Consider the following 57,671-nt stretch of genomic DNA (forward strand, 5'->3'; position numbering starts at 1 on the left):
TGGTCCCAATGAGATACATCTGGAAAAAATAGATGACCAACATGGCAACTGGTTGGAGTGTATAAAAACCAGAAAACAACCTATATCTCCAATAGAAAAAGGGCATAAGGCCTGTACTATCTGTTTGATCAGTGATATTGCAATGCAATTTTCGCGCAAACTAAAATGGGATCCGATCAACGAATGGTTCATAGATGATCCAGAGGCAAACGCCATGTTGCAAAGGGCTCAACGCAAACCTTATGGAACAGATTATGTAAAAATGGGATAGCATTCAAAATGGTTTCACCTAGAAGTCCCTTTTATGCTTACCTCCTATTTAATAACCTACTAGGCCCCATTATAAAGGTGGGGAAGAATTTACATTTACTTTGAAATTAAAGCACATGAAGAAATTCATACTATTGGCTACTATCCTTTTAATTTTTGGTTTTACGGTTTCATGTGATCAAAAAAAAAGGGAAGAGAAGGACACAAAAAAACAACTTGTTAAGCTAATGACCCTTGATCCGGGTCATTTTCACGCGGCTTTGGTCCAAAAAACGATGTATCCCCAAGTTGATTCGACCATTTATGTATTTGCCCCAAATGGTCCAGAAGTCAAGGATTTTCTCAGTAAGATTGAACAGTACAACACTAGAGATGAAAATCCTACCAACTGGGAGGTAAAAACCTATCTTGGAGAGGATTATCTAACAAAAATGCTTTCAGATAAACCTGGTAATGTAATGGTAGTAGCCGGAAAGAATTCCAAAAAAATAGACTATATATTGGACGCTGTAAATGCTGGGCTAAACGTTTATGCCGATAAACCTTTGGTTATAACACCAGAAGGCTATGAAAAACTGAAAGAAGCCTTTGAGGTTGCCCAAAATAAAGGGTTGTTCATTTACGATATCATGACAGAACGCTTTGAATCAACCACCATGATGCAAAAGCAACTTTCACTTTCGCCCGAAATATTTGGGGAATTGGTGGAAGGAACACTGGAAGACCCTGCCATAAGCAAAGAAAGCGTACATCACTTTTTCAAATATGTTTCCGGAAATCCCTTGGTGCGACCACCTTGGTTCTTCGACGTATCAGAAGAAGGCGAGGGAATCGTGGATGTCACGACACATTTGGTAGATTTGATACAATGGGAGGCTTTTCCAGAACAAATTATCGATACGGCCCAGATACGTATGATATCGGCCCGCAGGTGGCCCACCTTGGTATCGCAGGAAGAATTTACAGCGGTTACCGGATATTCTGTATTTCCTGATTATCTGGAAAAGGATGTGGTAAACGATACCTTACAAGTATATTGCAACGGTGAAATGACCTATAAAATCAACGATATCCATGCCAAGGTTTCCGTCGTATGGAATTATAGGGCCCCAGAAGGTACCGGAGACACCCATTACAGCATTATGCGGGGCACCAAAAGCGATTTGATCATCAAACAAGGGGAAACAGAGGGGTACAGGCCCGTTTTGTACATACGGACTCATTCTGGACCAGAAATGGAGGGAAACTTAATCAAGGCCATGGACCAAGAGGTAGCATCCCTATTTCCGGGCACTACCCTTACCGCCATGGAAGAGGGCCTATGGAAAGTGAACATTCCAGAACAGTTTAAGGTTGGCCACGAGGCCCACTTTGCACAGGTAACGGAGAACTATCTTAAATACTTGGAGTCTGGGAAAATGCCAACTTGGGAGGTGCCCAATATGATCACTAAATATTATACTACCATAGAAGCATACAAAATGGCAAAGGCAAATTAATGAACGAACAATTCTCTTTATTGAATAGAACGTATGCCCTCTCTGGTGGAACCGGCATACTTGGAGGGTCAATTGCTGAGTACTTGGTAAATCAAGGGGCCAAAGTCATCCTACTAGGAAGAGCTCTGGAGAAATTGGAATCAAAACAAAAAGTATTGAACCAAATAGCTGCAAACAGTACAACTATCTTCAAGGTGGATGTACTAAGTGAAACCGAGCTGTTTAGATTAAAGGAGATTATTTCTACTTCTTATGATACATTGGACGGTTTAATTAACTTGGCCGGAGGAAACATCCCTGGCGCTACCCTGCGGCCCGATCAGACCATTCATGATATTGCAATGTCAGATACTCAAAAAGTAGTGGACATTAATCTTTTTGGAACCGTACTGCCTTCTATTGTTTTGAGTGGTATTATGGTAAAACAAGGTAAAGGTTCCATAATAAATATATCATCTATGGCTGCCAAACAAAGTATTTCAAGGGTATTGGGCTATTCAATGGCCAAGGCAGGTGTTGATATTTTCACAAAATGGATGGCGCAAGAACTTGCTACAAAACACGGGGATAAAATAAGGGTCAACGCCATCGCGCCGGGATTTTTTATAGGTAACCAAAATAGGAAATTGCTGATCAATGAAGATGGGTCCCTTACGGAAAGAGGACAGCTCATTATCAACAACACTCCTATGAAACGTTTTGGCGATGTAATGGAATTAAATGGCATGGTCCATTACCTTTTAAGCGATGCATCCTCATTCGTAACAGGGAGCATTTTTGATTTGGACGGCGGTTTTAACTCATTTTCTGGAGTATAAAAGATTTGCCGATGAAAGTTCTTGACCAACGACCCTTACAAAAGCATTTCTATTATGGTATCTTGCTTTTGAAATGACCATAAAACTGTATATTGTATGCTTCGTTTGAAAACACGGGATAACTTATCTTTTTTTAATTAAAGAATGAAAAATCTAAAGAAAACATTTAGGTGGTTTGGACCCGATTTTGGAGTATCGTTAGCGGATATAAGGCAATTGGGCGTACAAGGAATAGTTGCGGCCTGCCAGGAAGTACCGTTGGGAGAGATATGGCCCAAAGACACCATTGGGGCACTTAAAGCTCAAATAGAAAACCATGGTATGGAATGGTCCGTTGTTGAAAGTGTGAATGTGCATACGGCCATCAAGTACGGACTCAAGGAAAGGGACCTGTATATATCCAATTATATAGAAACCTTGAAAAATTTGGCGTCCCATGGTATCTATAACGTTTGCTACAATTTTATGCAGCTCATCGACTGGACCCGCACCGATTTAGATTATATATTGCCAACAGGAGCATCGGCCCTTCGATATAGTCCAATTTCGGCAGCGGCATTTGACCTTTTTATTTTGGAACGCGAAGGAGCCCAAGAGTCGTACTCCAAAGAGGAATATTTAGAGGCCAAGGCCTATTATGAAACCTTGTCCGATTCCGGAAAAAAGAACTTAAAAGCAGCCATTCTGGCTGGTATGCCAGGATCCAGAAAAGAAATAGATTTAACCGAATTTAAAAAGAACCACACCACCGTACTTGGTATAAAAAAGGAATCACTTCAGGAAAACCTGTCCTATTTTCTAAACGCGGTGATTTCAGAGGCTGAAAAGTTGGGCGTACGCATGGCCATACATCCAGACGACCCTCCATTTTCCGTTTTTGGGGTCCCCAGAATCGTTTCCAATTATGACGATATTAAGTTTTTGTTGGAATGTTGTCCTTCCCCCAGCAACGGGCTAACTTTTTGTTCAGGTTCTTTGGGTGCATCGGAAAACAATGACTTGGTGAAGATTATCGAGGATTTTGGGGATAAGATTCATTTTATACATCTTCGCAATGTATCCCGAAACCAAGATGGCAGTTTTTACGAGGCCGATCATCTAAGTGGTTCCGTACCTATGGAAAAGGTCATGAAGGCCATCGTACAACAGCAACAAAAACGGCACACGGAACAAAATGGCGTGGTGGACATACCCATGAGACCAGATCATGGACATGTTTTGCTGGATGACAAAAAACGGCAACAGGAGTTTTACTCAGGTTACTCCCTCATTGGTAGGGCCATGGGACTTGCCCAACTTTCCGGGTTGGAAATGGGTGTACGGGAAAGCTTGGTCGTCTAAAAAACTTAATATTGATTCGTAAAATTCACAATATCGCCTTGAAAGGAATACGCACAAAAATTTTGTGGGTATGTACTTTGCTTTTGTTGCAATCCTGTGCTCTGGAAAATAACACCAAGGTGCTTTATTTTGCCCATTCCCTTCCTGTTACACATCCCGTACACAGGGCCATTATGGACATGAAAGAATCCTTGGCGCAAAAATCAGGTGGGCATCTACAAATAAAGGTCTTTCCAGATGGACAACTTGGAACAGAGCGTGAAGTTTTGGAGCTCTTACAAATTGGGAGTATTTCCATGACAAAGGTAAGCGCAGCTTCCCTTTCCAACTTCGCCCCGGACTATCAGTTAACCAGTATTCCCTATTTATTTAGAGACAGCGAACATCTGTTCAAGGTACTGGAAGGTGAAATTGGGAAGGAACTATTAATGAGCAGTTCGGAATTTTTACTACGTGGCCTATGTTTCTATGATGCCGGGTCCCGAAGCTTTTATGCAAAGAACCAACAAATAGAAAGCCCAGCGGATTTAGAGGGGATGAAAATCAGGACCATGAACGACCAAATGTCCGTTGATATGGTAAACACCCTTGGCGGTTCCGCAACCCCCATGGCCTATGGCGAACTCTATACCGCCCTACAGCAAAACGTGGTTGATGGAGCGGAAAACAACATTCCATCCTTTGTTACCAGCAACCATTACGAGGTCTGTAAATTCTATTCGTTCGATGAGCATACCATGGTTCCGGATGTGGTAGTAATAGGTACGCGTTTTTGGGACACCTTGGATAACAAGGAAAAAGTTTGGCTACAGGAAGCAGCCAATGAAAGTGTGGAAAATCAAAAAAAATATTGGAAGGAAACAGTAGCAGAAAATATGAAGGTCCTAAAAGAGGCCAATGTTGAATTCCTGTATCCGGACAAATCAGAATTTTCAAAAATTGCCGCCCCGATTATGGAGAAAATGATGGAAGACGAAAAGATGAAAGCTCTAATCGAAAAAATACGGTCAGAATAATGCATAAATTATATACTCTGCTCAACAAAATAATCGAGGCCCTTTTGGTGATCATTTTCGGTTTACTCGTCATAGACGTAGTTTGGCAAGTGGTATCCCGTTATGTCGTAGGCCAATCAAGTTCCTTTACGGAGGAATTCGCACGCTTTTCATTGATTTGGCTCACAGTACTTGGAGCTGCCTATATCAACGGGCAGCAAGAAGGTCACCTTTCCATGGATTTTTTACTATTAAAATTGCCGGAGACCAAACGAAAAAGTAGACAAAAAGTAATCCAAATAGCAATGGCCATTTTTGCATTGGTGGTTATGGTCATTGGCGGTGGCAATTTGGTCTATACCACGCTTCGATTGGGCCAAACCTCCTCTGCCCTGCATCTACCACTGGGTTACGTATATAGTATTGTGCCCTTATGTGGTCTTATTATTATGTTCTTTTCATGGTACAACGTTAAACAACTAAATAGTAAGTAAATGAGTATAGAGCTTATAAGTGTTTTGGTCCTTTTTTTAAGTTTTGCCATTTTATTGCTCTACGGGGTACCCGTAGCCTACTCCATAGGAATTTCCACTACTCTGGTACTTGTTATCAATATGGCCTTTAACCCTTCTGTAACCACGGTGGCCCAGCGTATGACCACCGGTATCGATAATTTCGCCCTGCTCGCTATCCCATTTTTCATTCTGGCTGGTGAACTCATGAACCGTGGAGGGGTGGCCAATAGGCTTATTGCTTTGGCCAAATCCCTAATAGGCAGTCTTCCTGGAGGACTGGCATATGTAAACATCATTTCCGCCATGTTGTTCGGGGCCATTTCAGGGTCGGCCATAGCTGCGGCCTCGGCCATTGGTAGTACCCTAACGGACAAAATGGAAAAAGAAGGATATCCCAGGCAATTTAGTGCTGCCGTAAACATTAGTTCATCCACTACGGGCCTATTGATACCTCCCAGTAACGTACTCATCATTTTTGCCTTGGCAAGTGGGGGAACGGCCTCCGTGGCCGCCCTTTTTGTGGCAGGTTATATTCCTGGTATTTTGGTGGGCCTTGCACTTATGGTCATGGTCTTTTTTTATGCTAAAAAGAAGAAGTTACCCAAGGCCGATAGGGTTGGCTTTAAACAACTTTTTATTGATTTTAAGGAAGCCTTTCTCAGCCTTACGCTTTTGGTTATTGTGGTTGGAGGAATCGTTGCCGGTATTTTTACAGCGACTGAGGCTGCGGCAATTGCCGTTGTTTATGCCGCTTTTTTAGGTTTCCTCAACAAGGAACTGCATATTAGGGATTTTAGGGGCATTTTGTTGAAAAGTGCCAAAACTACGGCCATCGTCATGTTCTTGATTGCCACTTCCATGGCCATGTCCTGGGTATTTTCCTTTGAGGGCATACCCCAATTGCTTACAGGAATCATGGTCGATTCCGTAAGTAACCCCATATTGATTTTCTTGCTCATCAACTTAATACTACTTATTGTAGGAACTTTTATGGATATGACCCCAGCGGTTCTCATTTTTACCCCTATTTTCCTTCCCGTTGCCATAGCACTAGGGATGCATCCCGTTCAGTTCGGTATGGTAATCGTATTGAATTTGTGTATTGGCGTTTGTACCCCTCCGGTGGGTACTTTACTTTTTGTGGGCAGTGGCGTGGCCCAAGTGCCTGTTGGCAAGGTTATTAAACCCCTATTACCCCTTTTATTGGCCATGGTTTTTGTACTATTTTTAATTACGTATTTTTCAGGAATATCATTGTGGTTACCCCAATTTTTTGGGTTGATAGATTAGAAATGATACTACAATGATTTCCCCAAACAATTTTTTATTCATGAAGTTTGTATTTGTTCCCATAACTATTGCCTTTGTTTTTCTTTGCTCTTGTAAACCTTCTTATGAAGAAACCGAAATACCTTTGGATACCTATACCTTGGAAGAAGGTTTTACTTTAAAGGTCTTGGCATCGGAACCACTCCTCAAGGCTCCCGTGGCCATGGATTTTGACGATAAGGGCAGAATGTGGGTAGCACAGATGCCCGGTTACATGAACGATATGCAGGGCTCCGCCGAAAACGATCCCGTGGGAAGTATTCGTATTATCGAAGATTTAGATCATGACGGTATTGCAGACCATGCAAAAATTTTCTTGGACAGCCTGGTCATGCCTAGGGCATTGGCCCATGTCTATGGCGGTTTGCTCTATGCGGAACCTCCTTATTTATGGTTCGTGGAAATCAAAGACGACAAACCCGCGAATCCAGTCTTGGTGGACTCTCTTTATGCCGTAGAAGGTAACCCGGAGCATCAGCCCAATGGACTACTTCTTAATGTGGACAATTGGATCTATAATGCCAAGTCCAATTTTAGATATCGGAGAAAAAACGGTGTATGGGAAAAGGAACCAACAACCTTTAGGGGGCAGTGGGGAATTTCAAAGGATAATTTTGGACGACTCTATTATAATGACAATTCAAGAATTTTACTAGGTGACTACGTTCTTCCCAATTCTTTGATAAGCAATAAATATTCTGTGCCCAGTTCCAGCGTAGACAATCTTATTACCAGTGACCAACGCGTATATCCCCTTCATGCAACTTCAGTCAATAGAGGATATGCCAAGGGCGTATTGAATCAGGATAGCATATTGATCAATGCCACAGCAGCCTGCAGTCCACTTGTGTATAGAGGGGGTACTTTCAGTGATTCGTACGACCAAAATGTTTTTGTTTGCTTGCCCGAAGGTAACTTGATAAAAAGAACAATCTTGAATTTCCAGGGCGATTCCATCACGGCAAGGCACGCGTGGAAGGATAAGGAGTTTTTGGCATCGACGGATGAAGGTTTTCGGCCAGTGTCCATCAAAAACGCCCCTGATGGCAGCATATATATTGTGGATATGCATAGGGGAATGATAGGCCATCATGCCTACCTCAGTCCTTATTTGAAGAAAAAAACCAGCAAAACTAGGTTGGATACTATAACGGATTTTGGTAGAATCCTAAGGGTAAAGCGAGAAGGTACCCCTAATCTTCCGCTTCCAGATTTTAAAACAACGAATGGCAAGGAACTTATTTCTTTGCTTTCCAGCGATATTGGATGGATTCGAGATAGGGCACAACACCATCTTATCCATAGGAAAACAGATGAACTCATTAGTGAAGTTAAGAACTACCTATTAAACAGTGCACATAGTTGGGGACCATTACATGCTTTGTATGTTCTTGAAGATTGGAACGAGCTTTCTTTTGAATTTCTAACCGAGGTAATAAAGAAAGGGCATCAAAATAGTATGGCCCATGCCTTGGTTCTAAGCAAGATGTATGTATCTGAAGAAAATAAGGATTTAGCTAAAGATATCTTGGATTACGTACTTGAAAAGGACGACATTACCTTGGATATTTATTTAAGCAGTATTCTAGGCGATTGGATCAAGTTGGATTCCACCAAATTTACAGAATCACTTTTGACCGTTTTAAATAGACATCCGGAAAATCCAATCGTTCTGGAAGCATTGGTCAGTGGTTTGGATGGTATAGAAAGTGGGTTTATTGATAATCTGGACCTTGGGGAAAAAGAATTCTTTGCCTTTAAAGAAAGTATCCAAAACGCTATAGCCAATGAGAATAACAACAAATTAAACCCCATATTTTCAGTAAAATCCTTAAATGAGGACAATAGAACAAGCGGTGCAAAGCTATTTTCCCAAATCTGTGCTTCTTGCCATGGAATAAATGGTCAGGGAATAGAAGGCTTGGCCCCGCCCTTGATCAATTCTGAACACGTTGATAGAACGGAGCGCTTGGCACTTATTATGCTTCATGGACTTGAGGGGCCCATTCATGTGAACGGGCAGGAATACGATTTAAATTTGGCCATGCCCGGACTCATAAGAAATGAGGAAATAAGCGATAAGGACATTGCAGATTTAATAGCCTATGTTACCAACGCATTTTCACCAACTCCCAGGACACTTAAGGAGAAGCGTATTAATGAGCTGAGAAATATAAAATCCTCCTCTGGTACGGAGTTCACTGAGGACGAATTGTTACAATTTGATGTGGAGAAAAAGTAGCCGTATCAAAATCAATAATATTTTATAAAAAATTACCTGGGCTTTTTCTGGTACTTCGTAGACCAAGATAGACTATTGGGTATATTCCTAGATTATAATAGGTTCGATTCTAATACGATAAAAATAATAGGGGATTAAAAATTCAGTCGTACCATAACGTTCAAAGTGGTACCCAATGCAAAGCGCGTAATTTGGTTTGGGGAATTGTCTAGCCCTAGCCTATAATAGTCGTTTATGGCGTTTTCCTTGTTCAACACGTTCCATAAGGATGCACCAATTTTTGAATTAAGACCATGGATAAGTTTAATCTTGTAGATGGCGGACATATCTATTCGCAAATAATCCGGTAATCTGGTATTATTGGCATCATCAAAATTTATATCACCATCAACCACTTCATTGTTTAAAACGGGCACGGAGGTAGGTTTGCCGGTTCTATAGTTTATACCGGCCGAAAAATCCAAAAAATCATTTGAATAGGTGGTGCCAAAAGTTACGGAGTGGGTATTGTCAAAGTTGCTGGGAAACCTGCTCTCTTCCAAGTTTTCAAAGTTGTAGTTGTTGACCATGTAGGAGTAACTGAGCCAACTACTAAAGTTGGAAACCTGTTTTCTTATGAGCATATCCAAACCAAGGACATCATAACTGCCCTGCTCCTTTCGGAATTCATACTTTGTGGTAAAACTTTGGCTCTGGGTGGTAATACCCTCCACTTCCTTCACATATCCCGTAGCATCTACCAGCCAACCCGCTTTTGCAAATTGAAGTCCCAAAGAGCCCTGTTTGCTCCTTAAAATGGGTATACTGTCATTATCCGTCAATTGCCACCTTCTTCGTTCCACGCCTAGGAAATCGTTTTGAAAATTTACGATTTGGGAAACATTTTGGTGCTTCAATTCACCCAAAGCCTCCAAATGGAAATTGTTACCCAATTTCTTCCTTAAACTAATTCTGGGCTCAACCAAGAATTCATCAAATTTCCCATTATAGTTTAAACGGACTCCAGGGTTAAAGGTGAATCCCCCGTTGTTGTTACGATAACGACCCTGAAGAAAAACGGCATGTTCCAGAAGCACTTCAGAATCCCTTCTTAAAAACCTGGGGATATCAATATCGTTTTCATTAATAACTTCCGATTCTATTGCCTGGTAGCCCATGGTGCCCATAAAATTGTTCCATCTATAGGCCCCTTTTAGTCGTATACCTGTTTCCGATACCGTATTTACTTGTAAAAACCGTTGCCCCTGTAGCACATCTGAATTTATCCCTTGAAGTTTGTAATCTGTATTATAGGCATCTATGGTTGTTGAAAATGTATCGTTCCAAGTTCGCTCGTATCCCAAACCTACCGCAACGCTGTTCTGTACCAGGCCACTGCCCCTTGTGACCGACTCCTGGTTCACGGAGGAGGTTTCATCAAAATCGAGGTTATTTCCAAAAACGATAAAATTGAGTCTAATACGGTCCTTTTCCGTTGGATGGTACAACCATCGTATCGAAGTATCGTAAAAATTAAATTCCTGATTGGAGTTTACCACGTTCTCCTCGTTATCCTCTATTTCCGTTTGTTGGATGACCCGATTGAAATACGTATCGTAAATCGATGTATTAAAAACATCGTTCAACGATCGTCTTGCCGCCAATTGTAAAGAAGACCTTTCTCCTACAGGAATATCCGCAAAAACATCGGCACTTATAAAATTCAATCCTAGACTTCCTTTAAATTGCTCCTGTAAATGCGAATCCGTGGTCATGTGGATACTCCCCGAAACACCATCGGTATACGAGGCGTCCGTACCATTCGTGACCACTTTTACCTCTTTTGTAATCTGTGGGTTGAAACTGGATATAAGACCAAAAAAATGGCCGGATTGGTACATCTTGATGCCGTCCCAAAGAATCAGGTTTTGGTCGTGCGACCCTCCCCTAATATTTATATTGGATACCGTTTCATCCACACTTACCACGCCGGGCAGCGATTGCACGGCCTGTAGGACATCGGTTTCTATCAAACCGGGCAAAGCGGTAAAACTTGAAAAATTTATGGCGGTACTTCCATCTCCCTTTCTATCTATTCCCCGTACGAGGTACCCCTCCAGGACTACAGGATCTATTTGGGTGATTTCCTCGTTCATCTCAATGATCGGGCACGTACCCGTCGCAAAAGTTTCGGCCTTGGGCGTTAAGGTAACAAACCCCAAAAACCGAATCTCCACGATTTCATCAGGAGCACTTACGGTGATTTGAAAAGAACCATCGGCCTTACTTACCACACGCTCCGTGCTTGTCATAATGGTCGCTCCTTCCAGTGGTTCCCGGTAAAGCACATCCCTTAGATAACCACATATCGTGTACGGTTTTGTTATGGTATATATGGAACTGCCCACCCGTGCAAACCGTAACCCCGTTTGTAATTGATAGGCCTGGAGATGTTTCCCCAAGGATGAGTTTGGGGACAATCTTTCCACAAATACGTTATCTAAAATATCGCTTTCGTAATTAAACTGCACCTGATACCTTTCCGATAAAGTCTCGAGGACTTCCTTGAGCAACTCTTTTTCTTGGTTCCCTTGTCCGTAGCTGGAGAAAGTTCCCAAAAAGAAAACGACGAGGGCAATATATGAAAGGCTATCTTTCCGCATTCCTAATTAAGACCAAATTCTCGCCCGATCGATCTCTCATAGGTCAAATTCAGTGTTTTGGTGACGGCCTTTAACGCATTTTCCAAATTGTCCAACTCAAAGGCTCCCGTAAACTCCTTATCACTAACTATGGCCTCCGTTTCTATGCGTATATTGTAGTGGTCCTCAAGCGCTTTAAACACGATTTTGAAAGATGCATTTTCAAAAACCTTCATATTTTTAAGCCACTCCGGCTCTACAACGGAGACGGTGAAGGCTTCGACATTTCCATTGATTATCCTATAGGCATTTCCGGCAGGAAGCTCAATTTTATCAGTGCCATATAGTACCTGAACAAGACCTTCGTAACAAATGACACTAAACACTTCGTCAGATACCTGTACATTGAATTGGGTACCCATTACCCTAACAATCCCTTGCGCGGTTTGCACATCGAACTTTTTGCCTTTGGCCACCTTAAAAAAGGCCTCCCCGCTTAATGTTACGGTACGCTCATTGTCCCAAGTGTTTTCATTGAAACCGAGTTCTGATAGCTCGTTCAATGTTACCATGGAACTATCGGGCAACTCGATCAGTTCCTTCTGTGCCAATTGGGTCTCTATCAAATTTTCTCCACTTTTAGTGTAAAAAACATAGAGCCCTAACCCCAAAACAAACACGGCGGCAATCCTCAACAGCCAATCTGAAACTCTTGTGGCGCTTGATTTCCTAGCGACTAATTTTTGCTCCAATACCTGGAAACTGGGCAATTCAGAAGGATTTTGTCCCTTAAACCGCCTGCCTTCCATCTTGATTTCCTTGTAGAAAGCACTTTCCTCCAAAGCGTCGAAGGCCTTGGACTCTTCGGGGGTCAACTGATCGTCCAACCATTTTTTTATGAGGTATTCCTTTTCCATTCGATATATCTATATACAACTAAAACAACTTACACATAAAATGTCCCATAAATTATTTTAACCGAAACTCTTCCAGATGCTCCTTGAGAATATCAAAGGCGGCATAAATGCGATGTCCCACCACTTTTCTGGTCACTCCTATGGAATCCGCGATCTCTTGATGGGTCTTCCCTTCTATTTGGTTCAGTACGAATGCCTCCCGTTGTTCCGGCTTTAAACTGGAAAGCACCTTTTCATAGCGTTCCATAAACTGTTCCTTGCGCATTAAAAACTCGGGCGTTTCATTTGTATAGTCCTTAGGAGATACCTTCTTATAGTTAAGTACGACTTTTTGATGCTTGATCTCGTTGAGCATCATATTATTGGATACCGTGTATAAAAAGGATTTTGCGGTCTGCACCGTTACCTTGGAGCAATTCTCCCACATCTTTATGAAAGCTTCCTGAACCTTATCGCCCGGGTTTAGGTTTGCCCCGTATTTATAGTAAAGGATGTCGTTCAGTCCGGGAGCATACTTTTCATACAAACTGGAAAACAGTGTTTTATCGCAAACATTGGAATGTAATTCTTTGGTCAATGGTCATGGTTATTTTGTAGCGATTAAAGATAGAGAAAAAAAAATTTCACTTTTTTATGGGACATTGGCAAAGATGTTTGTTTTAGTATTAAATGGGACATGATATCCTTTTTATACGATTAAAAACAGCATTGTAATGAAAACCCGAAATCTAATCTCCTTAATTACCCTTTTAGGACTTTTAACCTTCAGTTCGTGCAGGACCGAAGATGATTTGTCCATAGACCCTCCTTCTCAAGAGTTCATTGGATCAAATACCAATATTGCAGATTTGCTTAACAGCACTTCCCTTAATGATGGATCTTCTGATAATATTATAGACAATGCAAGCTGTTTTAGTCTGGTATTGCCGGTAACCGTAAGCGCCAATGGACAGCAAGTAGTCGTTTCAAGCCAAAGTGATTTCCAGACCATCGAAAACATATTTGATAGTAGTCTTGATGATACCGATGTTCTAGAAATCCAATATCCAATTAGCTTAATGGCATCCAATTTTGAGACCACAGTGGTGAACTCCCTATCTGAGCTTCTTTCCTTGACTTCAGTATGTCCAGAAGAAAACGCCATTGACGATGATATAGAATGTATCGATTTTGTGTATCCCATAAGAGCTTCGGCCTTTAACGAGAACAGTGAACTCGTTGAGACCTTTAATTTTGACAATGACAAGGATCTATTTGACTTCATCAAGGATATTGACGAATACTCCGCGGCAACCCTTCTATTTCCTATTAGTCTAGTCCTTTTTGATGGCACTCAAATCAGTGTGAGTTCCCTATCGGAATTGGAAACTGTCATAGAAAACGCCGAGGATGTCTGCGACGAGGATGATGACAATGATTATGACGATGATGACTGTGATTCGTGTTCCACGGATGCTATAGAAACGATTTTCTCAACTTGTACGTCGTGGACAGTGGATAAACTGGAACGAAACGACAATGACCTGGAAGACCTCTACAGCAGCTATTCCTTTGCCTTCATGACCAATGGTGAAATAGAGGTTAACAGTGCCCAAGGCACCACTTTCGGTAGTTGGCAGGCAACCGGTTCAGGAAATAACATGACCCTACTAATCGATATTCCCGGTCTGGTTGATTTTAATGATTCCTGGAACATACATGAAATACAACAGAATATATCAGAAGCAACACTGGATTTAAGAATGGGTGAGGACAGGTTGCGATTTGAAAGTTCATGTTCAGGTGGAGAAACTAGTGGGGATGTTTTGAGCAATACGCTTACGGAGCCATCAAGTATCTGGCTAGTGGATACCTATTTGGATGATGGTGCGGATGCTACCGCTCCTTATATAGCTTTTGAATTCACTTTCAACCCCAACGGAAGCCTAACGGCGACCAACGGTTCCTCCACCATCAACGGAACGTGGTCCTCACAAAACGGCGGCACGGAGCTTATGTTGGACTTTAACTCCAATGATCCGTTGGACGAATTCAACGACAGCTGGGACGTAATCTCCTTGACAGACAACAGATTGGAACTTTCGGACACCAGTGGCGGTGGTGGAGGAACGGATACTTTAATATTCATAAAAAAATAATAACCCTAATAACTTAAATACAATTACTATGAAAAAGAACATTTTTAAACTAGGCATTTTAACTACGGCAATCCTTCTTTTTGCCTCATGTACCAAAGAGGACAGCGATAGCCAAATGCCAAACCTGGCACAGCTACAGGCAGATGCTGAAGCGTTGAACAACACGGCAACCTCCAACGGCGCATGGACCATTACAAAGTTCATAGATTCCGGAAAGAACGAAACCAACGATTTTTTGAACTACGGGTTCACTTTTAATCCAGATGGCAGTCTTGTGGCCGATAATGGAAACACCACGGTAACGGGAACTTGGTCCGTGACCATAGATGATGACTCAAGCGACGACTCTAATGATGACTCAAATGACAATTCAAACGATGATAATTCTAGCGGCGATGACAACGATGATGATTGCAACAACTGTACTGTGAACCAATTGACCGAAGTAATCACTTCTTGCTCTGATTGGTTTGTGGACAAACTGGAGTTGAACGATGACGACTTTGAGGACTCTTATTCTGGTTACAGATTCAATTTTACCGCGGATGGTGGCATTACTGTTACTGCGGGCTCGGATAGTTTTTCTGGTACATGGCAGGCTTCAGGTGCCGGGAATAACATCCAAGTCATAATTTCAGTACCCAATCTATCGAATTTTGAGGCTACTTGGACCCTGCACGAAATCGAACTCTACAACGGTGAATCCAAAGTAGATCTTAGAATCAACGGGGATGACAGGTTACGTTTTAAAAATTCATGCACTATTGGGAATTTTAATGGCGGAAGCTCCTCCGGTGAAATTGACTTCAACATCTTTTTTGCCTCTCCGGCCGACTTTAGTGAACTGACCGAAGACTGGAACGTCATTTCCCACACCCAAAATAAAATTGAACTGATCCATGTAAGTGGTGGAAACGGAGGAACGGACCTACTGACCTTTGAAAAATAAGAAAATGCCCATGATGACCTAAGAACCTTTTGCTACTATGGAACCCCCCGCTATGAAAAAGAAGGGTTTGGTCAGACTGTCCTAGGCTCATTGCTTAGGGCAGTTTTTTTATCCCCAAAAACCAGAAACAAAGAATGTTCCATGAGGGCCTACTTCCCACACTGAAAAATTTTCCAAAGAATAAAACCTTGTCATTATAGACAAGGTTTCTTTCTAATTTTTCTCCTCCCCACTTCGGCAAGCTCAGCACAGACTTGGACTCCTTTCGACTAGCTTTAAACTGAGTACAGAAGTACTTAGGGTAAACTTCTCGCCCATAATCCTTTGGGCACAAAAAAACCCTGTCGTTATAGACAAGGTTTTCTCTTCATTTTGCTCCTCCTCTTGGGCTCGAACCAAGGACGGTAAAACTTTATAATCCAACTATTTGTCAATTAGCCAACTTAATGGGTATCCGAATTGTATGCCTTTTATAATTAATTTGATTTTCTTTTATTTATCATAAAATTAAAAATATTAATAACAAATCTTTCAATTAATCCAAAACTTCGGATAAATTAGCTTTTAACTCTTCACCTAAATTAGCCATATTTAAGGTAGGCAAGGTAAGAGTAGGCATACCCGATAAAGCGGTCAAAGAACTTATATAGGCTCGTATATATGGAAAAACTATTGCAGGGGCATTAAGGATAAACAAACTCTGCTTGTATTCATCAACACTTGCCTCTTCAGGGTATGTAAAAACAGATATAGTACTTAATTTAATTTCAAATTTATCTTCAGCATCCTTAATATTTACATCTAATTTTAGATGGAACTGATTTAAATTAATGAAAATATATCCTTTAGGAGTGAATTGAATATTAATTTTATACTTCCCAGGCTCATTGAATTTTATATGGCTTTCTCTTACTGAAAAGCTTTCAAATTGGATATTTGAAGTAGACGGATTACTCACGCTGCTAGGTTATATGAATTTACAGGTACATTATAGGTGTTACCTTCTTCAGGTAAATCATAATCCACTTGAAAGTGACTGGCATTATATTCAAAAACATCTGCAAAAGAAGGACCTTTTAGATCAAATGAAATAATTTCATCCCAATCAGTATTAAAATCTTCTTGAGACATACTGTCCAAAATTGCTTTTAATTTTTTTGCTAACGGTGATTTCATATTCTAATAAAATTACTCATTAATCCGGATATATTACTGAAAAGGGGTGCAAAAGTACTTCTTTGATATCTATAACGCAAATTTGAACTCTTTGGTTTACAACCATATATTCTTTTTGGTCTTCTTTGAAATATAGTTGTATACTATTTTTATGAAAATCTGCGGCCCTAATGGATTTATAAGGGAAAATACCTTTCCTTTTCATAAACATGATAATATTAGGAACAGTTTGCTGCGAAGAATCCTTAATTTTTCCACTTGTAATAAAAACATTAATAACTTCAAGAAATTCTTGCCAATGTGCTACACAGCCTAATAAGTCAAAACAGTCTTTTGATAAATTTACTTGACATCTACCTATTACAAATTTTTTGCCTTTATTAAGATAACAACTTTTACCCCATGCCATTGCCCAATCTATATTTGTATCCCAAAAATAATAGCCATGTCCAAGCCAAGCATTATTCCTAGTACACTTAAATGGACCCTCAAACTCGATTTCATCAATGTTATCCCTGTCCTCTAAAGTTTGATATGCCGTAACAATACTACTCATTCAAAAATTTAGAAGTTAGATAAGAAAAACTTACTGTTCTATTTACTTCGTTGTGCGGCAGAATTAAGTATTTCCATTCTTTGCCTTGATTGGCTACTGTGTATTCAGAAGCGTACTTACAGAATCGTTCCGCTGCTACTTTCTTGGCTAATACAGATTCTTCTTCGGTTTGGTCTGACCTTTTAACTTCAAGCATATAAATGGTACTTTCTGATTCTACAATAAAGTCAGGTTCATACCTTTTGGAGTTGTTATCCCAATAAATTCGGAACTGGTTGGGTGCTGGCCTTAACCACTTTATAACGGTTGCTTCATTTTCTAATACAAATGCTAAATCTTGTTCGGCTTTACTATCAAACTTGTATTCAAAATGACAAGCTTTTTCAAAACCTCTGAATACATATTTAGGAATCATATTGGTAGGACTTACAATATCTCGATAGTCTTTGTAGCCTGCATTTACCAATGATGAGAAACTCCATTGCTCTATGCGTATAAATGGAAATACTCTTGGGGCAACATAATCAGCTGAATGCAACTGAAAGTGCTGTTTCATTTGATTGTAAACCTTTTCCGCTATTGCTGCTTTGAATTGGAAGATTGCCGAAGGCAATTCTTCTTCGTTGCTTATATTGGCTTTGATAGCTTCGTAGGCTTGGGTGGCTAAATGATACAGCAACTCTGCATTTTCATCATAATCAATTTCAGGGTAATCAATTAATTCTGCAATGATTAGTTTTATTGGATTCCCATACGAACCGCTTGATTTTGCTTTGAGTGTTTCTACTTGCTTATCTTTTAAACCCATTCGGATAATTTCTTGCTCTAAGGCTTGAAAATTAAATCCTGTAATATCTAAATCAAAGGTTTTGAACTCGGCTCTTGTTTCGCCTTGCACCAAGTCCATACGAGGTATTTCAATGATGTTCTTCTTGTACTCGGTAACCATTGAGTCATACACCTCTTTGGCTTCTGCTACAATTTCAGCTGCAAATAGATTTCCTTGACCTTCGGATAGGTTTTTTTCTACTTGCCTTATTACTTTACGCTTAACTTCCTCTTTGCTTAAATCTTCTACCCGTCTTACTTCGGGTAAACTGCCAAAATCAGGAAGTACATTGATTATTGCTTTTTTAGCATCTAAGTTGTTTTGTGCCTTTTGTTTGTCTTGGGGGTTAACAATGACATTGATTTTCTCCTGCTCCTTTACAAAAGTTTGCTCCATTACTGGTTGAGAGGTAACCACTACGGTTTTGGTAGATAAATCTTCTTCGGCTATTTCTACAAAACTCATTTTGTTTAATACAGAATTAGGGTCTTGGGCTGCTTCAATAACAGCATTGAAGTTTTCGTGAGCTACTACCGTTAATTTATCAATTTTATCTACTCCTGTTCGTTTGCCCTCATAAGGTAATCTTAACCCTCTGCCAATGGTTTGTTCTACTAAAATACCTGCATTGGCGGCACGAAGTGGCACAATAGTGTATAGGTTGGTAACATCCCAACCCTCTTTTAGCATATTAACGTGGATTACAATTTCTATTTCGTTATCTGGACTTTCTAATGAAATAAACTGTTGCTCAATATCTTCCTCCTTTTTAGTTGATGAATCTATTTGTAATACTTTGCCTTTGTATTGCCCATCATAAAACCCATCTGTATTGATGAGTTCGTATATTTCTTTGGCGTGAGAAATGTCTCTACAAACCACCAATATGAACGGTTTTACCAATTTCACTTCGTTGTTTTTGGAATAGATTTCCAATTCGTTTTTGGTGTCTTGGTGTATGCTTATTGCATCTTCTAATTTGATGATTTCTACCTCTCTATCGGATAAAGAGCCTTTTTGGAAATTCTTACGAGTGGCAATAGCTGGGTTCTTTACATACTTACCATCTGATAATGCTTGGGCTAAGGAATATTCAAAAACTATGTTTTTGAATTGTTTTCCTTTTTCATCAAATGGAGTTGCAGTCATTTCTAAGCCTAAAATGGGCTTTAGCTCATTTATGGCATTTTTAGAAGCATCTGCGTGGTAGCGGTGTGCTTCGTCCATTAGAATAACTAAATCTTCCAAACCTGATAAATATTCCCAATAGGATTGCCCTAAATACTCGGATAATCTTTTGATTTTTGGAGCTAAAGAAACCCCACCTTGCTTTGTGCCTCTGTTGTCGGAATTGAACTTGGCAATATTGAAAATATTGATGCGAATTTCGGAATCTGAAAACAATGCTCCTTGTTGTGCATAGTTGTCTCCTGTAATTACAACGGGTCTGTTGTGTACAAATTCTGATATACCATTAAACACATATTTGTGATAGGCAGGATTGCCAAAATCTTCTATGAGTTTGTCGTAAATAGTCAAGTTAGGTGCTAAAATGAAAAAGTTTTTAACGCCTTTTTGTAAGTATAAATAGGCTACAATAGCACCCATTAAACGGGTTTTACCTACACCTGTGGCAATTGAAAAAGCAATAGAAACAAAATCTCTTTCAAAATCGGTGCAAGTAGGAAAATGAGCTTTTACTTTTTCTAATTCTACTGTTAAATCGACTTCTTTTTTTAGCTCTAATTCTTGACAAAGTTGAGCCACAATATCGAGTGAATCTTGAAGCGGTTCACGAAGTGATAAGCGTTGTTTTATATAATTTGCTGTTTGATTCATTATTTATTTTTTTAGAATAATTTTGGTTGAGTGCCTTTTTGGTTTTCTTGATTAATTTTTAAAACACTGCTATCATCCTCAATTGGTTGGTTATCGCTATCATCTTCTGACGGCATATTGATAATATTTAAGCTGTAATCTTCCTTACCATATTCGCATCTACCTAAGAGCATTAAAGGTATTTTCTTGATGGTGATGTTGCCAAACTTGCCTTTGCATTCCTTTTGGAAAGACTTACAACAAATCAACAAGGTTTCGCCTGGTTGCATTTCGTCTTTGATGCTGTCTAAAGCTTCTACAGTAAGGAATTGGGTAGTGGTAAAAATAAAATCCTGCTCACTGCTTTGCCCTTGTTTCCAATAGCTGCTTTCGTGGGGTTGGTATTTAAAACCCTCTTGCTTAGCCATAGCGGCTGCCAACATATCAGCATTGTAGCTTGGGTTGATGATTTCGTTACCAAACTTATCTTTCTTTAAAAGGCTTGGGGCTAAGGTGTAAAACTTAAACCCGCCACCGCCTTGCCAGTTTTGAGCCTTAGAAATACCCGACAAATCTTTGCCTGTTACTATATTTTGTAATCTTGTTCGACAATGTGTGTGTGCTTGTTCTCCTAATTCAATTCCAATGTATTTTCTTTTCATTTTATGAGCAACAGCTGCTGTAGTACCTGAACCTAAAAATGAATCTAAAACCAAGTCTCCTTCTTGAGTTGTCATATCAATACATCTTTCTATCAATTTTTCGGGTTTCTTACCTTTTGGAAAATCTACACCTCCCTCATTAGCAAGACCTTCAATTGAAATATCTGTCCAAATATCTGTGATAAGTTCACCTGGCAACTTATAACCGTCTATTTCCTTTAGCCTTTCTTTATATGATAGCACTCTTTCACCACCTATAAAGAGGTAATCCATATCATCATTTGGATGAGTTACAATTTTATCTTTTATCGATTTAGATTTGAGTATTGTTTCCTTTCTTTTTAAATAAGCACCACCAGAAACAGAAGCAGTTCTGAAAACATTATCAGCATTTTCAATGGCAAACATTGCAACTTGTAATTCAAAATCCTCTATTTTTTTCTTTGCTTCCCTTGCATTAGCATATCCCTGATTTTTAGCAATTACATTAGATATAGTATCCCACTTCCAACTTTCTCTATCATCATCAGGGTTCAGAAAAACATATTTATATTGCGTATCATATCCTTTCTCAATGAAAAGTTTTGATGCATTTAAATTAAACTCGAATTTATTTTTTGCGTAGAAAAATATATGATTTGCTTGTTTAAAAAGCCCTCCTGAAGTGCTCTTAAAGCCAAAAGGCTTGTTCGTTGCATTTATAATTTGATTGATATAGTTTGAACGACCAAATATATCATCTAATAAAACCTTACAATAAGCGGCTTCATTATCATCTAAATGAACAAACATTACTCCATCTTTTGCTAAAAGATTATGTAGTATTCTAAATCGCCTTGACATCAAGTCCAGCCAAATTGAGTGCTCTACTCCATCATCATAATGCTCAAATGCTGCACCTGTATTAAAAGGCGGGTCTATGTAAATGCACTTTACTTTGCCTGCATAGTCTTGTTCGAGGGCTTTTAGGGCAAGGAGGTTGTCTCCGTGTATGAGCATATTGGGGCTATTGGGGTCGCCATAGCTGTACTCTGGGCTTTCTATGAGAATACGAGGTTCTAGCTTAGGTTCTTCGCCTTTGCCTATCCAAGTGAGTTCGAGTTTTTGTAAATTCTTCTTTGCCATTTTATATCATTTCCCATTTAATTGTAAAAAGCGTATTCAAATTAATTTTTTGTTTTAAACGCTTCTCTACATCCTCTAATAGGGTTTCTTTTTCAACGTCTATAACGTCTTGTGCTTCAAAAAGGTGTTGCCTTTTTTCACTACGCTTTTTTTCCAATTCCTTAATAACTCGCTGTGCTTTTATTTTGGATTCTAGATTTAGCATTTTTTTAGCCTCCGCTTTACGAAGTTTAATTTCAGCATCTAAATCCCTAATTTCTTTTTCGAGACTTATTTTCATATCATCAGCCCATTGGTCTAACTTATCCATTTCGGTATCGAAAAAGTCTTTATTTCTATTGGCATTTTCTGAAATAATATTTTGGTTCTCAGCAAAGGTTATCTCATCCAAATGTTTTGATACGACAGAAGTTACATCGATGGTGTGGTTGTTATGCTCTGCATGAATAGAAAAGAAACGTTGTGCCAGTGTATTATCTATAATATCACCATTATCTGTTCTACAGGCAATGGTTAAATAATCCTCACTTTCAAAAGAAGCAATTTCGATATGATTTACTTGTAACCAACCTGATTGACCCACATACTTTTCCAATGCGGTAACTTTAGTAGGTGTATTGGTATAATCAAAAACTAAAACTTTATTAGGAGTTTCTATTTGCTTACAAGCTTTTAAAATGCGTTTTGCAAGTTTATGTCCAACCCTATAAATGTTGGTGTCATCAGGCACTTCTATCTCTGATTTTCGTTTGCCGTCCTCTGGCTTTAAAATCATGTAAGGACCTCTATGAATATTTTCTTGTGGAAATGGATTCTGTGTTAATCTAAATGCATACTTATCCTCATCAAAAACTGCTGAACCTTTTAAATAATATTTGGTAGTTGCCCAAAGACGTTCTTCAAATTTATTTAGGTATTCTTTACTTTCAATAAGGTTGACCCGCAGTTTTTCCCTGACTTCTTCATCAAAGTTTTCAAGCAGAACTTGTCTAGTCTCCTGGATACGCTCTGAAATATCTGGTTTTAACTCTTTTTGTAAACTGTCAAATGCTGATTGAATTTCATCTGTAGTTCTGCATTGTTGATAGATTGATGCTATTCTTTTTTCAAAGTCAACTCCATTTCCAATGCTTCCCAAAACCTCATCAGATGCTCCAAATACACCATCAAAAAGTCTGAATTTTACATCTAGAAGCTCATAAACTCTTTGGTCTGCTGCATTCTTTTTATTGAGAAAATTTATAACAACAACATCATACTTTTGTCCATATCTATGACATCTGCCAATGCGCTGTTCAATACGTTGTGGATTCCAAGGCAAATCAAAATTTACAACTAAAGAACAAAACTGAAGATTAATTCCTTCAGCTGCTGCTTCTGTAGCAATCATGATCGTAGCTTCTTCCTTAAAATTATCTACAATTGCGGCCCTTTTATCAGCAGTTAAAGACCCCGTTAAAATATCAGTACCCTGATGCTCATTAACATAAGCTTTATATATTTCCTTAGATTTTGGGTCATTATTGGTTCCATTAAATTTAAGCACCATATCTTTATAACCACGTTCTTCCAAAAGGTCATACAAAAAATCCTGAGTTCTCCTTGATTCAGTAAAAATCAATGCCTTTTTGTTTGCTCCTAAGTTTTGAAGTGCCTCAAACCCTTTTTCAAGTGCGGTAAATAATTGTTCAGCTTTTGAATTTTTTCTGATTTTATCCGCAAGTTCTCTATATTTTTCAAGGTCTGATTTTTCTTCTTTCAGTTCCTCAATTTCTTGTTCTGTAAAAATCTCTTCTATAATAGAATTTTCATTTTCAACTTCTTCAGACCATTCATCCTGAATTTCTTCAAGTGTTTCAAAATCATCATTAATTGCCTCCAAATCATTAAACTCATGTCTTTCTACCTTCGCATCTAATTTTTTAACTAAAGCGTCTAACGTGCCATAAATTGCATAGGTAGAAGAAGCTAACAACTTTCTCAAGATTAAGGTCATTAATTGCCGTTGACTTGATGGTAAAGCATACAACTTTTCTCTTTGCAAATATTCAGTTACCCACCAGTACAATTGCATCTCATCTTCTCCAGGAGAAAATTCAACCACTATTGGAATGCGTTCTGTATACTTTATGTATTCGAGTACTTGACGTCTTAAAGTCCTTTTGCAGACTGGTTGTAGTCTATTTCTTAAATCATCATAATTTTCTTGGTCAACTAAACGGCTAAATTGACTTTTAAAGCTTTTTAAGTCCCCAAAAATATAGGGGTCGATAAGACTAACTAGTCCATATAGTTCTAAAATAGAATTTTGTAATGGAGTTGCTGTAAGAAGTACTTTTTTACAATGTGCCAAAGCGTCTTTTATAGCATTCCCAATTTTATTTGATGGTTTATATACGTTTCTTAATCTATGGGCCTCGTCAATAATGACTAAATCCCATTTAATACTTTCAAGATATGGCGCTTTGTTTTTGGCAAAGTGATAAGAACAGATTATAATATTGTCTTTTTGATTGAATGGGTTGAAATTACCCTGCTTTATTTCCTCATTGAAAGACTTACTTTCTAAGATTTTTGAAGGCAAATAGAACTTATCTGCCAATTCCCTGTTCCACTGTTTACGCAAATTAGAGGGACCTATAATTAACAATCTTCTTTTTCGCTCGGCCCATTGTTGTGATAAAATAATACCTGCCTCAATAGTTTTCCCCAAACCAACCTCATCTGCGAGAATTGCCCCTTTAGAAAGCGGGGATTTAAATGCAAATAATGCTGCTTCAACCTGATGGGGGTTCAAATCAACCTGTGCATCCTGTAAAGATGCCGTCAGCTTTCCTACATCATTTGCTGGTAACTGTCTTGTTAATTCGTATGCAAAGAATTTCGCGTGATAGGCAGATATTGTACTCAAAATAATCTCTTAGAAATCATTATGTTCAAATATAACAAATAGCCGATTCAATACGGTAATAAGGACATTACATATGCTTCAATTATCTCAAGATTGATTCAAGGAGAGATCTTTTAATTATAAATAAGGCTTCTTAAACCATATTTCTATTCCGAAAATGTTAATTTGAATCACTTCTAGTTAGAACATAATTTCATCAATATGAATATACCTAAGATAAATTCAAGCCTTTTAAAAAATTACGAAGCCTATTTGAATCATATTCGTTCAAATTATCCTAAGGAAATTTCCTCAGAGCTTTCATTACCCTTATTTATTCACGTAAATGAAGAGTATAGAAGCTTAAACAAAAAGATTGTGGTTGTAGGTCAAGAAACACAAACTTGGTATGGTAAATTGGACGACCAAAGCTTTACGGCTAAAAATATTATTTATAAATATGAGGAGTTTAATTTTGGTGGAAATCGAAAATACTCCCCATTCTGGAAATTTGCGCATCAACTATATGGAGAGTTTAATACTGGAAAATCAATAAAAGGTCTCCTATATACAAACCTTTCCAGATTTGACTATAAAGGAAAAAAAGTTCCATCCAAAATCTCAGAAAAATATACTGACGGTTATGGTCTTTTGAAAAAGGAAATCGAAATTACCCAACCAGAAATTGTAGTATTTACAACGTGTTGGAACCGTGATAAATATATTAAATTGGGATTTCCAGATGCGGATTTTAGGGAAGTATCTAAGTTTAAGCCAAAATTCCTTGCTCGCATCCTCCATGATGATTTACCTCACAATACTTTTAGAACCTACCATCCTAAATATTTAAACTATCAAAATGAACCTCATAACATCAAGGGAATCATAACTGGTATTTTAAACAATATTGAATAAAGGAAAATATTTTTAATCGTAGTATTTCAAAAAATGAGACCAATCCAAGTCGCGAATACTATTTCGTATATTTTTCAAGTTTGATGATTGAATAGGGTGTACCCCTATATTTCTCAAAGCATGTTTCACTTTTAAGATGAATGGCCCATTATACCGATACAACTTTTTTACAAGTGAAAATTTATCCGTAACATCAATCAGCTCAACTAGATTAAACAAAAAATCCACTCTATTATTCTCCTCCCAAAACCCCATTTTCACCAATTGTATATCCTCAAATAGGATATATTTATAAATTGAACCAGAATGTTTGCTAGTATCTACATTACATGAATCCAAATCCTCCAAGAGCTTTGATTCAAATTGAAATCCATCCTGTAAATAAATTATATTTTGAAAAATATAATTATTGATGTTTAATAAATATTCATCCAGCTGAATACTGAAGGAGTCCAAGGTTCGAGATGTAACTAACACTTATAAAATTTTTGAAATTTAAATTACGTAAAAAAGGGCAACATTTCTGCTGCCCTCAATTATCACTTGAATACTCAATAACTATTCATATTCCCAAATATAACCTCCAGAACTTTTTCTTTCACCTCTACAACATCTAGCTATACAGGTTTTTGACAATCCAGTACTTGCCGAAGCAGCAGCTACAGATTCATAAACTTCAATTTGATTTCCATTTAAATTATACTGAACGACCTGCTTTTTCCTTAAATCACCTTCAACTTTAAAAGGTTCTGTTAAGGAATAACTCCAATAAAACCCTTTACAAGTTTTATTCTGCCCTAAACATGTATTGCTTATGGATTTTCTACTGGCATTTACAGAGGAGGCTGCTGTTTCCAATGAATCGTAAACTGTTATTAGAGCACCATCTAAAATGTTATACTGATAAACATTTTTTTTGAATCCACCTCCTGAATCTTGGTTATAACCATTCTCAAGGCAATTATATTTAAGAATATACTCCTTTTCCTTTTCTGCCAAATCATTAGAATCATTTGCCGTATCTATCTGCTCCCATTCAAAAGCATCAGGACCATAGGTGCCTATTGCTTCTTGAAAATAACTTCCAGTTCTCTTACTGGCTTTTTGTTCGTGGTCTATCTTTCTAGCATCAACGCTTTTTGTTGTCGTACCCACATATGTCTGACCAGTTTCTTTATTCACCGCTTTATAAATAATTTTATTGGGCATCAGCTTCATCTTTTGAACTTCCATCGCTTATTCTGAAGATATATTTACCTCCAGTAGACTTTTGTTCTAAATGATTTCCTGTACTGGTCGCATAATAACCCATCCATTTCTTAATCATGTGCGAACTAACCCAATCAAGATTTGGATAAGCATTTTTAAAATTAGATTCAAACTCTCTCTTATCCAACCATTCATTAACTTTCAAATTATCTGTTGCGTAATTATAAAACTCCAGAGAAGTTTCATGTACAATTCCAGCCTTGTTTAAATTTATACTTTCAGGCTGAATTAGTCCTTTCTGAAGATAATTTTGAACACATTCCATCATAAATAGGTAGAATTTATCCCATTCTTGACCCCATGAATCTGTAAAAAATCGACATCTAAATTCCATTTCTGGAGTCCAAACATGGCTAAAATAATTCGATAACTCAAACTCGTACCTTCTTCGTTCATCTGATGACCCTCCAGGGCCTTTCACTGGGTAATTTGCTGTTATCAAAATCTTAGGTGAGTCCTCAGGTTTAATAAAAAAGGACTGTTTTTGCTTTTTTTCAACTTCGATTCCTGAAGTTATCATGGAATAAAAATTTTCTAAGCTAGTATCCTTTTTTAAATCATCATAAACCAAGATATCCGTGGTAACATTAATTCTCTGATTTTTAAACCAGCTCCCTAGTTTCACATCTTTTCCGTCGACAGGAACTACTTCTCTACATTTAGCCAAAGCCTGACTTAGTAATGTCTTACCAGTACCTCCGTGCGCTTGATTGTCCGTGCCCATTTTCTCATCGTATAGAATGATTGCCTTTGGTTCTCCAACCATTTTATTTCTATGCAACAAATATCCAATTGCAGTTTTTAGAGCCAAGAATCTACCTGGTGATTCCCCTGTAATTTTTTTACAAAATATTTCAAATTGCCCAATTCCTCCTTCTGGCATGTTAAAACTCCTATCTATAAGTCGATTTTCCCAAATCATCTGGTTCAACTTATCATATTTTTGAACATTTATCATCTCACCCCTAATTTCACAATAGCAATTAGTAAAATAAAACCGAGAATAAATTTCTCCGTCTCTATCGTTAATTGGCTCAATTACGGGTAAGGTATTCAGCTTTCGACTTGCGAGGTATCCGCTGATACCTTTTGTAAATGATTCTAACACATCATACTTCTTAATCCTGATTAAGTAATTCAAAACCGCCTGGTCTACGTCTGTAGTAGTTACTATCTTTAATCGATTTTTGCTCTCCTTCGCCAATTCATATCTGGTTTCCGACAACTTCACGTTAACGAATCCCATACTTTCAATAAAGGAAATAAGCTTCCTGTGTAATATAACTACCTTACCTTTCTCATTATATTCCCAGAAAGGGAATACATTTTCTTCTTTATTCAATAAAATTAATTTTAATTTTTTTTCCACTTTTTACTCAGAGGGAAAATTTATCTGAATTGATTTCTTGTAATTTGCTAGAGGGACTGACCGTGCTTTTTTTTTGACGTGAAAGTCTATTCAACTTGGCATCATACTTTTGAAATCAATACGAAGCTACAAAATAAGGAAGGGGTTTATAGGGTACATTATTTTGTACCCTATTGATTAACAATATATTATATTGTTACTTTAATACTTTAGTGAATATAGATTGAAGATTTTCCAAAGCCCTAGTATATGTTTTAGTGCCATTACTAAAATCACCAATAGTCGTCCTAGCCTTTTTTATTTGTTTAAAGGATTCTTCTCTTTCATCCCAATACAAAAAATATCTATTCATTAAAGCCCCAAGCTCAGAATTATATTTATTATCAATATATTTTCCTTCTCTTAGCAAGTAAAAAAGTAATATGATTTCATTTCTTTTAAGCTTGAATTTTATTTTGTCAGCTTCTGAGTACATAGGGTCAACATATACTTCCGATAGATAATCAAGAACAATTATTACTTTTTCATCAAGTCGTTTTTTAACAACATATTCCAAATGTTCAGCATCCTTGATTAATTTTTGCTGATTTTGAAAAGCGCTTAAATAAAATTGCGCAACGTCTTTAATATCATCAGGTTTTATAACCAAATCCTTTTCAAGCTTATTTTTAAAAAAGCTGATGAATTTTTTAGGTAAATTATCAATCTCGGGAAATAGAAAGTCCCTATAAAAACTTACATCCTCATAAAATTGTTCATTATTCAATGGATTGTAATTTTCCCTAGTAATCTCAAAATCCTGTTTTAAAACTTCTTTGTAAGGGCTTTCGGTGGGATTACTATGAACATGATCTAAAGCAAAAGTGTTTTGAATTTTTAAAAATCTATCCGACTCTGTGAAATCCTTAAAAGTTAAAGAGGGTGTCATAATTTTTTTTGATTAGTTGACAACTTGTCAAGTTTTTATAAAAATAAACAACACCCGTATAATTTGAACAGGTGTTGTTTCATTCAAGTACTCTATCATTTTCAGTGGTTTCTTTTTTTAGAAGGAAACCGTCTCAAAACATGATATTAAAATCATGGAAAATACAGCATAGACTTCTTTATTACACAAGAATATCAAAGTGATAATAGTGATAGGCTTTGCCCTTTATCATATATACCGTAATCAATTCCTTGGTAACCTTTACTTCCTCTACCCAAACAACCTTTCCCTTTTCCAATTCACCTACAGTATTCAAAACTTGTACTTTAAATGGACAGAAAAGGATTTTTAAAAGATTGTTCCAGGCAACGATATAAAGTTCCTTAGGGGAACTATACTTTAATAGCTCGGCCAGTTCCTTTTCATTCATTCTTTTAATTTTTAAGTGATTTTTGAAATACCTAGAAAAAAGAAAATAGCTATGTATTAATTATGGAGGAACCAATTTGGTTCATTGTTTTTCAACGAATCCCCCAGGTTTTTAACTAGCTCGAACGCAGAAACATTCCTTTCCAAATTATTATCGATATAAGATGATTTGTTCGCTTCGGTTAAGAGGTTATATAACTTCCAAAAATTAATTGAACCGTCTTGGTTTCTTCCAAAGTTTGAACAGGTATAATAATTCTTCACTACCGAATTGATTTGACCATCGTTCAATTGAATTGGGAATAGTTCTTTCTGTTCCAACTTATCCATATGGTGGTACATTCTTAACTTCCCTATAAAGTGGGCAAATTGCCTTTCGGTTAGCCTAAAGCTTTCCATGCCCGCCATTACCTCAAAGTGCTGCTCCTGATTATAAGAGGAAAACAAGGTGTGCATCTGTTCTTTTAAATCATCTATGGACCCAATCCTGATTTCATTGGAAAACCCATCCGTACTGATGCATAGGTTTGTGCACACCAAATTTTTAAAGCCTATAAAGACCTTAAATTTCTCCAATGATTTTTTACTGTAGAGGTTCTCTTGATTAAGGGACCTAACCCCGCCCACAGAAAGGTTCAAGGCATTTCCATTAATGGTCCGAGTAATGCCTGGTAAATCGATTATAAAGGCACAGCGTTCATAATAAATGGTCTTTTCACTCTCCAAAAGCTCCTTGGCGGGTTTTCCAATGGCAGAGGGTATTCTACCCTTGACTACATGGCTTACCCTAATGTCTGGCTGTCTTACTTCTATTTGAGGAAATAGTTCTTGTACGGCTTCAAAAGCCTTCCCAATAAATTGGGAATGGCTTATCGTTGATTCATTGTCTTTGGAAAACACGGGGATTATACAGTCATCTTTCAAGTGTTGTAAGGTCACCTGTTCGGTATTGGCTTCAATAAAAGGGCTTTTTGAGATTGTGGTAGGCTCCACGATATCCTGTATCATAGATTGGGGATTTTGGTTAGTTACTAGTTCCATGTTCTTTTGTTTTTAAGGGATTTATAATTTCCTTGTTAGGTATTACTTGATTGGCAATCGACTCCAAGGCAGATTTTCGTTCTAGAATTAGAGGGTGTACCCGCTCTTTTAACCCTATATATTTCTGGTATAAGTGGCGCAATCCTTCTATGGTGGTACAGGACCCTATTTCTTTACTAGCTTGGTCCACGGACAATCCTAGATTGCACCATTGCATCAGTTTTCTTCCTGTAGATGAATTGATGACAAACTCTGGTTTGTTCATAAAAAGTCCAGTTCTATCCTTTGAAGCTTTTGCCATATGATTCTCGTTTATGAGTTCAAAGTTGGCGGTCAGCTCATACTCAAAACCTTCTCTAGTAATGGATTTTAAGCCGTGCTTAACAACTTTTGTTTTACCGTTAGAACTTGTGTCCATTGAGTAGTCTATCTTGCTCCTTACAGTAGTAATTACATGTGCCGTGGATTGAAGAATGGCATCGATAAAAGCTTGATGCCGAGGCGATACCTTAGCCCAATCTTGAAAACGACCTCCAAGTTGTTCGTGAATGTGCAGGCAGCCTCCCGTACCTTGCCACTCATGCGTGATGCTGTCACATATAATCACTTCCATATTTGCCTCCTCGCAGATTTTGATGGCTTTAATGTATCGTTCTGGACTATATGGTTCGCTTAGGCTTATGACATTGTAATTCCCAAGGTCGGAATAGAGACTTGCGCTGTTATTTTCCGTATCGATTATAGCAATCTTAGTCCAGTCATTCGATATACCATATGCCAATAATAAAGCGGAGTAGGTCTTACCGAATCCACTTGCACCAGATAATCCTATCCTAAGCTTTACCTGATGTCTTTGTGCTTGTTGTAGTTTCATATTTATAATTTTTGATAATTGGATTTTGTTCATTTTTGAGAATAAAAAAAGAGACCCTATAAAGAGTCTCTTTCACTTCTTGATTTGCTTCGTTAGGCAACCACTTTCTCCGATACCAGATGGTTGTCCAATGTTTCTTCCTCCGCACCTACATATTCGTATCGGTGGGAAAGCATCATAATCTCACCCGTTTCAGGGTTGATATATTCGTAAGGTTCTACCTCAACTCGTTTTACCGTTCCGTCAATTTCATTGCCAATAAGTGATTGGCACATTTCCGCATTGAACGTACAGGCAATGTGTGCTTTTTTGGCAGTAAAATAGGTTCTGCCTGTTTCTTTGCTCTTAATGGCTTCCATTCCTCCCTGTACTATTAATGCACAGAAATTGGTTCCATCTTCTTTTTGATACTCCTTGTAATCCACAATTGTAACCATGGTTTTAATAATTTAAGATTAATAAATAGTTATGGGGGGACACCCCAGAATCAAAAAGGAGTGGGGGGTGATTGTTAGATTATCTAACTTTCACGATGAGGAAAGCCGAAAAAATTTTGAAAAAAATTTTTATTTTTTCTAATCAACTATTTAACCATGAAGAATTTAAAATTTGAAGATTTACCCAAGGCAATGGAAACAGTTATTGAGAAACTGACAGCTTTAGAATTTGAGCTGAATACCATTAAGCAAAACTTTCAACCAAAGAAACCTGTAGAGTTATTGACAAGAGAAGAAACTGCAGAGCTGCTAAAAATATCGCTTACAACTCTTTGGCATTGGAGTAAAAAAGGAATTCTACCAAGTTATGGAATTGGAAACAGGGTGTATTATAAAAGAAGTGAAATTGAGAATCGGTTAGTATGTTTTAAACACTAGTCGCGACCAGAGTAGTTTATTGTTTTACTAAATCAAAAAAGACCTGTGTTGAAGATTCATCCTCAATCATCAAATTCATACTGCCATCGCTATTAACATATATGATAATCCGCTCTAAGTTAGGATTTGATATTAAAGGTCTAGAACAACTATATACGTATATGTCCTTTTCTTTATTATAGATTTCACCCTTATAGGAATTTATTTCATAAGTCAAAATATCATCAGGATATCGCTCATCTTGAAAAACAAACATTCCTTCATTACCCTCTACTTGAATGTAAATATTATTGACAGCCTCAACCGAAAATGATTTTGCTGGATTTTTTATATCCTGAAAACTTGTTGAGCAGCTTTTGTAATTACCATTATGATTATTATGCTGAGCGGAGACGTTAAAAAGTATTAAGAGAAGTGATAAGATCAACATTGCATTTTGAAAACGATATTGTTTGAATAAAATTGAATTCATCTAAAAGTTTGCGATAGTAAAAGACAAGAAAATATTAAGAAAAGAGAAAGAAGTATTGAGCAACCTCCCTTACCCTGTTTAACATAACCATTTAAAAAAGCTCTGTACTCCTCTTTGCTTAAATGCTCTAATGCTTTTCTACTAATAAGGTCAAACCATTCTTCTCTTGATAGGTCCCTTTCGATAATTTCTGTTCTTGTTCTTACTATAGTTTTAAAACCATTCATTGTTACTATTTCAAAGTATACACTTCCATTGTTTAATTTATTTAGCTCGTAATAATCGAAAGCCTTTTTTGAAGTTCTTAATGGAAGTTGATGGATGATTTTCATCTTATCATCAGACTTATCCATAATAGGCTTATCATGGATTAAGTCCATTAAACCTTTCGTATAGTTTGGGTAAGATTCGGATAGTTTCAAAATACTTCAATCTTTAAGATTCCAAAAATTGTAAAATAAATTTTTTGTTTCATTAGTCATCATAAGGCTTACTTCACAATCTGAAGGAGAAACTTCATTAAATATTGAGCCTATTACTTTATACAACCGTTCAAATTCGAAAGTGCAAGTATCATGATATTCTTCATCATCTGAGAAACTTAATCTTTTTAAGTAAACACATAATATTACAAGAGAAAGATTATCATTTGCATTTTCGGAGAGATAGTTAATTTCACTTTCATTTATAATTTTATCAACATCTTCTATCGTTGACTTCAACAATAAGTACATTGCTTCTTCTTCATTCAAATACTGTTCATGGAATTGTTCAAAATAGACATTTGTCGTTGTTCTAACGAAGGTGTCTAAGTCCGAAGGGTGTTTTAAAAATAGAAAATCTAATAAATCATTCATACATTTTGGTTTAGAATATGATATATAAAAATAGGCATATATGCCTACTTAATAATTGTTTACCTCCACGAATTTTAGATCGTGGAGTATTTAGATGAACAAGAGTTTTTATTGGTGTTTGGGAAAAACCTAAGGCGGCTAAGAAAGTCCAAGGGTTTTACTCAAGAGGAATTAGCTAATGAAATTGATGTTGAAATATCCCAAATTAGTAGAATAGAAAGAGGTGTTATTAGTACTTCAATAACCAACGTTAATGTCATAGCCAAGGCTTTGAAAATTGCTGTATCAGAATTGTTCGAGTTCCCCCCTAGATAATTATTTCATTCCGTTTCGTTCTCAAATAAAAATCTAAATGTTTCCACTTTTTTGGAAAGGAAAATCCATGGAACTTACGATTGGATATGGTAAAATTAAAAAGCAATGTTCCATCAAAGTTAATTGGAGTATGCTTATACATGACCGAGACAAATTCATAATGAAAAATAACCATCTTACAATCCATTATCACTTCATCCGCCCATTTTAAGTTCATATCATCCATGGCCAATAAAACAAACTCCATTATTGAATTAGGCATATATTTCTTAATCCCCAACCCTTCAATTACATCAAGCCTTCTTTCTCCGATATAAATGGTATTTATGTCCTTATTACCTTTTACTTTAATACACATCTTATCCATCCAGTTTCGGGCAGCTTATAGCCATCTAGTTTCATAATTATTCTTTCTCCAAGGTTCGGGTATTTATACTTTAAGTAAGTAAAATGTTCATCTGTTTCCAGGTAAAATAAATTGATATTACTGGGCTTGTTCAATTTTTTAGACCAACACTCGGTATTAAGAGTATTCTCTCCAATTTCAATTAAAAGCTTACGTATTACATACCTATCCCTATGTCTAAATATCACTTTCTTGATATGCATATTTATGGATATATTCCTTATTTTTGGATTTATTCCAAATATATAAAATGTAATTTTCAAATAAAGAGGTTTAACATTTTTCCTATATTCAAGGATGTCAAAACTTTATTATGTGCTACAATACTAGGGTCACCAGAAAAGTTGGAGAATTAGAGGACTATTATGGTGTAGAAAGGCTTTTGGGAGAAGTAATTGATGAAGATGTAGAACTGACCTACAACAGTGCCAATGGTTTTGCACATCCCAATATGTGGATAATACCCCAAGAAAAGCCTAAAAATATTATACCTGTCAAATGGGGCTTAATTCCTCATTACAAAATGGGTGCAAATGCCGAGGAATATTACAAGGAAACCATTAGATGGGGTTCGGGACTTAACGCTAAATCAGAAAAGCTGTTTGATTCCAACAATTACAAATCAAGTGCTTTAAAAAGGCGTTGTATTATTCCTGTAGATGGTTTTTTTGAACCTCATAGGATAGAACACGTAAAGAAACCTTATTCTATACCTTTCTATTTTGAAAGGAAAAATAGTGCCCCTTTTAATCTAGCTGGAATATATGCAGTAACTCCAGATAAGATGGTGACTTTCTCAATACTTACCAAAGAGGCTACACCCTTATTCGCAAAAATCCATAACAAAAAGAACAGGAGGCCAGTAATTTTACAGGATGACTATATTGATGTTTGGTTGGACAGCAACCTCAACGAGGATGATGTTATCAAAGTCATAGAAGATGATTTATCCGATAATGAAATAAATACATATCCAATAAGTAAAGACCTATATAGTAGGTCCATAAATAGCGATAGGCCAGATATTATTGAGAAGGTAGAATATGAGGATTTGTTAATTGAATACTAGAAGCATGAAAAAAATTTCACTCATCTTTGGCTTATTGGTCGTAACTTCATGTAAAAACGTTGATATTGAAGTACTTGAAAGCCAAAACAAGAAACTGCAAAAAGAAGTTGACAGCCTGAAGAATGAACTTTATAAGTGCGATATTATGTTAGAGGCCTACGAAGGGCAATCCTTAAATATTTAAAAATGGAAAAACAAAATGATAATCGGTTTGTTAAGAATTATATGATTTGCTCTCCATCGTATTGGATACATTTCAACAAAGTATCGAAAGTCATTTCTGAATAGGCACCGCAAGTATTTATTCGTCTATAGTTTTCAGGTTCAGTATCTAACCACTCATAAATAGCATAAGGTTTGCCTAGTTTATTTTTGTAAGTAACCTCTATATAAAACAGTTCCATGTTACTTGAAAAACCTTTTGTAATTTTAAAAAAATTGGTGGTTTCAGTTTTGAAAATATCTTCCATAGATTAAATTAATTTTCAACTGAAATTAGCAAAAAATAAATTCACTTATTCGTATTGTTGTGGTGGTATTTTGTGTGATTTTAGCTTTCACTTTAGTTTTTATTGCTATTATTAAAGATAATAATCTCCTGAAAGGAAATACTCAAATCAAAAGAAAAAGACTTGGCAGTGATAAAAATAATTCAACAATTTCAAAATTAATTGGTAGCACTTCTTATAATACAATAGCTGAAAATAGAGAGGATAAACCAATATACGACGTTAAACGATGGATTGATGAAACAATTGAATTCTTAGACCAACAACAGAGCCTAGTAGACTTACTAATCGTTAAAAATGTATCTGAAATTAATTATGGCGATTTATTGCGCTGTTTTGAATGGAAATTCCTGAGATTGGAAATTTTATGGCGAGACGGTTACAAATGTGAAATGTGTGGAATAAGAGATTTGCACAATCATGTTCATCATAAACAGTACATTAAAGACGAATTACCCTGGACAATAAGTCATGAATACCTCCAAACTTTGTGCAGAAAATGCCATGTAAAAATCCATAGTGAACAAGAAATTCCTATCTATTCCTTGATAAATGGAGAAAAGGTCAAGGTTTCAAGCTCTTATGATATTTGCACTCGATGCGGAGGCACAGGGTACTTACCTCAGTTTAGCTATTATCTAAATGGAATTTGTTTTAAATGCCAAGGTGCTAGTGTAGATAAAAGAATATTTACTAATGTATTGAATATGCATTTAAATTCCTCGAATAGTTATAAGGAGTTTCTTAAAAGGGCAAGGTACAAGGATTTTTTTAGAAACATTAAACCTTATGAATTTAAGTCCAAATACTGTGATTTGGTGAGTTACGAAAAAAACCCTAGCCCAATAGTCCATCAAGACAATGAAGAAGATGAACTTCCCTTTTAAACCTATTTCAATTTTCTTTTCAATTGTTTAATTTCCTCGCTTATTCTTCTTTGAACAACCTTTCCATAATAATCCTGCGTTATTTTTATATTTGAATGCCCAAGTAATTCGCTTACAATCTCTATGGGAACATCGTTATAAAGTAACACCGTTGATGCGAATGTTTTTCTTGCCATATGATGGGTTATAGCCTTATTGATTCCTACAATTTCAGCAATCTCTTTTAAATAAGAATTAATCTTTTGATTACTCATCCTTGGAAGTAAAGTACTCTTAACCTCCCTGTATTTTTTAAGGATATCCTTTGCCTTTGGTAATAATGGAACAGAAATGGATTTGTTTGTTTTTTTTCGCTTCATCTGAATCCATTGGTTACCATCAAACCCATTAACAATATGCTTATCTTCCAATCTGTTCATCTCATTATAGGCCAGACCTGTGTAACAGCAGAAAACAAAAAGGTCCCTTACTAGTTGTAGCCTCGGTTGTTTAATTCTAAAAGCTTCAAGGGATTTTAACTCGTCAACTGAAAGGAAAATAACTTCTTTTGAGACCTTTCCTGGCTTGTGTGAAGTAAAGGGATCCTTATCTAAAAAACCTTCATTCACGGCCTCCCTAATAGGTTTCCTGAGCCTCTGGACGCACTTATTTATAGTAATTTGCTTCTGGTGTCTCACCGTTTTCAAGTAAAATTCAAAGTCCTTCAAAACCTGTATTTTAAGCTGATCTAGCCTAATATCCTTTTTGTTGAATTTCCATTTTATAAATTCCCCAAATTGGGACTTTGCATAATAAAATTTCTTCCAAGTAGACAACTGCAAATCAATTCCAATCAGCTTTTGTTTTTTATTCAAAAACTCATTTAAATACTCTATTGTATACTTTTCATGATTTGCAGTCTCGCCAATATATATTTTGAATATATCTTCTACTCCAAAGTTATTTTGGGACACCTGTAGTTCAAGGAATGACCTTTTAATATTCGATTTTATTATCTCTAGTTGTAGGTCCGTTTGAAGATTTGTTTGATTGGATTTAGTGGTCCTTTGCTTTTTTGACAACCAATTATCAGCTTTGATAAATTCACCAGTTGCAAATTCCTTTCTTCTTTTTAGATAGGTTATCCTACATCTTATAGGACATAAACCTTCTTTGTTTGTTTTGGATTTGTTCAAATAGAACAATACCGATAACGCATTTTGATTCATTACCAATTGATTTAAATGTTAAACAATCGGCATACAATTCAGAATTAAAATAGTGGGACACCTGAGTAATGTTTGGGTATCCGAATGGGACACCTGAAATCATCAAAATAATTTGACAAGTTGACTGATGGACGGAAAAAGCTTTAATCGTCAAAAACATTTGCATAGCCCGTGCTTATTGACTTAAAACAAAAAATCCAATCTAACTAAATAGATTGGATTTAAAATAATGCTCCTCCTCTTGGGCTCGAACCAAGGACCCTCTGATTAACAGTCAGATGCTCTAACCAACTGAGCTAAGGAGGAAAATACCGTACTTTATCCTTTAAAGCGGGTGCAAATATAAATGTTTTTTAAACTTTGCCAAACAAAAAAAGTTGTTTTTCTATTTAAACAACCATTTGTATAAATCGTTGCCATTTGCGAACAATAATAGGGCTATCAAGAGAAAAAAACCTGTCATTTGGGCGTATTCCAGGAACTTATCACTGGGCTTTCTGCCCGTAATCATTTCATATAGCAAAAACATGACATGACCCCCGTCCAAGGCCGGAATGGGAAGTATGTTCATAAAGGCCAAAATAATGGAAATAAAGGCTGTGGCGCTCCAAAAAGCAGGCCAGTCCCACCCATCAGGAAAGAGGCCACCAATAGCGGCAAATCCTCCTACTCCCTTGTAGGCACCGGTGGAAGGATTAAAAATCTTCTTCATTTGTTTTACATAACCGCTCAAGGTACTAACACCCTTGTCTATTCCTGCTGGAATCGATTCCAAGAACGAATACTTGACCTTCTCTATCTTAAAATAACCGTTTTCAGCATATTCCTCAAAACTAGTATACCCAGCAAAAACTCCCAGTTTCCCATCTTCGGACACTTGTGCCTCGATTGGCATTGTCCTTCCTTTCCTATTAACGGTGAGTGTGACTTTATCTCCTTTATTCTGCTCTAAAATTGGCACCACCTCATCCTGATATTCTACTTCTGTTCCGTTAATTGCCACGATAGCATCCTTTTCCCGTAAACCAATAGATGCATTGGGTGAATCTTCTGGCACCTCCCGAATCACAAATGGCGTTCGCAGACTTAAAAAACGTACTTTGTCCTCATCTTCCAACAAAGTGGCAATGAAGTCTACCGGGATCTCTTGATCAAAGGTCCTTCCATCCCTTTGTATCGTAATGGTATTCCCATTGATGATTTCAATGGGGAGGGAACTGAACTTCTCCACTTTTTCCCCATCCACAGCAGTAATCAAATCCCCGGTTTGTATCCCTAATTCATCGCCTATATTCTTTTCGGTCACCAAAAAACCGTCCTTTAAACTATCGGCAGGAATAAATTCCTCACCGTAAGAATATGCCATACCTATATAAATAATGACGGCCAAAATAAAATTCACCGTAACCCCGCCCAACATAATAATCAAACGTTGCCAGGCCGGTTTGCTGCGAAATTCCCAAGGTTTGGGTTCTTCCTTCATAGCCTCGGTATCCATGCTCTCATCAATCATGCCGGCGATTTTTACGTAGCCTCCCAACGGAAGCCACCCAATACCGTATACGGTTTCCCCAATTTTCTTTTTGAAAAGTGAAAATTTGACATCGAAAAAAAGGTAAAATTTTTCGACCCTCGTCTTGAACAATTTGGCGGGTATAAAATGTCCAAGTTCATGAAGTACGATCAACAAGGAAAGGCTTAAAAAAAATTGGATAGTCTTTATAGCGATGGGGCTCATTTACGTCTTCTAAAAATTAAATCGGACAAAAGTACAGTTTTACGAGGTCTAAAAAAAGAAACTCGGTATACTCCAACTATTTTTAAGAATATTTTGGCTTCAATGCCCTATTTAAATTTGAATGAAATCCAGTACTGGCGTACCTTTGCAAAAAAAGAAAATGCGCTCTTTCTTTGGTAGATTCAAAATTTTTGGATGGGTCATGCTGGGTATCTCCGCCGTGATCATATACCTCTTTTTCAATGCCCTCCAACCAAAGAAAATACTTCCTATCTACAATCCGGCCATGGTAAACAGCGAATTAGTGGACCAGGGAATTCAACATGTACGAAAGTACCATACCATAGCGGACTTCGCTTTGGTGAACCAAAATGGGGATACCATTACCCAAGAAGATTATAAGGACAAGATTTACATAGCCGATTTTTTCTTTACCACCTGCCCTACCATTTGCCCGATCATGACCAAAAACATGGCGTCCATCCAAGACAAGATCGGTGACGATGTCTTGCTACTTTCCCACTCCGTCACGCCCCAGATAGATTCAGTAGCGCAGTTGAAAAAGTATGCGATTGAAAAAGGTGTCGATGACTCCAAATGGAATTTGGTTACGGGAGATAAAAAACAGATCTATGAACTGGCCCGCAAATCCTATTTGGCAGTAAAGACGGATGGCGATGGCGGCCCCTATGATATGATTCATACGGAGAACTTCATCTTGGTGGACAAAAAAAAGCGCATACGTGGGTTTTATGATGGCACCAATGAAGAAGATGTTCAAAAACTCTTGGATGATCTGCAAGTGCTTAAATCGAATTACGAGGAATAGAATTTATACTTTAAAAAAGCTCCAAGACCGATATATCTCGCCGAATACTTGCTTATGATAAAAATTGCGTTATTTTTGCTTAATTATATTGAATCTAAATAAGAATTGGAGACAACGGTTGCACGCTTAAAGCGAGGTCAAAAGGGAATTATCAAGGAGTTTACGGAGGATTTACTGCCCATTAAGCTCTTGGAACTGGGTTGTTTGCCAGGGAACGAAGTGGAGCTGGTACAGGTGGCCCCCCTAAAGGACCCCATCTATATTAATGTCAATGGTTCTCATATTGCCATTAGGCGCGTAATTGCGGAGCAAATAGCTTTGGACATCGTTGATGAAGACGTGATACCATGAGCAAACAAATCAACGTAGCGCTTATAGGAAATCCCAATACCGGGAAAACTTCAGTGTTCAATCAATTAACCGGTCTCAACCAAAAGGTGGGGAACTACCCGGGTATCACCGTTGAAAAAAAGGAGGGCATATGTAAACTTCCTAGGGGCGTAAGAGCCCACATAATTGACCTTCCAGGAACGTACAGCCTTAATACCACCTCTTTGGACGAGAGTGTTGCCGTTGAGCTGCTCCTGAACAAGAACGACAAGGACCACCCGGACGTGGCCCTTGTGATTTCCGATGTTGAAAACCTAAAGCGGAACCTACTGCTCTTTACACAGATAAAGGACCTAAAGATTCCTGCCATCTTGGTCATCAATATGGCCGATCGTATGACCCGAAAAGGTATCAGTATCGATATACCCCTTCTGGAAGAAAAACTCAATGCAAAGATAGCCTTGGTAAGTACCCGAAAAGGTATGGGCATAGAGCAGCTAAAGGAGCTTATTGCAGATTATAAAAGCCTTTCCAAAACACCAAATGTAGATACCACGGTAATTGACCCGGAATATTTCGAAAAGCTTAAAAAGACATTTCCAAAAGAGGACATCTATAAGTTGTGGTTGGTCATCACACAAGATGTGAACTTTATGCCCATAGAAAAAAAACTGATCAAAGATGCCTCCTCGTTTAGCACCAAATCAAAATCCGAGTTAAAAAGACTTCAACAAAAGGAAACCATCCTTAGGTATCAGTTCATTAATGGCATTTTAAAGGAAACGTATAAGGTAGATATAAACGCCGCCAAGGGGTTTAGGGCCACCCTGGACAAAGTACTGACGCACAAAATTTTAGGTTATCTTATTTTCTTCATAATACTCCTCACCATATTTCAGGCTATCTATGGGTGGAGCGAGTACCCCATGGATATGATAGACGGCTTTTTTGCGTCTGCTACGGAATGGGTAAAGGACACCTTGCCCCCTGGAGTATTTACAAATCTTATTGCCGAGGGCGTATTGGCAGGTATTGGTGGCATTGTCATCTTTATCCCCCAAATAGCCTTTCTTTTCCTGTTCATCTCCCTTTTGGAGGAAACCGGATATATGAGCCGCGTAGTTTTCTTGATGGACCGTATCATGCGGCCTTTTGGTCTAAGCGGTAAAAGTGTGGTGCCCTTGATTTCTGGAACGGCTTGTGCCATACCGGCCGTAATGGCCACCAGGACCATTGAAAATTGGAAGGAGCGACTGATTACCATTTTGGTAACCCCGTTTACAACCTGTTCCGCAAGGTTACCCGTGTACCTGATCATCATTGCATTAGTGATTCCCGAAGGGAGTTTCTTAGGACTGAGTTTTAAGGCTTTAACACTAATGCTCCTATATCTCTTAGGATTTGCCGCGGCTATTTTATCCGCAATGGCCCTCAATAAAATATTAAAAATAAAAAGTAGGTCCTTCTTCGTTATCGAGCTTCCAAATTATAAACTCCCACTTCTAAAAAATGTGGGATATACGGTTTTGGAAAAAACCAAGAGTTTCGTCTTTGGCGCTGGAAAGATAATTTTGGCCATTTCCATAATTCTTTGGTTTCTTGGTTCCAACGGCTATTCGGACGATTTTAAAAATGCCGAAACGATCGTTGCGAACCGTATTGCGGAAAATGGCTTTTCCGATAATAGCAAAACCTATATCGAAAATAATTTAGAACAGTACCGCTCTTCTTTGTCCAATGGGAAAATAGACCAAACATCCCATTCCTTTAAGGATTCTATTGCAGAAATGGGTTCAGCCCTAGAAGATAAGGCGTTGCATCAGGAAATAGCAAGTTATAAATTGGAACATTCCTACATGGGCTATATGGGGAAAGCCATTGAGCCCATTGTACGACCCTTAGGGTATGATTGGAAAATAGGAATTGCCGTATTGACTTCTTTTGCCGCCAGGGAGGTCTTTGTAGGTACCTTGGCAACAATTTACAGTGTTGGCAACGATGAAGAGGAAACCATAAAGAACCGCATGGCCGCAGAGGTAAACCCCGTAACGAAAGAACCCTTGTTCAATTTGGCCTCCGGTATTTCCTTATTGCTTTTCTATGCCTTTGCCATGCAATGTATGAGTACCTTGGCCATCGTTAAAAGAGAGACCAATTCTTGGAAATGGCCAACCTACCAACTGGTTTTTATGAGTCTATTTGCTTATATTATGGCTTTCATCGCTTATCAAACCCTAAAATAAATGGAACTGTTACAGCACATACTGGTCTACATAACCTTGGTGATTTCCGTGGGGTACCTTGCCTATAAATTTATATTGCCCAAACAATTGTTCTCCAACGGGAAAAAAACCAACAAAGCCTGTGGACAGGACGATTGTGGATGCCATTAAGATGGCAAAGCTATTTTTAGGACTATTGTTAACAAATCGATAAATCTTTCACAATACTATCCAAATGGGCATGGTTTTATTAGTTTCGATTATTTAGTTTGTGTTTTCAAACATCCTATGAATAAAACAATAACCTTGTTTTTAAGTGGTCTTTTATTTCTGTTGAGCACTTATCTGTATTCACAAAACTTAACATCCACCGTACTTGATAGTGCAACCTTACAGCCCATACCCTACGCTACCGTTATTCTAAATAACAAGGGCGTCATAACCAATGAGGAGGGGAAATTCAGTTTTCTGATGGAGGAAAACATCGACGCAACGGATTCCCTCTTTATTTCCTGTATTGGGTATGAATCCATCGGAAGGCCGTTAAAGGAGTTTACGGGCAATACCATAGTGTTGAGTCCAAAAGCTATTGAGCTTAGGGAGGTAATCGTTTCAAACAAAAATTATACACCAGAGGAAATTCTGGAATTGGTAGAGGAAAACATCGGAAAAAACTATAAGAACGGTTATACAAAAAAACGCTTGTTCCTTAGGGAATCGTATAGGAATTACATTGAGAAATCTCACTATCAAATAAAGGAATCCACTATTCCTGCCTTGAACAAGCAATTTTTGGACAGTGTTCTACAATCAATTCCATCCAACGATACTTATTATACGGAAGTTTTAGGAGACCTCTATGGAACGGAAGACGAGGACGAGCAGAAATTGAACCTCATAAAGGCCTCTGAACTATATAATAAGAGCAGCCGACTAGACCTGGAAAATCTGGAGGAAAGATTCAATGAAATCATCAAAAAAAATGTAAAATCCGATTCTTATTTTAAAGTTAAATCCGGATTATTCGGGACCAAGATGGACGCTGAGGAACTTTTTGAACAGGAAGTGGACTCCAATGAAGTGGAGTCCCTAAATAAGGAATTGGAAGAAACCACGGAACGCAAAAAGTTCTTCTCCAATTATAAAAGAAGAACACTGGCCAACCTCTATACAAACCTACCTATTTTTAAAGATTCGGATTATAATGTATTATGGAAATCCGGTAGGTATGAGCTCTCGCTTGAAGAGTTCACCTATATTGGCGACAAGCCATTGTATGTTATCGATTTTAAACCTAAGCGATCTGAAGAATTTCAGGGAAAACTATACATAGACGCGAATGATTTTGCCTTGGTAAAGATGGATTTTGAAAATGTGGAACCACTCAGAAAATTCAATCTGTTGGGCATTTCCTTTAATGAATACCTCGCGAAGGGAAGTATCTTATTTGGAAAGGATACCGATGGAACATATAGCTTGCGCTACTATGAAATCACAAAAGGAAATCGGGTAGGCTTTAAAAGACCGGTCAAGATTATTGAAAAGAATAAGCACGTTAAAGGACGTAGAAAGCAGAACGAACTTCACCTAAAAATAGATGCCGTTTTCAACGGTAGGAACAAATATGAGGTTGTAGTTTTCGAAACGGAGGCCATTACGGAATCCGCTTTCAATTCTTTTACCGAAAACAACGACGTACTACCGCAGTATATGCCCAATTACGACCCCAATTTCTGGAAAGGATATACCATCATGGAACCCAATATGGCAATCAAGGAATTTACGTCGGAGGTTGGGAACGATTAATTTACTAGTGAAGCATCAAAACAAGGTGTCGATAAAAGAATAAAAAAGCATTATCCAACCCAAGGTAAGTAGTAATCCTCCAACCGGAGTAACCGGACCAAGAAATTTCAGTTTCTTTCCTTTTGATGAACTTATGCACAAGCCATAAATACTAAAGGAAAAAAGTAGCGTTCCAACTATAAAACTAAGCACCATGTACTGCTCGAACTTGGTTTCAAGGTTGAAATTAAACCCGATCATCAAGAGTACCAGGGCGTGGTACATCTGATATTTCACCCCCGTCTCAAAACTGGCCATTTGATCTTGGTTAAAGGATTTCTTTAACCTATGAGCCCCAAAGGCTCCCAAGATTATTCCCAACAAGCCAAGTAGGGCCCCTATAACTTGAGAAAGTAGTACCATGCAAGAAAATTTCTTAAAAGGATTATGGGTTGATTTTTATTCATCATAAAAAAATTGCTCTTTTACTATTTTACCATCCTCGATTTGATACACGGCGATTTCAGACATTGTAGAGCGCTGACCAGATGGCTTGTGGGTCGTATCCATTTCAAACCTTAGGGAAAACCAATTATCTGCCACTATAGGATCGGACACCTCGGTTTTATGGACTTCAAAATTCTCCTGCCACCATTCCCCCTTTTGCTGTATTCCTTCAAAACCTTCCACACGGGCACCTTCTTTGGTACCATCATTTTCGATACTAATTATTTTAGGGCTGTAAAGCTCTTGATAAGGTTTTTCAAAATCCCCTTGTCTGCAAGAAGCTACTAGTCTGTCGGCAATTTCTTGGGTAGTCATAATCATGTATTTTAAATTAATATGTTAATCTGTTTGTATGGGGAAATTTCCTCCTAATCAACAATATGCGGTTGTGAATAAAAATACGAAGAAAGTGGTAGCCTAGGGAAAAATGGCCAATAAGTTTTAGCATTTTTCCAGAATAGAACTACCCTTAAACAAACATGAGTTTATCAGTTAGGTACCATTCCTGTTTGGACAATTTTCTGCTGAAGTTGGCTAAAAAGGATATCGGTCTCCAAGGAATCCTTAAGGTTGAAATAGAGTTTTATGGAATCTTTGTAGACCAACTTAATTTTAGGTTGCGAAATATTGTCCACAAAAACATGGATTTTCTTATCCGTCAAGGAATCCTTGAATTCCTGAAAAATTCCCTTTTCCTTTTCGAGGGCCGAAAAACCGTTCAAACGGATCATGGGCGGAATTCTTTCTACAAATATCACGCTGTCCAAGTCTGAGTACTGAACTGTCTCCATATAAAAGCCGGATAGAAGTCGTATATGGTCCGGTGAGGTCTTGACCCAGTTTTTATAGTGAACCGTCAAGACGGTGATGCATGCGATAATGGTAATGACCAATATCAAGGTCCAAATCCAATGTCTGTTTTTTGAAGCCATTTACTATACTATTAAGGTCATTCGAACTTGCAATAATTCAAAGTGAAAAACCATAGTTCAATAACTATAACTTAGTATTCCAAGAAAAATTATTTTAGACCATCTTTCAGTTATTGAATCAACCCAGCCCAACATCCAGTGTCATCATAATGATAAACCCCCCAATAAAGCCCATAGTAGCAATATCCGTATATTTATCCTGTTGCGTTTCTGGGATGACCTCCTCCACGACCACGAATATCATGGCCCCGGCAGCAAAGGAAAGCGCGTAAGGTAAAATGGGTTGAAACGTAAGCACGGCCCATGCTCCCAAAACCCCTGCAATGGGTTCCACAATGGCAGAGGCTTGTCCAAATAGAAAGCTCTTTTTCCTACTAAGACCATGTCTACGTAATGGCATGGCTACCGCAAAACCTTCGGGGAAATTCTGAAGCCCAATTCCCAAAGCAAGAGCGACCGCCCCACCTATGGAAGCGCCTTCAAAACCGGCCGCCACTCCTCCAAACAAAACACCTACCGCCAATCCTTCCGGAATATTGTGTAGGGTAATGGCCAAGGTCAACAGAGTTGTCCTATGCCATGGGGTGTTTACACCTTCGGCCTCACTTTCCTTAAAATTGATATGTAAATGAGGAAGAATCTTGTCCAGACCAAATATAAAACCTGCCCCTAGTAAAAAACCCACGGCAGCTGGTATCACCTTTACAAACCCCTCCCCTGGGCTCATTTCGATTCCAGGTGCCAGCAGACTCCAAAAACTGGCAGCCACCATTACACCCCCGGTAAAACCGAGCATTCCGTCCAGTACGGCCCTATTCATGGTCTTAAATAAGAATACAAGAGCGGCTCCCGCTGCTGTGAGTCCCCATGTAAATAAGGTGGCATAAAATGCAGCCAATACCGGGTTTATTGATTCAAAATAGGCAATAACTGAATCCATAGTCGATTATTTATTTTCCAATACCTCCAAAAACAAATTGGAAGCTATTTGATCGGATATTCTCATTTCCTTTTCATTGATCGCAATATTTACTGAACCATCAAAATCCTCCTTTTCCAAAATTGTCAAAGTATCACCCAAGGATATCCGGTTTTTATCCAAAAATTTTAAAAAGGCGACAGAGGAATCATTGACACCAACACAAACGCCCTGGGAGCCAACAGGAAGTTCACTGACCAGTTTCTTGACAGACTTTTTAAATTCCCCATCCTTGGTGGGTATGGGATCCCCATGCGGGTCCACCCTAGGGTTTCCCAAATAGGTGTCCAACTTATCAATAAGCTTGTCACTTTTTATATGCTCCAGCTGCTCCGCTACCTCATGAACCTCATCCCAGGCAAAGTCCAGCTTATCTACCAAAAACACCTCCCACAAACGGTGCTTTCGTACTATGGAAAGAGCCGTTATGGTTCCTTTTTCGGTCAAGGAAACCCCCTTGTACTTTTTATAGTTCACAAGGTTTTTATCGGATAACTTTTTGAGCATATCCGTAACGGATGACGGCTTGGTTTCCATTTGGTCCGCTATCGCATTGGTGGATATGGAATGCCCCTCCCCATTTGCCAAATGATAGATGGTCTTTATGTAATCCTCTTCTGAGAGCGTCATGTAAATTTAATATAAGGCTAATTTACATTTTTATATCCAAAAACAAATATTTAGTTTTGTCTAAATTTATTTTTAGCATATTATAAAATAATATTTTGATTTATGCCTATAAGAACGGTTTGCTGCATCCTGTGTATGCTTTACGGCCTTAAGACCTGGACCCAAGGGGCTTCCATAACGGGAAAGGTTTTTTCTGAAAAGCATTCCATACCCTTTGTGAACCTATATCTTAAAAACACTACGATTGGAAGCTCCACGGATGAGCTAGGCATGTATACTATAAAAAATATAGCACCAGGTACCTATACCCTTGTAGCTTCCGTGATGGGATACGTCCCGTTCGAACAGCGGATCTCCCTTTCGGAAAACGAACAATTAGTGCTAAACATAGAAATGGAAGCGTCCGCGGAACGTTTGGATGAAATGGTCGTATCGGGCACTCTTAAGGCAGTGAACCGCTCAGAAAGTCCGGTTCCGGTAGAGGTCTATAGTCCTACTTTTCTAAAACAAAACCCAACGGCAAACATTTTTGAGGCCTTGCAAAATGTGAACGGCGTACGGCCCCAAATCAATTGTAACGTCTGCAATACCGGGGATATTCACATAAACGGACTCGAAGGCCCCTACACCTTGGTACTGATTGATGGAATGCCCATTGTTAGTGGTTTGGGTACGGTTTATGGCTTGTCCGGTATCCCAAACTCCCTTATAGAACAAATAGAAATCGTTAAGGGACCTGCCTCCAGTTTGTACGGGAGCGAGGCCGTTGGAGGATTGATAAATATCATCACCAAAAACAATCTGGAGGCTCCGGATTTTGCCGTTGATACATTTCTCACCGGATGGGGTGAGTATAACGTGGATATTGGTGCCAAAATGGACGTAGGGAAAAAGTCGAACGTATTGCTGGGCATCAACTATTTCAACTTCGACCAGTTGGTAGATAATAATGGAGATAATTTTACCGATTTAACCATTCAAGACCGCATATCCCTCTTCCAAAAATGGAGTTTTCAACGTGCCGAAAACCGCATATTCTCCTTGGCAGGCCGCTATTTTTATGAAGATCGATGGGGTGGGGAACTGCAATGGACCCCTGAATTTAGAGGGGGAGATGAAATTTATGGTGAAAGTATATACACCAGCCGATGGGAAGTTTTGGGAAAATATCAGCTACCCTTGGACGAAAAAGTGTTGTTTTCCTTTTCGTACAATGACCACAGTCAAAATTCGGTGTACGGGGACACTCCGTATATAGCGGACCAACGCATTGGCTTCGCCCAAATGACCTGGGACAAAAAAGTGGGCAGGCACGATCTTTTGTTGGGTACATCCCTCCGATATAATTTTTACAACGACAACACCCCGGCAACACCCCTTGCGGACGAGGTTTGGATTCCCAGTATCTTCATACAGGACGAAGTGGCCTTGGCCAACAAACATTCCCTTTTATTGGGACTTCGATACGATTATGACAATCGTCACGGAGCCATTTACACGCCTAGGACCGCTTATCGGTTTAAGATATCGGACAACGACATCCTTCGCCTGAACGCCGGCACGGGGTTCCGGGTAGTCAATTTATTCACGGAGGACCATGCCGCGTTGACAGGTGCCAGGGACGTTATCGTTACCGAAGCTTTAGAACCGGAACGTTCGGTCAACATAAACCTGAACTATCTTAAAAAGATTTATAGCTCCAATGGCACTTTTGCCAGCTTGGACGCATCGGCCTTCTATACCCGATTCAGTAATGCCATCTTACCCGATTACGATACCAATCCCAACCAAATTATCTATGATAATTTGGACGGTTTTTCGGAATCCAAGGGCATCAGCGCCAATTTGGATGTAGTCTTTCCCAATGGATTCAAATTTTTACTGGGTGCAACGTTTCAGGACGTGAGTCAAACCGAAAATGGAATAAAAACCAGTCAGATTCTCACGGAAAGTTACACGGGTACATGGAACATGGGATACACTTTTCAAAATCCAAGGCTAACGATTGACTACACAGGAAATTTGTATGGCCCTATGCGACTTCCCACCTTGGGCGAAACGGACCCCAGAAGCGATTTTTCACCGCTTTGGAGTATTCAGAACGTTCAATTTACATATAAGGGGCTGAAGGATATAGAAATCTATGGTGGTATTAAAAACTTGTTGGACTGGACCCCCAACAGGGGAAATCCCTTTATCATCGCCCGTGCGAATGATCCCTTTGACAGGGAAGTCGTATTTGACCCCAATGGCAATCCCGTTGCCACACCAAACAATCCCAATGCATTAACTTTTGACCCGTCCTATGTATATGGTCCCAATCAGGGAATACGGGGTTTTTTGGGGGTTCGCTATAGGATATATTAATAGCCGTTCAAATTTAGAAAGGTCAGAAAGGAAATCCCTATTTTTGAATATGGCCAAATTGGATTACGATTACATCATTATTGGTGCGGGAGCTTCGGGACTGCTCTTGGCCGATGCCTTGGGAAAAGATTCTTTCTTCTCCCAAAAATCGATCCTCCTTTTGGATAAGGATGCCAAGAAAAACAACGACCGTACCTGGTGCTTCTGGGAAAAAGGCAAAGGCGAGTTCGATACTATTTTATACAAAGTATGGAACCAAATCCTCTTTAAGGGACAGGAATTTTCCAAAAGCTATACTATTGAGCCTTATGCCTATAAAATGGTAAGGGGAATCGATTTCTATGAACATTATTTGGAGAGACTTAAGGGATATCCCAATATCCGTTTTGAACAAGATGCGGTTACGGAAGTAAAGGATTCCGAGGAATGTGTGTCGGTCCATACCCAAGAAAACGAGTATCGTTGTCAAAAGGTTTTTGATAGTCGGTTTAATTATGAAATGATTGAAGCCGAAGGAAGCTATCCTGTACTTCAACAGCATTTTGTGGGATGGATCGTTAAAACCCCAAAGCCGGTATTTGAAGTGGACCAAACGACGTACATGGATTTCTCCGTTCCACAAAAAGGAAATACGCGGTTTATGTACGTGCTACCTTTTAAAGAGGATGAGGCATTGGTAGAATATACCCTGTTCTCCAAGGAGTTACTTCCCAAAACCGACTATGAGGAGGCTATCCATGACTACCTTCAAAATAAGTTGCATTGCGATACCTATGAAATACTGGAGCGAGAACAGGGAAGCATTCCTATGACCTGTTATGATTTTGGCCAACGCAACTCGGAGCGAATTATCCATATTGGAACTGCAGGAGGCTGGGCAAAACCTAGTACCGGATATACTTTTATGGGCTCTTCCAAGAAAATCCCGTTGCTAATTTCCAATTTGAAGTCGGACAACAATATGCACGACCTAGGGCAAAAAAAACGTTTTTGGTTCTACGATCTACTGCTACTTGACGTGCTTTATAATAACAATGAAAAAGGACATCAAATCTTCACAAGCCTGTTCAAAAAAAGAAAGCCACAGTTGATTTTCAAGTTTCTGGACGAAGAGACCAGTTTTAGGGAGGAACTTCAATTCATTTCCGGCTGTCCCAATCTACCTTTTATAAAGGCGATCTTCAAAAGACTTTTTTAAACGGTCCTACGCATCAGATTTTCACCGAACTGCCTAAGAATTTCCTTTTTGGAATTGGTAATATCCAAATCGTTTAAAATCAAGAACGCCTTTTGGGTAAAGGATTCAATGTCGATTCGAGTCGCTTCCGCAGCCCCACTTTCCCTAAAAATGGCCTGTACAGCCTCAATTTTTCCCGCTGGGTCCCCGGGTTGAATTGAATACAGGTCCAAAAGTTCCTTTTTAAAGCTTGCAGAACCGGACTCCACCGCCTTTATAAAAAGTATCGTTTTCTTATTTTCAATAATATCCCCCCCTACCTGTTTTCCAAAAGTCTCGGGGTCCCCAAATACGTCCAAATAATCGTCCTGAAGCTGAAAGGCGATGCCCAGGTTCAACCCAAAATTGTAAATATGTTCCTGGTTCTGTGGGCTGGTATTCGCCACAATACCGCCCATTTTCATGGCAGCGGCGACCAAAACGGCCGTTTTGTATTCTATCATTTTTAAATACTCCCGTAGCGTTACGTCTTCCCTGGACTCAAAATCAACATCGTACTGCTGCCCCTCACAAACCTGCAATGCCGTTGTACTGAACAATTTTGCCAAATCCCTAAAGGTGGCCGCGTCATAATTTTCAAAAAGCTGATATGCGCAGATCAGCATGGCATCTCCAGATAGTATACCTGTATTAGTATCCCATTTCTCGTGAACGGTCGCTTGGCCTCTACGTACTGGTGCCGCATCCATAATATCATCATGTACCAACGAAAAGTTATGGAATACCTCAATGGCCAATGCAGCGTCCAAGGCATTTTTATAAGACCCGTCAAAAATTTCCGCCGATAACAGTGCCAAAACGGGCCGCAACCGTTTACCACCCAATTTTAGGATGTAGTTTATAGGTTCATAAAGATTTACCGGCTCCTTCAAAACAAACTTGGACTCCATGTAGGAGATGAATTCCGACCTATAAAAATCAATGGGTTGCATGCAATTTTTTTTCAAAAATACATCCATTGTTACAAAAAGCGAACAAATCCGTCAGATGTTAAAAGAAAAAGTTCAAAAAAAACGCAATACTTTCTAAATCCATCGTCTCTACTAGTGAGGACCTAAAGAAAAACCATCAGTGGTTTCAAAAAAACAACAGAATAACAACCTGACCGAGTTCTTTGAGGAAGAATACAGTTCGCTGAAAGGCTATGTACGCTCAAAAATAAGGCATACGGCAGAAAGTGATGCGGAGGATATCATTCAGGATGTCGCGTTGCGGATTTTCTCCAGGCCCTTGGATGCCTTGCCCATTCAAAATATTGGTGGCTTTGTTTACAATGCTATCAGGAATAGGATTATTGACATCATGCGCACAAAAAGGGAAAGGATAGATGACGAGGATACCTTGGAAATGCTATGGACGGAATTCGCGAGTCTGTTCCAGGATGATTTTCAGGAGCCGTATCCCGAGGAATTACGGGAGAAACTTAAAAATGCCATTGCAGCACTTAAGCCTGTGTACAGGGACATTATCATCGCTGTGGATTTTGAAGGATATACCTACAAGGAAATCGCGAACCGAACAGGTATATCCCCAGGAACATTGATGTCCAGAAGACATAGGGCCCTGTCCATTTTATTAAAAAAATTAAAAACTGAAAAATAAAAACATGAACTATGGAAACGAAAACTAACATTGAAAGACAGGTGGAAAACACCGTTAAGAAATCCGTACAAAAAGGAGTGAAAATCTTCTTTTTTGTACTGCTGGGTATTGGAATTGCATTTTTGCTTGGCTATGTCGTAATGTACTTGTGGAACTGGCTGATGCCATATTTATTTGGAATACCAACCGTAGGCTACTGGCAAGCCGTGGGCATATTGTTATTATCCAAGATTATATTCGGATTTGGAGGTGGTGGAGGTAGCCATAATAAAAGCAAAAAATCCGGAAAAAAAGAATTCTTCAAAAACCGATGCAAAACCATGCGAAGGGATTTTTCTGAGTGGGAGCATTACGACGCCTTCTGGAAGGAAGAGGGAGAACAGTCCTATAGGAGCTATGTAAAACGTAAAAAAGAGGGACAGGATGAAGACAGAAAACAAAACTAAAAAGAAGTATCATTTTTTGAACAAGGCCTTCTTCTGGAACCTTGGCACAGCTAACAGTAGAACGGTTGAAGATGAAAAAAACAATGAAGGACCTATCCTTGCCACAGACTAGAACCCATTTTTTAAGGTTTGTTAATAAATTGTAAAACTTTGGAAACTTTTTTTGTTTTTAAAGTTTCCAATTTATCTTTGCCGCACTATGAAAGATAAAATCAGGGAGAAGGCAACGGACATGTTTCTTAACTATGGGTTTAAAAGTGTTACCATGGATGACATTGCGAATACCATGGGAATATCAAAAAAGACCATCTATTCTGAGTACAGCAACAAAACGGCCTTAGTGGAGGATTGTGTTATGGGCAAGTTTTGCGTCATGAGCGAGGGCATCAACGACATTACAGAGCTGGAAAAAAATCCAATAGAAGAACTCTTTGAAATAAAAAAATATATCCTAAGTCACTTAAAAGACGAAAAAACCTCTCCTCAGTACCAATTAATGAAATACTATCCCAAGATATATAGCAAACTAAAAGGTATGCAATTTGAGATGATGCAGGACTGCGTCACCTCCAATATTCAAAGGGGAATGGAACTGGGCCTGTATAGACCTAATTTGGATGTAGAATTCATATCCCGCATCTACTTTGCCGGAATGAACAGTATCAAGGACCAAAATATGTTTCCATTGGACCGTTTTTCCCCCATCTTTTTAATGGAAACCTATTTGGAATATCACCTAAGGGGCATTGTATCTCCCGAAGGCCGTCAAAAGTTAAACGAAATCATCAATTCAAATCAACAATAAATGCGCAATCAACTAATCACTTTATGTATGCTCATGGCAGTTCTATTTGGCCATGCGCAGGAAGAAACCTATAGCTTTACATTAGACGAGGCCATTGCCTTCGCACTGGAAAATAATTATAGCGCTATCAATGCCGACAGGGATCTCATCGACGCCCAAAAACAGAAATGGGAGACCATAGCTGAAGGATTGCCGCAGATTTCCGGTGCCGTTAGCTACCAAAACCAATTGATACAACAAGTGGTGCAGCTGCCGGGCGAAATCGCTGGCGGTGAACCAGGAACCTTTGTTGAGGTGGTCTTTGGGCAGCCACAACAGGTGAATGCCTCTGCCACCTTACGCCAGAAAATTTTTGATGGTTCCTATATTGTGGGCGTTCAAGCGACCAAGGCCTTTTTACGGTACAGTGCCAATAACAATGAAAAAACGGCCCAAGAGGTGCGCAAAGCGGTGGTAGAATCCTATGGAAACGTTCTTCTTGCCAAGGAGAGCGTCGCAATTCTAAAGCGTAACAAGGAAACCTTGGACAAAAACCTCTACGAGACCACCAAACTTTTTGAAAACGGACTTGGTGACGAGGAAAGCGTGGACCAGCTGAAAATTACGCTTTCATCCATAGAAAACCAATTAAAGAACGCCATACGCTTGGAGGATATAACCCTGCAAATGCTGAACGTGGTCATGGGGCTAGACCTTGATGCCCCCACCCAACTAAAGGATGATTTGGAAAACCTTACCCAAGAACAGATTGACCTGGAAATCATGGAAACTAATCTAAGCCTTGAAAACAATGTGGATTATAAAATCGCCCTTAACCTCAACGAACAGCGGTATTTTGAATGGAAATTGGCTAGAAGCCGGGCCCTGCCCACCCTAAATGGTTTTGTAAGCTACGGTGCGCTTTCCTTTGGGGATCAATTTACTTTTTTTGACAGCGGCCAGGACTATTTCGAGTTTTCCTCTTTTGGACTAGACCTCAGCATTCCCATTTTTAGCTCCTTAAAACGAAGTGCAAGTACCCAGCGAGCCAAAATCGCCATGGAGAAGGCCAAGACACAGTTAACGGAAGCTGAACAACAGATACGCCTACAATTGGAGAATGCCAAAAGCAACTATGTATTGGCCATTGAACAATACCAGACCTCCAAGGAAAACCTGGCACTTGCCGAGCGTATAGAGAACAAGAACCAAATCAAATATACAGAAGGTCTTGCCAGTAGTTTTGAATTGAGGCAGGCGCAGACGCAATTGTATACGGCCCAACAGGAATACCTACAATTCATGGTGGACGTCATCAATAAGAAAACGGAACTGGAAATCATTCTAAACAAACAATCTTAAACAATCAATCAATTAAATATAGTATTATGAAGAAACTACTTTTTCTGGCCATTTCAATAGGACTCATATCCTGCGGGGGCGAAAACCAATCCGTATCGGGTGTTATAGAAAAGGGTGATTTGGAAGCGATACGAGCCAAAAAGAACGAGCTGGTAACCCAACAAAAAGAACTGGAAAGCCAATTGGCACAGTTGGATTCCGCCATATTGAAATTTGGAACGGAAGAAAAACTACCATTGGTCAATACGATCGAAGTAAATCCCCAGATATTCAATCACTACTTGGAGCTTCAGGGCGATGTAAGTACCAAACAGAACGTGCTTATCTATCCAGAAATGGCGGGTACCTTGCAAAAGGTATACGTGAAGGAAGGACAGCGCGTAACCAAGGGGCAGTTATTGGCGACCATAGACGATGGCGGTATGGGAAGCCAGCTTTCCCAATTGAAAACGCAGGCAGAACTGGCCAAAACCACCTTTGAAAGAAGGAAAAGGCTGTGGGACCAACAGATAGGGTCCGAAATCGAATACCTATCGGCGAAGGCTGAATTCGAGGCGAGGCAAGATGCCGTTAAACAAGCGGAAAGCCAATTGGGGAAATCGTCCATTAGGGCCCCTTTTTCAGGTATCATTGACGATGTTATCAAAGATCAGGGAACCGTGGTTGCACCCGGTCCGGGTTCCGAAGTATTCCGCATCGTAAACCTTTCCGATATGTTCATAGAGGTCGATGTACCCGAAACGTATCTGGGGGCTATCACAAAAGGCAAGGAGGCCTTGGTGTATTTCCCGGTTTTGGGTGACAGCATCCAAACGGAAATCAGGGAAACCGGAAACTTTATCAATCCCGCCAATAGGTCGTTCAGCGTTGAAATACCGGTTCCCAACAAGGACGGAAAAATAAAACCAAACCTCACCGCCAAGGTGAACCTTAACGATTACACCAGCGAGAATGCCATCTTAATACCTTCAAGTATAATTTCCGAAAACGCGGAAGGTGATCAATATGTTTTTGTTGCCGGTAATCCCGATTCTGAAAATGAAGCGATTGTAAAAAGAACCATAATAACCATTGGTAAAACCCAAAAGGGACAAGCAGAGGTATTGTCCGGTCTGGAAGCTGGGGACCAAGTGATCAAGGAAGGCGCCAGAAGTGTTAAGGACGGCCAAAAAGTAAAAATTCAAAAGTAAGTTTCCATGAGCGATAAAGTAAAGAAAAACGCCGACAAGGAGTTTAAGCTATCCTCTTGGGCCATTGACAACCCATCGGTGATATATGTAATGATCGGCATATTTTTATGGTTGGGGTTTTCGGCTTATATGTCCATGCCAAGGGAGGATTTCCCGGAGATTGTGGAAACCAAGATATACATTAGCACTCCCTATCCAGGCAATACGGCAGAGGATATTGAACGATTGATCACAGATCCCTTGGAGGACCGACTCAAAAACGTGAGCAACGTCGTAGAAATTGTTTCCACTTCCCAAGAGGACTATGCCATCATTACGGTAGAATTCGATGAGGAAATTACCGTGGAACAGGCCAAACAGAACGTAAAGGACGAAGTGGATTCTGAGAAAGCCAGTGAGGACTGGCCCACGTTCAACGGTGCCAAGGTAGAACCCAATGTCTTCGACCTAAACTTCTCCGAGGAAGTACCCATCATGAACATCAATTTTACCGGGGACTATCCGGTGGAGCGCTTAAAGGAATTTGCCGAATATCTTCAGGATGAAATAGAGGACCTTCCTGAAATCAAAAAGGCCGATATACGAGGGGCTCAGGAAAAAGAGGTAGAGGTAGCCGTG

Annotated in this window: 57 protein-coding genes and 1 tRNA gene (2 of these 58 cut by a window edge); 29 read left to right on the top strand and 29 right to left on the bottom strand. The window is 38.7% G+C overall.

Translation table 11 applies throughout. From position 1 onward, the window contains the following. From DZC72_RS04100 to DZC72_RS04135, 8 genes are all read left to right on the top strand, one after another. Window positions 1–271, top strand: the final stretch of a protein-coding gene (locus DZC72_RS04100) for a Gfo/Idh/MocA family protein (RefSeq protein ID WP_125221605.1). The gene continues 1,109 nt to the left of window position 1, outside the view; 271 of the gene's 1,380 nt are visible here — the last part of the coding sequence; the start codon falls outside the window, past its left edge; the stop codon is at window positions 269–271. 115 nt (window positions 272–386) lie between these two features. Next, window positions 387–1,769 carry a putative oxidoreductase C-terminal domain-containing protein gene (locus DZC72_RS04105; RefSeq protein WP_125221606.1) on the top strand — a complete coding sequence of 461 codons (1,383 nt, stop codon included), beginning with the start codon at window positions 387–389 and terminating at the stop codon, window positions 1,767–1,769. After that, window positions 1,769–2,587 carry an SDR family oxidoreductase gene (locus DZC72_RS04110; protein ID WP_125221607.1) on the top strand — a complete coding sequence of 273 codons (819 nt, stop codon included), beginning with the start codon at window positions 1,769–1,771 and terminating at the stop codon, window positions 2,585–2,587. Before DZC72_RS04105 ends, DZC72_RS04110 begins: the two co-directional genes overlap by 1 nt. A 144-nt stretch (window positions 2,588–2,731) precedes the next feature. Beyond that, entirely contained in the window at window positions 2,732–3,928 is a 1,197-nt protein-coding gene (gene uxuA / locus DZC72_RS04115) for a mannonate dehydratase (protein ID WP_125221608.1), read from the top strand. A gap of 11 nt (window positions 3,929–3,939) precedes the next feature. Next, window positions 3,940–4,944, top strand: a complete 1,005-nt coding sequence (locus DZC72_RS04120) for a TRAP transporter substrate-binding protein (protein ID WP_243641639.1) — start codon at window positions 3,940–3,942, stop codon at window positions 4,942–4,944. Further along, on the top strand, window positions 4,944–5,417 hold the full coding sequence (locus DZC72_RS04125) for a TRAP transporter small permease (protein ID WP_125221610.1): 474 nt from the start codon (window positions 4,944–4,946) through the stop codon (window positions 5,415–5,417). The genes DZC72_RS04120 and DZC72_RS04125 overlap by 1 nt, the downstream gene beginning before the upstream one ends. Beyond that, window positions 5,418–6,728, top strand: coding sequence for a TRAP transporter large permease (locus DZC72_RS04130; RefSeq protein WP_207891708.1), 1,311 nt, complete (start codon window positions 5,418–5,420; stop codon window positions 6,726–6,728). 40 nt (window positions 6,729–6,768) lie between these two features. Next, a complete protein-coding gene (locus DZC72_RS04135; protein ID WP_125221611.1) occupies window positions 6,769–9,009 on the top strand; it encodes a DUF7133 domain-containing protein in 2,241 nt (746 codons plus the stop codon). A gap of 134 nt (window positions 9,010–9,143) precedes the next feature. Here the strand turns inward: DZC72_RS04135 and DZC72_RS04140 are convergent, their stop codons facing one another. The 3 genes from DZC72_RS04140 to DZC72_RS04150 are packed head-to-tail and all read right to left on the bottom strand — an operon-like array spanning window position 9,144 to window position 13,124. Next, window positions 9,144–11,651: a TonB-dependent receptor gene (locus DZC72_RS04140; protein ID WP_125221612.1), complete on the bottom strand. Its 2,508-nt coding sequence runs from the start codon at window positions 11,649–11,651 to the stop codon at window positions 9,144–9,146. A 2-nt stretch (window positions 11,652–11,653) separates the two neighbouring features. Continuing rightward, the gene (locus tag DZC72_RS04145; RefSeq protein ID WP_125221613.1) at window positions 11,654–12,547 is read right to left on the bottom strand and encodes a FecR family protein; all 894 of its coding nucleotides are present in this window, start codon (window positions 12,545–12,547) and stop codon (window positions 11,654–11,656) included. A gap of 52 nt (window positions 12,548–12,599) precedes the next feature. Next, window positions 12,600–13,124: an RNA polymerase sigma factor gene (locus DZC72_RS04150; protein ID WP_125221614.1), complete on the bottom strand. Its 525-nt coding sequence runs from the start codon at window positions 13,122–13,124 to the stop codon at window positions 12,600–12,602. A gap of 136 nt (window positions 13,125–13,260) precedes the next feature. On the opposite strand from DZC72_RS04150, the gene DZC72_RS04155 reads away from it, so the two are divergent. Further along, entirely contained in the window at window positions 13,261–14,685 is a 1,425-nt protein-coding gene (locus tag DZC72_RS04155) for a hypothetical protein (RefSeq protein ID WP_125221615.1), read from the top strand. Window positions 14,686–14,713: 28 nt separating this feature from the next. Beyond that, window positions 14,714–15,634 carry a hypothetical protein gene (locus tag DZC72_RS04160; RefSeq protein WP_125221616.1) on the top strand — a complete coding sequence of 307 codons (921 nt, stop codon included), beginning with the start codon at window positions 14,714–14,716 and terminating at the stop codon, window positions 15,632–15,634. A 535-nt stretch (window positions 15,635–16,169) separates the two neighbouring features. Here the strand turns inward: DZC72_RS04160 and DZC72_RS04165 are convergent. From DZC72_RS04165 to DZC72_RS04190, 6 genes are read right to left on the bottom strand one after another with little or no spacing between them, the layout of a single operon-like run. Further along, the gene (locus tag DZC72_RS04165) at window positions 16,170–16,592 is read right to left on the bottom strand and encodes a protein-export chaperone SecB (protein ID WP_125221617.1); all 423 of its coding nucleotides are present in this window, start codon (window positions 16,590–16,592) and stop codon (window positions 16,170–16,172) included. Further along, on the bottom strand, window positions 16,589–16,810 hold the full coding sequence (locus tag DZC72_RS04170) for a hypothetical protein (RefSeq protein WP_125221618.1): 222 nt from the start codon (window positions 16,808–16,810) through the stop codon (window positions 16,589–16,591). The genes DZC72_RS04165 and DZC72_RS04170 overlap by 4 nt, the downstream gene beginning before the upstream one ends. Before the next feature lie 19 nt (window positions 16,811–16,829). Further along, window positions 16,830–17,366: a hypothetical protein gene (locus DZC72_RS04175; RefSeq protein WP_125221619.1), complete on the bottom strand. Its 537-nt coding sequence runs from the start codon at window positions 17,364–17,366 to the stop codon at window positions 16,830–16,832. Continuing rightward, window positions 17,359–20,034 carry a DEAD/DEAH box helicase gene (locus tag DZC72_RS04180; protein WP_125221620.1) on the bottom strand — a complete coding sequence of 892 codons (2,676 nt, stop codon included), beginning with the start codon at window positions 20,032–20,034 and terminating at the stop codon, window positions 17,359–17,361. Before DZC72_RS04180 ends, DZC72_RS04175 begins: the two co-directional genes overlap by 8 nt. Before the next feature lie 11 nt (window positions 20,035–20,045). After that, window positions 20,046–21,800 carry a site-specific DNA-methyltransferase gene (locus DZC72_RS04185; RefSeq protein WP_125221621.1) on the bottom strand — a complete coding sequence of 585 codons (1,755 nt, stop codon included), beginning with the start codon at window positions 21,798–21,800 and terminating at the stop codon, window positions 20,046–20,048. Window position 21,801: 1 nt separating this feature from the next. Next, window positions 21,802–24,711 (bottom strand): SNF2-related protein, encoded by a 2,910-nt coding sequence (locus DZC72_RS04190; RefSeq protein WP_207891709.1) that lies wholly within the window; start codon window positions 24,709–24,711, stop codon window positions 21,802–21,804. Between the two features lie 201 nt (window positions 24,712–24,912). On the opposite strand from DZC72_RS04190, the gene DZC72_RS04195 reads away from it, so the two are divergent. Continuing rightward, window positions 24,913–25,605 (top strand): uracil-DNA glycosylase family protein, encoded by a 693-nt coding sequence (locus tag DZC72_RS04195; protein WP_125221623.1) that lies wholly within the window; start codon window positions 24,913–24,915, stop codon window positions 25,603–25,605. A 558-nt stretch (window positions 25,606–26,163) separates the two neighbouring features. Here the strand turns inward: DZC72_RS04195 and DZC72_RS04200 are convergent. From DZC72_RS04200 to DZC72_RS04230, 7 genes are all read right to left on the bottom strand, one after another. Next, on the bottom strand, window positions 26,164–26,814 hold the full coding sequence (locus DZC72_RS04200; RefSeq protein WP_125221624.1) for an NUMOD1 domain-containing DNA-binding protein: 651 nt from the start codon (window positions 26,812–26,814) through the stop codon (window positions 26,164–26,166). Beyond that, window positions 26,804–28,243, bottom strand: coding sequence for a primase-helicase family protein (locus DZC72_RS04205; RefSeq protein WP_125221625.1), 1,440 nt, complete (start codon window positions 28,241–28,243; stop codon window positions 26,804–26,806). The genes DZC72_RS04200 and DZC72_RS04205 overlap by 11 nt, the downstream gene beginning before the upstream one ends. Before the next feature lie 196 nt (window positions 28,244–28,439). Next, window positions 28,440–29,171, bottom strand: a complete 732-nt coding sequence (locus tag DZC72_RS04210) for a hypothetical protein (RefSeq protein WP_125221626.1) — start codon at window positions 29,169–29,171, stop codon at window positions 28,440–28,442. Window positions 29,172–29,352: 181 nt separating this feature from the next. After that, complete coding sequence (locus DZC72_RS04215) at window positions 29,353–29,601, bottom strand: hypothetical protein (RefSeq protein ID WP_207891710.1); 249 nt, start codon at window positions 29,599–29,601, stop codon at window positions 29,353–29,355. Window positions 29,602–29,657: 56 nt separating this feature from the next. Next, window positions 29,658–30,641 (bottom strand): DUF3871 family protein, encoded by a 984-nt coding sequence (locus DZC72_RS04220; protein WP_125221627.1) that lies wholly within the window; start codon window positions 30,639–30,641, stop codon window positions 29,658–29,660. Next, on the bottom strand, window positions 30,625–31,515 hold the full coding sequence (locus DZC72_RS04225) for an AAA family ATPase (RefSeq protein ID WP_125221628.1): 891 nt from the start codon (window positions 31,513–31,515) through the stop codon (window positions 30,625–30,627). Before DZC72_RS04225 ends, DZC72_RS04220 begins: the two co-directional genes overlap by 17 nt. A gap of 92 nt (window positions 31,516–31,607) precedes the next feature. After that, window positions 31,608–31,952, bottom strand: a complete 345-nt coding sequence (locus DZC72_RS04230; protein ID WP_125221629.1) for a hypothetical protein — start codon at window positions 31,950–31,952, stop codon at window positions 31,608–31,610. 156 nt (window positions 31,953–32,108) lie between these two features. Between DZC72_RS04230 and DZC72_RS04235 the strand changes: the two genes are divergently transcribed. Continuing rightward, on the top strand, window positions 32,109–32,390 hold the full coding sequence (locus DZC72_RS04235) for a helix-turn-helix domain-containing protein (protein WP_125221630.1): 282 nt from the start codon (window positions 32,109–32,111) through the stop codon (window positions 32,388–32,390). A gap of 16 nt (window positions 32,391–32,406) precedes the next feature. Here DZC72_RS04235 and DZC72_RS04240 read toward each other — a convergent pair whose 3' ends face one another. The 3 genes from DZC72_RS04240 to DZC72_RS04250 are packed head-to-tail and all read right to left on the bottom strand — an operon-like array spanning window position 32,407 to window position 33,719. Then, entirely contained in the window at window positions 32,407–32,862 is a 456-nt protein-coding gene (locus DZC72_RS04240) for a hypothetical protein (RefSeq protein WP_125221631.1), read from the bottom strand. Further along, the gene (locus DZC72_RS04245) at window positions 32,859–33,284 is read right to left on the bottom strand and encodes a hypothetical protein (RefSeq protein WP_125221632.1); all 426 of its coding nucleotides are present in this window, start codon (window positions 33,282–33,284) and stop codon (window positions 32,859–32,861) included. The genes DZC72_RS04240 and DZC72_RS04245 overlap by 4 nt, the downstream gene beginning before the upstream one ends. A 6-nt stretch (window positions 33,285–33,290) precedes the next feature. Then, window positions 33,291–33,719: a hypothetical protein gene (locus tag DZC72_RS04250; RefSeq protein WP_125221633.1), complete on the bottom strand. Its 429-nt coding sequence runs from the start codon at window positions 33,717–33,719 to the stop codon at window positions 33,291–33,293. A gap of 114 nt (window positions 33,720–33,833) precedes the next feature. Here DZC72_RS04250 and DZC72_RS18095 point away from each other — a divergent pair, with 114 nt between their 5' ends. From DZC72_RS18095 to DZC72_RS04265, 3 genes are all read left to right on the top strand, one after another. Continuing rightward, window positions 33,834–34,034: a helix-turn-helix domain-containing protein gene (locus tag DZC72_RS18095; RefSeq protein ID WP_394340634.1), complete on the top strand. Its 201-nt coding sequence runs from the start codon at window positions 33,834–33,836 to the stop codon at window positions 34,032–34,034. 719 nt (window positions 34,035–34,753) lie between these two features. Then, a complete protein-coding gene (locus DZC72_RS04260; RefSeq protein ID WP_125221635.1) occupies window positions 34,754–35,509 on the top strand; it encodes an SOS response-associated peptidase in 756 nt (251 codons plus the stop codon). A 4-nt stretch (window positions 35,510–35,513) separates the two neighbouring features. Beyond that, a complete protein-coding gene (locus DZC72_RS04265) occupies window positions 35,514–35,693 on the top strand; it encodes a hypothetical protein (protein WP_125221636.1) in 180 nt (59 codons plus the stop codon). Between the two features lie 37 nt (window positions 35,694–35,730). Here the strand turns inward: DZC72_RS04265 and DZC72_RS04270 are convergent, their stop codons facing one another. Continuing rightward, window positions 35,731–35,979 (bottom strand): hypothetical protein, encoded by a 249-nt coding sequence (locus tag DZC72_RS04270; protein ID WP_125221637.1) that lies wholly within the window; start codon window positions 35,977–35,979, stop codon window positions 35,731–35,733. A gap of 59 nt (window positions 35,980–36,038) precedes the next feature. Between DZC72_RS04270 and DZC72_RS04275 the strand changes: the two genes are divergently transcribed. Next, window positions 36,039–36,905, top strand: a complete 867-nt coding sequence (locus DZC72_RS04275) for an HNH endonuclease (protein WP_125221638.1) — start codon at window positions 36,039–36,041, stop codon at window positions 36,903–36,905. Window positions 36,906–36,907: 2 nt separating this feature from the next. Here the strand turns inward: DZC72_RS04275 and DZC72_RS04280 are convergent, their stop codons facing one another. The 3 genes from DZC72_RS04280 to rseP all read right to left on the bottom strand — a co-directional run bounded on the left by DZC72_RS04280 (window position 36,908) and on the right by rseP (window position 39,851). Then, window positions 36,908–38,113 carry a site-specific integrase gene (locus DZC72_RS04280; protein WP_125221639.1) on the bottom strand — a complete coding sequence of 402 codons (1,206 nt, stop codon included), beginning with the start codon at window positions 38,111–38,113 and terminating at the stop codon, window positions 36,908–36,910. A 232-nt stretch (window positions 38,114–38,345) separates the two neighbouring features. Further along, window positions 38,346–38,419: transfer RNA gene (locus DZC72_RS04285), tRNA-Asn, on the bottom strand. A 79-nt stretch (window positions 38,420–38,498) separates the two neighbouring features. Next, entirely contained in the window at window positions 38,499–39,851 is a 1,353-nt protein-coding gene (gene rseP, locus DZC72_RS04290; RefSeq protein WP_125221640.1) for an RIP metalloprotease RseP, read from the bottom strand. A 160-nt stretch (window positions 39,852–40,011) separates the two neighbouring features. Between rseP and DZC72_RS04295 the strand changes: the two genes are divergently transcribed. From DZC72_RS04295 to DZC72_RS04310, 5 genes are all read left to right on the top strand, one after another. Beyond that, window positions 40,012–40,680: an SCO family protein gene (locus DZC72_RS04295; protein ID WP_125222599.1), complete on the top strand. Its 669-nt coding sequence runs from the start codon at window positions 40,012–40,014 to the stop codon at window positions 40,678–40,680. 105 nt (window positions 40,681–40,785) lie between these two features. Continuing rightward, window positions 40,786–41,031 (top strand): FeoA family protein, encoded by a 246-nt coding sequence (locus tag DZC72_RS04300; RefSeq protein WP_125221641.1) that lies wholly within the window; start codon window positions 40,786–40,788, stop codon window positions 41,029–41,031. Next, window positions 41,028–43,253, top strand: coding sequence for a ferrous iron transport protein B (gene feoB / locus DZC72_RS04305; RefSeq protein WP_125221642.1), 2,226 nt, complete (start codon window positions 41,028–41,030; stop codon window positions 43,251–43,253). Before DZC72_RS04300 ends, feoB begins: the two co-directional genes overlap by 4 nt. Further along, a complete protein-coding gene (locus tag DZC72_RS17700; RefSeq protein ID WP_165869269.1) occupies window positions 43,254–43,403 on the top strand; it encodes a hypothetical protein in 150 nt (49 codons plus the stop codon). It abuts the gene before it with no gap. Between the two features lie 117 nt (window positions 43,404–43,520). Next, complete coding sequence (locus tag DZC72_RS04310) at window positions 43,521–45,038, top strand: carboxypeptidase-like regulatory domain-containing protein (protein WP_125221643.1); 1,518 nt, start codon at window positions 43,521–43,523, stop codon at window positions 45,036–45,038. Between the two features lie 15 nt (window positions 45,039–45,053). Here the strand turns inward: DZC72_RS04310 and DZC72_RS04315 are convergent, their stop codons facing one another. From DZC72_RS04315 to DZC72_RS04335, 5 genes are all read right to left on the bottom strand, one after another. After that, a complete protein-coding gene (locus DZC72_RS04315) occupies window positions 45,054–45,440 on the bottom strand; it encodes a DUF423 domain-containing protein (protein WP_125221644.1) in 387 nt (128 codons plus the stop codon). A 36-nt stretch (window positions 45,441–45,476) separates the two neighbouring features. Further along, window positions 45,477–45,839, bottom strand: a complete 363-nt coding sequence (locus tag DZC72_RS04320; RefSeq protein WP_125221645.1) for a nuclear transport factor 2 family protein — start codon at window positions 45,837–45,839, stop codon at window positions 45,477–45,479. 173 nt (window positions 45,840–46,012) lie between these two features. Continuing rightward, on the bottom strand, window positions 46,013–46,456 hold the full coding sequence (locus tag DZC72_RS04325; RefSeq protein ID WP_125221646.1) for a hypothetical protein: 444 nt from the start codon (window positions 46,454–46,456) through the stop codon (window positions 46,013–46,015). 118 nt (window positions 46,457–46,574) lie between these two features. After that, entirely contained in the window at window positions 46,575–47,396 is an 822-nt protein-coding gene (locus DZC72_RS04330) for a ZIP family metal transporter (protein WP_099546073.1), read from the bottom strand. 6 nt (window positions 47,397–47,402) lie between these two features. Beyond that, a complete protein-coding gene (locus tag DZC72_RS04335) occupies window positions 47,403–48,065 on the bottom strand; it encodes a metal-dependent transcriptional regulator (RefSeq protein WP_125221647.1) in 663 nt (220 codons plus the stop codon). Window positions 48,066–48,167: 102 nt separating this feature from the next. Between DZC72_RS04335 and DZC72_RS04340 the strand changes: the two genes are divergently transcribed. Together DZC72_RS04340 and DZC72_RS04345 are read left to right on the top strand one after the other, a co-directional pair. Beyond that, window positions 48,168–50,432 carry a TonB-dependent receptor gene (locus DZC72_RS04340; RefSeq protein WP_125221648.1) on the top strand — a complete coding sequence of 755 codons (2,265 nt, stop codon included), beginning with the start codon at window positions 48,168–48,170 and terminating at the stop codon, window positions 50,430–50,432. 49 nt (window positions 50,433–50,481) lie between these two features. Next, window positions 50,482–51,630 (top strand): lycopene cyclase family protein, encoded by a 1,149-nt coding sequence (locus tag DZC72_RS04345; protein WP_125221649.1) that lies wholly within the window; start codon window positions 50,482–50,484, stop codon window positions 51,628–51,630. Here the strand turns inward: DZC72_RS04345 and DZC72_RS04350 are convergent. Beyond that, entirely contained in the window at window positions 51,627–52,601 is a 975-nt protein-coding gene (locus DZC72_RS04350; RefSeq protein ID WP_125221650.1) for a polyprenyl synthetase family protein, read from the bottom strand. The genes DZC72_RS04345 and DZC72_RS04350 overlap by 4 nt on opposite strands. A gap of 139 nt (window positions 52,602–52,740) precedes the next feature. Here DZC72_RS04350 and DZC72_RS04355 point away from each other — a divergent pair, with 139 nt between their 5' ends. From DZC72_RS04355 to DZC72_RS04380, 6 genes are all read left to right on the top strand, one after another. After that, entirely contained in the window at window positions 52,741–53,271 is a 531-nt protein-coding gene (locus DZC72_RS04355; protein WP_125221651.1) for an RNA polymerase sigma factor, read from the top strand. 11 nt (window positions 53,272–53,282) lie between these two features. After that, window positions 53,283–53,717, top strand: coding sequence for a hypothetical protein (locus DZC72_RS04360; protein WP_125221652.1), 435 nt, complete (start codon window positions 53,283–53,285; stop codon window positions 53,715–53,717). A 199-nt stretch (window positions 53,718–53,916) separates the two neighbouring features. After that, window positions 53,917–54,522 (top strand): TetR/AcrR family transcriptional regulator, encoded by a 606-nt coding sequence (locus DZC72_RS04365; protein ID WP_125221653.1) that lies wholly within the window; start codon window positions 53,917–53,919, stop codon window positions 54,520–54,522. After that, the gene (locus tag DZC72_RS04370) at window positions 54,523–55,863 is read left to right on the top strand and encodes a TolC family protein (RefSeq protein WP_125221654.1); all 1,341 of its coding nucleotides are present in this window, start codon (window positions 54,523–54,525) and stop codon (window positions 55,861–55,863) included. It begins immediately after the preceding gene. Window positions 55,864–55,889: 26 nt separating this feature from the next. Continuing rightward, complete coding sequence (locus DZC72_RS04375) at window positions 55,890–57,053, top strand: efflux RND transporter periplasmic adaptor subunit (RefSeq protein ID WP_125221655.1); 1,164 nt, start codon at window positions 55,890–55,892, stop codon at window positions 57,051–57,053. A 6-nt stretch (window positions 57,054–57,059) separates the two neighbouring features. Further along, window positions 57,060–57,671 carry the 5' end (the start) of an efflux RND transporter permease subunit gene (locus tag DZC72_RS04380; protein ID WP_125221656.1) on the top strand. Its footprint extends 2,856 nt past the window's final position, so only the first 612 of its 3,468 coding nucleotides appear in the window; it begins with the start codon at window positions 57,060–57,062; its stop codon lies off the right edge, out of view.

This window comes from Maribacter algicola, from assembly GCF_003933245.1.
GTDB lineage: Bacteria > Bacteroidota > Bacteroidia > Flavobacteriales > Flavobacteriaceae > Maribacter > Maribacter algicola.

What these genes read in the sequence shown, in the direction of transcription:
- DZC72_RS04370 (WP_125221654.1), top strand. Translation starts at nt 54,523, where the DNA reads ATGCGCAATCAACTAATCACTTTATGTATGCTCATGGCAGTTCTATTT.
- DZC72_RS04220 (WP_125221627.1), bottom strand. Translation starts at nt 30,641, where the DNA reads ATGGAACTAGTAACTAACCAAAATCCCCAATCTATGATACAGGATATC.
- DZC72_RS04360 (WP_125221652.1), top strand. Translation starts at nt 53,283, where the DNA reads ATGGAAACGAAAACTAACATTGAAAGACAGGTGGAAAACACCGTTAAG.
- rseP (WP_125221640.1), bottom strand. Translation starts at nt 39,851, where the DNA reads ATGAGCCCCATCGCTATAAAGACTATCCAATTTTTTTTAAGCCTTTCC.
- DZC72_RS04330 (WP_099546073.1), bottom strand. Translation starts at nt 47,396, where the DNA reads ATGGATTCAGTTATTGCCTATTTTGAATCAATAAACCCGGTATTGGCT.
- DZC72_RS04365 (WP_125221653.1), top strand. Translation starts at nt 53,917, where the DNA reads ATGAAAGATAAAATCAGGGAGAAGGCAACGGACATGTTTCTTAACTAT.
- DZC72_RS04180 (WP_125221620.1), bottom strand. Translation starts at nt 20,034, where the DNA reads ATGAATCAAACAGCAAATTATATAAAACAACGCTTATCACTTCGTGAA.
- DZC72_RS04295 (WP_125222599.1), top strand. Translation starts at nt 40,012, where the DNA reads ATGCGCTCTTTCTTTGGTAGATTCAAAATTTTTGGATGGGTCATGCTG.
- DZC72_RS04335 (WP_125221647.1), bottom strand. Translation starts at nt 48,065, where the DNA reads ATGACGCTCTCAGAAGAGGATTACATAAAGACCATCTATCATTTGGCA.
- DZC72_RS04350 (WP_125221650.1), bottom strand. Translation starts at nt 52,601, where the DNA reads ATGCAACCCATTGATTTTTATAGGTCGGAATTCATCTCCTACATGGAG.
- DZC72_RS04140 (WP_125221612.1), bottom strand. Translation starts at nt 11,651, where the DNA reads ATGCGGAAAGATAGCCTTTCATATATTGCCCTCGTCGTTTTCTTTTTG.
- DZC72_RS04155 (WP_125221615.1), top strand. Translation starts at nt 13,261, where the DNA reads ATGAAAACCCGAAATCTAATCTCCTTAATTACCCTTTTAGGACTTTTA.
- DZC72_RS04270 (WP_125221637.1), bottom strand. Translation starts at nt 35,979, where the DNA reads ATGGAAGATATTTTCAAAACTGAAACCACCAATTTTTTTAAAATTACA.
- DZC72_RS04250 (WP_125221633.1), bottom strand. Translation starts at nt 33,719, where the DNA reads ATGAATGATTTATTAGATTTTCTATTTTTAAAACACCCTTCGGACTTA.
- DZC72_RS04125 (WP_125221610.1), top strand. Translation starts at nt 4,944, where the DNA reads ATGCATAAATTATATACTCTGCTCAACAAAATAATCGAGGCCCTTTTG.
- DZC72_RS04375 (WP_125221655.1), top strand. Translation starts at nt 55,890, where the DNA reads ATGAAGAAACTACTTTTTCTGGCCATTTCAATAGGACTCATATCCTGC.
- DZC72_RS04210 (WP_125221626.1), bottom strand. Translation starts at nt 29,171, where the DNA reads ATGACACCCTCTTTAACTTTTAAGGATTTCACAGAGTCGGATAGATTT.
- DZC72_RS04315 (WP_125221644.1), bottom strand. Translation starts at nt 45,440, where the DNA reads ATGGTACTACTTTCTCAAGTTATAGGGGCCCTACTTGGCTTGTTGGGA.
- DZC72_RS04105 (WP_125221606.1), top strand. Translation starts at nt 387, where the DNA reads ATGAAGAAATTCATACTATTGGCTACTATCCTTTTAATTTTTGGTTTT.
- DZC72_RS04160 (WP_125221616.1), top strand. Translation starts at nt 14,714, where the DNA reads ATGAAAAAGAACATTTTTAAACTAGGCATTTTAACTACGGCAATCCTT.
- DZC72_RS04130 (WP_207891708.1), top strand. Translation starts at nt 5,418, where the DNA reads ATGAGTATAGAGCTTATAAGTGTTTTGGTCCTTTTTTTAAGTTTTGCC.
- DZC72_RS04110 (WP_125221607.1), top strand. Translation starts at nt 1,769, where the DNA reads ATGAACGAACAATTCTCTTTATTGAATAGAACGTATGCCCTCTCTGGT.
- DZC72_RS04240 (WP_125221631.1), bottom strand. Translation starts at nt 32,862, where the DNA reads ATGAATTCAATTTTATTCAAACAATATCGTTTTCAAAATGCAATGTTG.
- DZC72_RS04145 (WP_125221613.1), bottom strand. Translation starts at nt 12,547, where the DNA reads ATGGAAAAGGAATACCTCATAAAAAAATGGTTGGACGATCAGTTGACC.
- feoB (WP_125221642.1), top strand. Translation starts at nt 41,028, where the DNA reads ATGAGCAAACAAATCAACGTAGCGCTTATAGGAAATCCCAATACCGGG.
- DZC72_RS04215 (WP_207891710.1), bottom strand. Translation starts at nt 29,601, where the DNA reads ATGAATGAAAAGGAACTGGCCGAGCTATTAAAGTATAGTTCCCCTAAG.
- DZC72_RS04135 (WP_125221611.1), top strand. Translation starts at nt 6,769, where the DNA reads ATGAAGTTTGTATTTGTTCCCATAACTATTGCCTTTGTTTTTCTTTGC.
- DZC72_RS04200 (WP_125221624.1), bottom strand. Translation starts at nt 26,814, where the DNA reads ATGCCCAATAAAATTATTTATAAAGCGGTGAATAAAGAAACTGGTCAG.
- DZC72_RS17700 (WP_165869269.1), top strand. Translation starts at nt 43,254, where the DNA reads ATGGAACTGTTACAGCACATACTGGTCTACATAACCTTGGTGATTTCC.
- DZC72_RS04235 (WP_125221630.1), top strand. Translation starts at nt 32,109, where the DNA reads ATGAAGAATTTAAAATTTGAAGATTTACCCAAGGCAATGGAAACAGTT.
- DZC72_RS04310 (WP_125221643.1), top strand. Translation starts at nt 43,521, where the DNA reads ATGAATAAAACAATAACCTTGTTTTTAAGTGGTCTTTTATTTCTGTTG.
- DZC72_RS04340 (WP_125221648.1), top strand. Translation starts at nt 48,168, where the DNA reads ATGCCTATAAGAACGGTTTGCTGCATCCTGTGTATGCTTTACGGCCTT.
- DZC72_RS04225 (WP_125221628.1), bottom strand. Translation starts at nt 31,515, where the DNA reads ATGAAACTACAACAAGCACAAAGACATCAGGTAAAGCTTAGGATAGGA.
- DZC72_RS04260 (WP_125221635.1), top strand. Translation starts at nt 34,754, where the DNA reads ATGTGCTACAATACTAGGGTCACCAGAAAAGTTGGAGAATTAGAGGAC.
- uxuA (WP_125221608.1), top strand. Translation starts at nt 2,732, where the DNA reads ATGAAAAATCTAAAGAAAACATTTAGGTGGTTTGGACCCGATTTTGGA.
- DZC72_RS04185 (WP_125221621.1), bottom strand. Translation starts at nt 21,800, where the DNA reads ATGGCAAAGAAGAATTTACAAAAACTCGAACTCACTTGGATAGGCAAA.
- DZC72_RS04345 (WP_125221649.1), top strand. Translation starts at nt 50,482, where the DNA reads ATGGCCAAATTGGATTACGATTACATCATTATTGGTGCGGGAGCTTCG.
- DZC72_RS04195 (WP_125221623.1), top strand. Translation starts at nt 24,913, where the DNA reads ATGAATATACCTAAGATAAATTCAAGCCTTTTAAAAAATTACGAAGCC.
- DZC72_RS04230 (WP_125221629.1), bottom strand. Translation starts at nt 31,952, where the DNA reads ATGGTTACAATTGTGGATTACAAGGAGTATCAAAAAGAAGATGGAACC.
- DZC72_RS04280 (WP_125221639.1), bottom strand. Translation starts at nt 38,113, where the DNA reads ATGAATCAAAATGCGTTATCGGTATTGTTCTATTTGAACAAATCCAAA.
- DZC72_RS04320 (WP_125221645.1), bottom strand. Translation starts at nt 45,839, where the DNA reads ATGACTACCCAAGAAATTGCCGACAGACTAGTAGCTTCTTGCAGACAA.
- DZC72_RS04170 (WP_125221618.1), bottom strand. Translation starts at nt 16,810, where the DNA reads ATGAAATCACCGTTAGCAAAAAAATTAAAAGCAATTTTGGACAGTATG.
- DZC72_RS04265 (WP_125221636.1), top strand. Translation starts at nt 35,514, where the DNA reads ATGAAAAAAATTTCACTCATCTTTGGCTTATTGGTCGTAACTTCATGT.
- DZC72_RS04175 (WP_125221619.1), bottom strand. Translation starts at nt 17,366, where the DNA reads ATGAGTAGTATTGTTACGGCATATCAAACTTTAGAGGACAGGGATAAC.
- DZC72_RS04325 (WP_125221646.1), bottom strand. Translation starts at nt 46,456, where the DNA reads ATGGCTTCAAAAAACAGACATTGGATTTGGACCTTGATATTGGTCATT.